Annotated in this window: 56 protein-coding genes, 1 tRNA gene and 1 pseudogene (2 of these 58 cut by a window edge); 40 read left to right on the top strand and 18 right to left on the bottom strand. The window is 69.8% G+C overall.

Going from position 1 to position 56,449, the window contains the following annotated elements; all coding sequences use genetic code 11:
* Positions 1–299 carry the 5' portion of an inorganic diphosphatase gene (locus ACTIMO_RS03840; protein ID WP_055765953.1) on the bottom strand. It extends 268 nt beyond the left edge of the window, so 299 of the gene's 567 nt are visible here — the first part of the coding sequence; its start codon is at positions 297–299; the stop codon falls past the left edge of the window.
* A 183-nt stretch (positions 300–482) separates the two neighbouring features.
* On the opposite strand from ACTIMO_RS03840, the gene dacB reads away from it, so the two are divergent.
* The 24 genes from dacB (at position 483) to dhaM (ending at position 24,977) form a co-directional block, all read left to right on the top strand.
* Positions 483–1,922: a D-alanyl-D-alanine carboxypeptidase/D-alanyl-D-alanine endopeptidase gene (gene dacB, locus ACTIMO_RS03845; protein WP_448181534.1), complete on the top strand. Its 1,440-nt coding sequence runs from the start codon at positions 483–485 to the stop codon at positions 1,920–1,922.
* 80 nt (positions 1,923–2,002) lie between these two features.
* A complete protein-coding gene (locus ACTIMO_RS03850; RefSeq protein WP_448181535.1) occupies positions 2,003–3,133 on the top strand; it encodes a zinc-dependent metalloprotease in 1,131 nt (376 codons plus the stop codon).
* Positions 3,126–4,229 carry a tRNA lysidine(34) synthetase TilS gene (gene tilS / locus ACTIMO_RS03855; RefSeq protein ID WP_448181536.1) on the top strand — a complete coding sequence of 368 codons (1,104 nt, stop codon included), beginning with the start codon at positions 3,126–3,128 and terminating at the stop codon, positions 4,227–4,229. Before ACTIMO_RS03850 ends, tilS begins: the two co-directional genes overlap by 8 nt.
* A 3-nt stretch (positions 4,230–4,232) precedes the next feature.
* Positions 4,233–4,784 (top strand): hypoxanthine phosphoribosyltransferase, encoded by a 552-nt coding sequence (hpt, locus tag ACTIMO_RS03860; protein ID WP_055765946.1) that lies wholly within the window; start codon positions 4,233–4,235, stop codon positions 4,782–4,784.
* 177 nt (positions 4,785–4,961) lie between these two features.
* Positions 4,962–7,019, top strand: coding sequence for an ATP-dependent zinc metalloprotease FtsH (ftsH, locus tag ACTIMO_RS03865; protein WP_448181537.1), 2,058 nt, complete (start codon positions 4,962–4,964; stop codon positions 7,017–7,019).
* A gap of 66 nt (positions 7,020–7,085) precedes the next feature.
* The gene (gene folE, locus ACTIMO_RS03870; protein WP_055765939.1) at positions 7,086–7,703 is read left to right on the top strand and encodes a GTP cyclohydrolase I FolE; all 618 of its coding nucleotides are present in this window, start codon (positions 7,086–7,088) and stop codon (positions 7,701–7,703) included.
* 13 nt (positions 7,704–7,716) lie between these two features.
* Entirely contained in the window at positions 7,717–8,628 is a 912-nt protein-coding gene (gene folP / locus ACTIMO_RS03875; protein ID WP_448181538.1) for a dihydropteroate synthase, read from the top strand.
* Complete coding sequence (gene folB, locus ACTIMO_RS03880) at positions 8,625–9,122, top strand: dihydroneopterin aldolase (RefSeq protein WP_321166876.1); 498 nt, start codon at positions 8,625–8,627, stop codon at positions 9,120–9,122. Before folP ends, folB begins: the two co-directional genes overlap by 4 nt.
* On the top strand, positions 9,119–9,613 hold the full coding sequence (folK, locus tag ACTIMO_RS03885; protein WP_055765933.1) for a 2-amino-4-hydroxy-6-hydroxymethyldihydropteridine diphosphokinase: 495 nt from the start codon (positions 9,119–9,121) through the stop codon (positions 9,611–9,613). The genes folB and folK overlap by 4 nt, the downstream gene beginning before the upstream one ends.
* A 6-nt stretch (positions 9,614–9,619) precedes the next feature.
* A complete protein-coding gene (locus tag ACTIMO_RS03890; RefSeq protein WP_055765929.1) occupies positions 9,620–10,105 on the top strand; it encodes a DUF3180 domain-containing protein in 486 nt (161 codons plus the stop codon).
* Complete coding sequence (locus ACTIMO_RS03895; protein WP_055765925.1) at positions 10,098–10,613, top strand: PH domain-containing protein; 516 nt, start codon at positions 10,098–10,100, stop codon at positions 10,611–10,613. The genes ACTIMO_RS03890 and ACTIMO_RS03895 overlap by 8 nt, the downstream gene beginning before the upstream one ends.
* Complete coding sequence (locus tag ACTIMO_RS03900; RefSeq protein WP_448181539.1) at positions 10,610–12,430, top strand: PH domain-containing protein; 1,821 nt, start codon at positions 10,610–10,612, stop codon at positions 12,428–12,430. The genes ACTIMO_RS03895 and ACTIMO_RS03900 overlap by 4 nt, the downstream gene beginning before the upstream one ends.
* A complete protein-coding gene (locus ACTIMO_RS03905; protein ID WP_055765920.1) occupies positions 12,417–13,358 on the top strand; it encodes a Rossmann-like and DUF2520 domain-containing protein in 942 nt (313 codons plus the stop codon). The genes ACTIMO_RS03900 and ACTIMO_RS03905 overlap by 14 nt, the downstream gene beginning before the upstream one ends.
* A 194-nt stretch (positions 13,359–13,552) precedes the next feature.
* On the top strand, positions 13,553–14,485 hold the full coding sequence (gene panC / locus ACTIMO_RS03910; protein ID WP_422390992.1) for a pantoate--beta-alanine ligase: 933 nt from the start codon (positions 13,553–13,555) through the stop codon (positions 14,483–14,485).
* A gap of 103 nt (positions 14,486–14,588) precedes the next feature.
* Positions 14,589–16,046: a lysine--tRNA ligase gene (lysS, locus tag ACTIMO_RS03915; RefSeq protein ID WP_422392072.1), complete on the top strand. Its 1,458-nt coding sequence runs from the start codon at positions 14,589–14,591 to the stop codon at positions 16,044–16,046.
* Positions 16,047–16,048: 2 nt separating this feature from the next.
* Positions 16,049–16,261 carry a hypothetical protein gene (locus tag ACTIMO_RS03920; protein WP_055765913.1) on the top strand — a complete coding sequence of 71 codons (213 nt, stop codon included), beginning with the start codon at positions 16,049–16,051 and terminating at the stop codon, positions 16,259–16,261.
* 81 nt (positions 16,262–16,342) lie between these two features.
* Complete coding sequence (locus ACTIMO_RS03925; RefSeq protein ID WP_448181540.1) at positions 16,343–16,678, top strand: histone-like nucleoid-structuring protein Lsr2; 336 nt, start codon at positions 16,343–16,345, stop codon at positions 16,676–16,678.
* 122 nt (positions 16,679–16,800) lie between these two features.
* A complete protein-coding gene (locus ACTIMO_RS03930) occupies positions 16,801–19,308 on the top strand; it encodes an ATP-dependent Clp protease ATP-binding subunit (RefSeq protein WP_055765906.1) in 2,508 nt (835 codons plus the stop codon).
* A 154-nt stretch (positions 19,309–19,462) separates the two neighbouring features.
* Positions 19,463–21,487: a S9 family peptidase gene (locus ACTIMO_RS03935; protein ID WP_448181541.1), complete on the top strand. Its 2,025-nt coding sequence runs from the start codon at positions 19,463–19,465 to the stop codon at positions 21,485–21,487.
* 38 nt (positions 21,488–21,525) lie between these two features.
* Positions 21,526–22,035: an amino-acid N-acetyltransferase gene (locus ACTIMO_RS03940; protein WP_055765902.1), complete on the top strand. Its 510-nt coding sequence runs from the start codon at positions 21,526–21,528 to the stop codon at positions 22,033–22,035.
* Between the two features lie 131 nt (positions 22,036–22,166).
* Entirely contained in the window at positions 22,167–22,343 is a 177-nt protein-coding gene (locus ACTIMO_RS03945) for a CsbD family protein (protein ID WP_082471157.1), read from the top strand.
* A 218-nt stretch (positions 22,344–22,561) separates the two neighbouring features.
* Positions 22,562–23,563, top strand: coding sequence for a dihydroxyacetone kinase subunit DhaK (gene dhaK, locus ACTIMO_RS03950; protein WP_422390995.1), 1,002 nt, complete (start codon positions 22,562–22,564; stop codon positions 23,561–23,563).
* Positions 23,560–24,222 (top strand): dihydroxyacetone kinase subunit DhaL, encoded by a 663-nt coding sequence (gene dhaL, locus ACTIMO_RS03955; protein WP_448181542.1) that lies wholly within the window; start codon positions 23,560–23,562, stop codon positions 24,220–24,222. The genes dhaK and dhaL overlap by 4 nt, the downstream gene beginning before the upstream one ends.
* Positions 24,219–24,977: a dihydroxyacetone kinase phosphoryl donor subunit DhaM gene (gene dhaM / locus ACTIMO_RS03960; protein WP_422390997.1), complete on the top strand. Its 759-nt coding sequence runs from the start codon at positions 24,219–24,221 to the stop codon at positions 24,975–24,977. The genes dhaL and dhaM overlap by 4 nt, the downstream gene beginning before the upstream one ends.
* Before the next feature lie 129 nt (positions 24,978–25,106).
* On the opposite strand, the gene ACTIMO_RS03965 is transcribed toward dhaM, so the two are convergent.
* Positions 25,107–26,138, bottom strand: coding sequence for an A/G-specific adenine glycosylase (locus tag ACTIMO_RS03965; RefSeq protein ID WP_422390998.1), 1,032 nt, complete (start codon positions 26,136–26,138; stop codon positions 25,107–25,109).
* Between the two features lie 69 nt (positions 26,139–26,207).
* Here ACTIMO_RS03965 and ACTIMO_RS03970 point away from each other — a divergent pair, with 69 nt between their 5' ends.
* Positions 26,208–26,945: a hypothetical protein gene (locus ACTIMO_RS03970; protein WP_448181543.1), complete on the top strand. Its 738-nt coding sequence runs from the start codon at positions 26,208–26,210 to the stop codon at positions 26,943–26,945.
* Between the two features lie 69 nt (positions 26,946–27,014).
* Here the strand turns inward: ACTIMO_RS03970 and disA are convergent, their stop codons facing one another.
* The 3 genes from disA to ACTIMO_RS03985 all read right to left on the bottom strand — a co-directional run bounded on the left by disA (position 27,015) and on the right by ACTIMO_RS03985 (position 30,855).
* Positions 27,015–28,091 carry a DNA integrity scanning diadenylate cyclase DisA gene (gene disA / locus ACTIMO_RS03975; protein ID WP_055765885.1) on the bottom strand — a complete coding sequence of 359 codons (1,077 nt, stop codon included), beginning with the start codon at positions 28,089–28,091 and terminating at the stop codon, positions 27,015–27,017.
* A gap of 195 nt (positions 28,092–28,286) precedes the next feature.
* A complete protein-coding gene (radA, locus tag ACTIMO_RS03980; protein ID WP_448181544.1) occupies positions 28,287–29,672 on the bottom strand; it encodes a DNA repair protein RadA in 1,386 nt (461 codons plus the stop codon).
* A 55-nt stretch (positions 29,673–29,727) separates the two neighbouring features.
* Positions 29,728–30,855, bottom strand: a complete 1,128-nt coding sequence (locus tag ACTIMO_RS03985; RefSeq protein WP_422391001.1) for an FUSC family protein — start codon at positions 30,853–30,855, stop codon at positions 29,728–29,730.
* Positions 30,856–31,078: 223 nt separating this feature from the next.
* On the opposite strand from ACTIMO_RS03985, the gene ACTIMO_RS03990 reads away from it, so the two are divergent.
* The 4 genes from ACTIMO_RS03990 to pstB all read left to right on the top strand — a co-directional run bounded on the left by ACTIMO_RS03990 (position 31,079) and on the right by pstB (position 35,195).
* The gene (locus tag ACTIMO_RS03990; RefSeq protein WP_422391002.1) at positions 31,079–32,200 is read left to right on the top strand and encodes a phosphate ABC transporter substrate-binding protein PstS; all 1,122 of its coding nucleotides are present in this window, start codon (positions 31,079–31,081) and stop codon (positions 32,198–32,200) included.
* A gap of 146 nt (positions 32,201–32,346) precedes the next feature.
* On the top strand, positions 32,347–33,279 hold the full coding sequence (gene pstC / locus ACTIMO_RS03995) for a phosphate ABC transporter permease subunit PstC (protein ID WP_422391003.1): 933 nt from the start codon (positions 32,347–32,349) through the stop codon (positions 33,277–33,279).
* The gene (pstA, locus tag ACTIMO_RS04000) at positions 33,279–34,385 is read left to right on the top strand and encodes a phosphate ABC transporter permease PstA (RefSeq protein ID WP_448181545.1); all 1,107 of its coding nucleotides are present in this window, start codon (positions 33,279–33,281) and stop codon (positions 34,383–34,385) included. The genes pstC and pstA overlap by 1 nt, the downstream gene beginning before the upstream one ends.
* Positions 34,386–34,415: 30 nt before the next feature.
* Positions 34,416–35,195 (top strand): phosphate ABC transporter ATP-binding protein PstB, encoded by a 780-nt coding sequence (pstB, locus tag ACTIMO_RS04005; RefSeq protein WP_055765866.1) that lies wholly within the window; start codon positions 34,416–34,418, stop codon positions 35,193–35,195.
* Between the two features lie 68 nt (positions 35,196–35,263).
* On the opposite strand, the gene ACTIMO_RS04010 is transcribed toward pstB, so the two are convergent.
* The 3 genes from ACTIMO_RS04010 to ACTIMO_RS04020 form a co-directional block, all read right to left on the bottom strand.
* Positions 35,264–36,274 (bottom strand): anion permease, encoded by a 1,011-nt coding sequence (locus tag ACTIMO_RS04010; RefSeq protein ID WP_448181546.1) that lies wholly within the window; start codon positions 36,272–36,274, stop codon positions 35,264–35,266.
* Entirely contained in the window at positions 36,275–36,892 is a 618-nt protein-coding gene (locus ACTIMO_RS04015) for a DUF47 domain-containing protein (RefSeq protein WP_055768923.1), read from the bottom strand.
* 211 nt (positions 36,893–37,103) lie between these two features.
* Positions 37,104–37,751, bottom strand: a complete 648-nt coding sequence (locus ACTIMO_RS04020; RefSeq protein WP_055765859.1) for a hypothetical protein — start codon at positions 37,749–37,751, stop codon at positions 37,104–37,106.
* Positions 37,752–37,888: 137 nt separating this feature from the next.
* Between ACTIMO_RS04020 and ACTIMO_RS04025 the strand changes: the two genes are divergently transcribed.
* A tRNA-Lys gene (locus tag ACTIMO_RS04025) sits at positions 37,889–37,962 on the top strand.
* Positions 37,963–38,024: 62 nt separating this feature from the next.
* Here ACTIMO_RS04025 and ACTIMO_RS04030 read toward each other — a convergent pair.
* On the bottom strand, positions 38,025–38,780 hold the full coding sequence (locus ACTIMO_RS04030) for a ZIP family metal transporter (protein WP_448181547.1): 756 nt from the start codon (positions 38,778–38,780) through the stop codon (positions 38,025–38,027).
* A 360-nt stretch (positions 38,781–39,140) separates the two neighbouring features.
* Here ACTIMO_RS04030 and ACTIMO_RS04035 point away from each other — a divergent pair, with 360 nt between their 5' ends.
* From ACTIMO_RS04035 to ACTIMO_RS04050, 4 genes are all read left to right on the top strand, one after another.
* Entirely contained in the window at positions 39,141–40,409 is a 1,269-nt protein-coding gene (locus ACTIMO_RS04035) for an endonuclease/exonuclease/phosphatase family protein (RefSeq protein ID WP_448181548.1), read from the top strand.
* A gap of 223 nt (positions 40,410–40,632) precedes the next feature.
* A complete protein-coding gene (locus ACTIMO_RS04040; protein WP_055765849.1) occupies positions 40,633–40,887 on the top strand; it encodes a hypothetical protein in 255 nt (84 codons plus the stop codon).
* Between the two features lie 146 nt (positions 40,888–41,033).
* Positions 41,034–41,771, top strand: coding sequence for a hypothetical protein (locus ACTIMO_RS04045; protein ID WP_448181549.1), 738 nt, complete (start codon positions 41,034–41,036; stop codon positions 41,769–41,771).
* Between the two features lie 5 nt (positions 41,772–41,776).
* Positions 41,777–42,490: a hypothetical protein gene (locus ACTIMO_RS04050; RefSeq protein ID WP_448181550.1), complete on the top strand. Its 714-nt coding sequence runs from the start codon at positions 41,777–41,779 to the stop codon at positions 42,488–42,490.
* Between the two features lie 239 nt (positions 42,491–42,729).
* On the opposite strand, the gene ACTIMO_RS04055 is transcribed toward ACTIMO_RS04050, so the two are convergent.
* The 5 genes from ACTIMO_RS04055 to ACTIMO_RS04075 form a co-directional block, all read right to left on the bottom strand.
* Complete coding sequence (locus ACTIMO_RS04055; RefSeq protein ID WP_055765843.1) at positions 42,730–43,008, bottom strand: HPr family phosphocarrier protein; 279 nt, start codon at positions 43,006–43,008, stop codon at positions 42,730–42,732.
* A 51-nt stretch (positions 43,009–43,059) separates the two neighbouring features.
* Positions 43,060–45,147, bottom strand: coding sequence for a PTS fructose transporter subunit IIABC (locus tag ACTIMO_RS04060; protein ID WP_448181551.1), 2,088 nt, complete (start codon positions 45,145–45,147; stop codon positions 43,060–43,062).
* Complete coding sequence (locus ACTIMO_RS04065; protein WP_448181552.1) at positions 45,147–46,169, bottom strand: 1-phosphofructokinase family hexose kinase; 1,023 nt, start codon at positions 46,167–46,169, stop codon at positions 45,147–45,149. The genes ACTIMO_RS04060 and ACTIMO_RS04065 overlap by 1 nt, the downstream gene beginning before the upstream one ends.
* On the bottom strand, positions 46,166–46,933 hold the full coding sequence (locus ACTIMO_RS04070; RefSeq protein WP_055765837.1) for a DeoR/GlpR family DNA-binding transcription regulator: 768 nt from the start codon (positions 46,931–46,933) through the stop codon (positions 46,166–46,168). The genes ACTIMO_RS04065 and ACTIMO_RS04070 overlap by 4 nt, the downstream gene beginning before the upstream one ends.
* Positions 46,934–47,120: 187 nt before the next feature.
* Positions 47,121–47,375, bottom strand: a complete 255-nt coding sequence (locus ACTIMO_RS04075; RefSeq protein WP_055765834.1) for a DUF6458 family protein — start codon at positions 47,373–47,375, stop codon at positions 47,121–47,123.
* A gap of 345 nt (positions 47,376–47,720) precedes the next feature.
* On the opposite strand from ACTIMO_RS04075, the gene ACTIMO_RS04080 reads away from it, so the two are divergent.
* Both ACTIMO_RS04080 and ACTIMO_RS04085 read left to right on the top strand, forming a co-directional pair.
* Positions 47,721–47,990, top strand: coding sequence for a GlsB/YeaQ/YmgE family stress response membrane protein (locus ACTIMO_RS04080; RefSeq protein WP_055765832.1), 270 nt, complete (start codon positions 47,721–47,723; stop codon positions 47,988–47,990).
* Positions 47,991–48,175: 185 nt separating this feature from the next.
* Positions 48,176–48,961 (top strand): hypothetical protein, encoded by a 786-nt coding sequence (locus ACTIMO_RS04085; RefSeq protein ID WP_055765829.1) that lies wholly within the window; start codon positions 48,176–48,178, stop codon positions 48,959–48,961.
* A 22-nt stretch (positions 48,962–48,983) separates the two neighbouring features.
* Here ACTIMO_RS04085 and ACTIMO_RS04090 read toward each other — a convergent pair whose 3' ends face one another.
* A complete protein-coding gene (locus ACTIMO_RS04090) occupies positions 48,984–50,231 on the bottom strand; it encodes a DUF445 domain-containing protein (protein WP_055765825.1) in 1,248 nt (415 codons plus the stop codon).
* Positions 50,232–50,360: 129 nt separating this feature from the next.
* Between ACTIMO_RS04090 and ACTIMO_RS04095 the strand changes: the two genes are divergently transcribed.
* Both ACTIMO_RS04095 and ACTIMO_RS04100 read left to right on the top strand, forming a co-directional pair.
* Positions 50,361–51,227: a glycerophosphodiester phosphodiesterase gene (locus ACTIMO_RS04095; RefSeq protein ID WP_448181553.1), complete on the top strand. Its 867-nt coding sequence runs from the start codon at positions 50,361–50,363 to the stop codon at positions 51,225–51,227.
* A gap of 21 nt (positions 51,228–51,248) precedes the next feature.
* Entirely contained in the window at positions 51,249–53,096 is a 1,848-nt protein-coding gene (locus ACTIMO_RS04100; protein WP_448181698.1) for a glycoside hydrolase family 15 protein, read from the top strand.
* 163 nt (positions 53,097–53,259) lie between these two features.
* On the opposite strand, the gene ACTIMO_RS04105 is transcribed toward ACTIMO_RS04100, so the two are convergent.
* Positions 53,260–54,450, bottom strand: a complete 1,191-nt coding sequence (locus ACTIMO_RS04105; RefSeq protein ID WP_448181554.1) for a zinc-dependent alcohol dehydrogenase — start codon at positions 54,448–54,450, stop codon at positions 53,260–53,262.
* A 98-nt stretch (positions 54,451–54,548) separates the two neighbouring features.
* On the opposite strand from ACTIMO_RS04105, the pseudogene ACTIMO_RS04110 reads away from it, so the two are divergent.
* Both ACTIMO_RS04110 and ACTIMO_RS04115 read left to right on the top strand, forming a co-directional pair.
* Positions 54,549–55,280: pseudogene (locus tag ACTIMO_RS04110) on the top strand (AzlC family ABC transporter permease); the annotation flags it as partial.
* Positions 55,281–55,474: 194 nt separating this feature from the next.
* Positions 55,475–55,786 carry an AzlD domain-containing protein gene (locus tag ACTIMO_RS04115; RefSeq protein WP_055765813.1) on the top strand — a complete coding sequence of 104 codons (312 nt, stop codon included), beginning with the start codon at positions 55,475–55,477 and terminating at the stop codon, positions 55,784–55,786.
* A 149-nt stretch (positions 55,787–55,935) separates the two neighbouring features.
* Here ACTIMO_RS04115 and ACTIMO_RS04120 read toward each other — a convergent pair whose 3' ends face one another.
* Entirely contained in the window at positions 55,936–56,274 is a 339-nt protein-coding gene (locus ACTIMO_RS04120) for a YnfA family protein (protein ID WP_422391016.1), read from the bottom strand.
* Between the two features lie 122 nt (positions 56,275–56,396).
* On the bottom strand, positions 56,397–56,449 hold the 3' end of the coding sequence (locus ACTIMO_RS04125) for an acetate/propionate family kinase (protein WP_448181555.1). It continues 1,063 nt past the right edge of the window; the window shows 53 of its 1,116 coding nt (coding positions 1,064–1,116); its start codon lies beyond the right edge, outside the window; it ends in the stop codon at positions 56,397–56,399.

Genomic DNA, 56,449 nt, shown 5'->3' on the forward strand with positions numbered 1-56,449 from the left:
GGGTCCACCGGGACGCAGAGGACCTTCGCGTCCCCGCCGCCGTCGTCGACCATGTTGAACACGCCGATGGGGCGCGACTCGACGAGGACACCCGGGATCAGGTCGAAGTCCTGCAGCATCACCAGGGCGTCGAGCGGATCGCCGTCCTCGCCCAGGGTGTTCTCGAAGTAGCCGTAGTGCGTGGGGTACTGCATGGCCGTGAACAGCACGCGGTCCAGGCGCAGGCGGTGCGTCTCGTGGTCGATCTCGTACTTGACGCGCGAGCCCTTCGGGATCTCGATGGTGACGTCGAGCTTCATGGCAACTCCTGTGCTGGGTCGATGGTGACTGCCGGCCGCTGCCGCGCCCTCACGGGGAGCGGCTGCCGGCCGGTCTACTGTTGATCGTCAGCCCTAACATATCGGTCGCTCACCGCTACCGAGGCATTTTTCCGCCGTGACGCACCGCCACGGCGCGTGCCGCGCAGCCCGCGAAAGGACACCATGACGCGATCCTTCCGCCTGCTGACCGGACTGCTCCTGCTCCTGGTCATGGCGGCGATCGCGGTCCCCGTCGCCTCGCACGTCGCTCCCGCCGTCCTCGCCGCGATCGATCCGCCGCCACCCGCGGACCCGCCCGTCACCCCCGCGCTGCAGGTCCCGCCCACCTCCGCCGCCGTGCCCGACGTCGTCACCCCGCTCTCACCCGCCGCGCCGTCCCCGGATCCCGCCGCACTGGGACCCGCACTCGACGCCGCGCTGGCCCTGTCGGGGCCGGGCTCGTTCGCCGGCACGGTGGTGGACTCGGCGGACGGCACCGTGCTCTACGCGAGGGACGCCGACCGCCCGCAGCCGCCGGCGTCCACCGTCAAGCTGTTCACGGCGGTCGCCGCCCTGACCTTCGGACGCCCGGACGCACGGCTGCAGACCTCGGTGCTGTCCTCGCCGTCGGCCGGCGGAGCGCTGTTCCTCCACGGCGGCGGCGATGTCCTCCTCGCGTCGGGGCCCTCGGTACCCGACGCCGTCGTCGGGCACGCCGGGCTCGGCACACTCGCCGCAGAGACGGCCGCGGCGCTGCCCGCTGGATCGGGGCCGTACACCGTGTTCCTCGATGACAGCCTCTTCGCCGGTGCCAGCGTGAATCCCACCTGGGCGCAGGGTGACATCGAGGCCGGTGAGGTCGCTCCCGTGCACGCGCTGGCCGTCAATTCGTCCTGGCTCGAGGAGGGGCGCACCGGGGGCCCGCGCTCGCAGGATGCCGGACTCGACGCAGCGAACGTCTTCACCACGGCGCTCGTCGCCGCCGCCGCGGACCGGAGCATCACCGTCCAGCCCGACGTGCAGCGGCGGACCAGCCCGGAGGACGCCGTCGCGCTGGCGGCCGTGGAATCGGCTCCGCGCGCGGCGCAGGTGGCCCGCATGCTGGAGGTCTCGGACAACTACCTCGCCGAGGCACTCGCCCGGATCGCGGCACGGGAGAGCGGACGTCCCGCCTCCTTCGGCGGCGCGACCGAGGCCCTCGCCGCGGCTGCGACGCGTGCGGGCGTGGCCGGGGAAGGCCTCGCCTTCGGTGATGCGGCAGGACTCTCCGCCCGGAACGCCGTCTCGCCGGCGCAGGTGGCCGCACTCGTCCGCGCCACCACCACGTCGGCCGATCCCGGGATCGCCGCCGTGGCCGCATCGCTGCCCATCGCCGGGCTGACCGGCACGCTGGCCCCGCGGTTCACCCCGGAGGATCCTGATGCACGGCCCGGCGCCGGGACCGTGCGCGCGAAGACGGGCACGCTGAACGCGGTCACGGCCCTCTCCGGGCACGTGGTGACCGTCGATGGGCGGCTCCTGGTGTTCTCCTTCCTCGCGACCGGGCTGGACGGCAACACCGTCGAGGCGAGGTCCTCGGCCGACCACGCGGCCGCGCTGCTGGCTGCCTGCGGATGCCGCTGACCCGTTCGCCGACAGACGAACCCACGCCTGCTCCACGAGTGCCTCGGCTCGCCGTCAGCAGGGTGTGATCGAATAGGCCCATGCCCAGGAACGAGTCCGCAACGCCCCGCCCGCAGCTGGTCAACTGGGATATCGCGGCGTCGACCGCAGCCTCCCTGACCCCTGCGGGCCCCACCATGAATCCCGCCGACATCGCCCGGGCCGTCCAGAACATGCGAGAGCTCGCGGATGCATCGGTCAGCCATGTCCACGCCATCTCGCGGCTCGACGCCGCCCGTGACCTCCGTGACTCGGAGCTGCTGATCGTCGATCGGGCGTCCTGGGCCAAGGCCAATGCGCAGAGCTTCCGCACCCTGATGGACCCGGCGCTCGACCAGCTCGCTGCCACACGTCCGGATCTGCTGAAGTCCGCCTCGCTGACCCTCGGTGGGAGCGTCACCGGTGCGCAGCTCGGTGCCATCCTCGCCTTCCTCTCGAGCAAGGTGCTCGGGCAGTACGATCCCTTCGTCCCCTCGCGGAACGGCCAGGGCGGCCGGCTCATGCTCGTGGCCCCGAACATCATCGCCGTGGAGCGGGAACTGAATGTGGACCCGTCGGACTTCCGCCTGTGGGTGTGCCTCCACGAGCAGACGCACCGCGTGCAGTTCGCGGCAGCCCCGTGGCTCAAGGACCACATGACCGGACACATCGGCGAGCTCACGTCCGGGCTGATGGACAAGGCGGACTCCCTGTCGGAACGGCTCGGTGCGGCGGTGAAGAACCTCGCCGGCGCGCGGTCGAGGATCGCCGGCGGCACCGCGGGCGTGCCGACGCAGGACGTCGGTGTGCTGTCGATCCTGCAGGACCCGGACGACAAGGCGCGCCTGTCCCACCTCACCGCCGTCATGAGCCTGCTCGAGGGACACGCGAACGTGGTGATGGACGGGGTGGACGGCCGGATCGTCCCGTCCGTGAAGACCATCCGCCGCCGGTTCAATGCCCGCGGGAAGTCCCGGGGCCCCCTCGAGAAGGTCATCCGCCAGCTCATGGGCCTGGACGCGAAGATGCGCCAGTACAGCGACGGCTCGAAGTTCGTGCGGAGGGTGGTCGGCCAGACGGGGATGGACGGCTTCAACGCCGTGTGGGAAGCGGCCGACCATCTCCCCACCGAGCGCGAGATCCACGCACCGGACGAGTGGATCGACAGGATGAGCCTGCGCCGCCATGGCTAGGCGCCCGCGCCTCCTGCCGGCGGTCGGTACCGCCCGCAACCTGCTGGCGGCCGGCCTCGAGGGGATCGCGGTCGAGGCTTCGACGGGGTCCCCGACCCTGCCCCTCGTCCTCGTCGCGTGCAGCGGCGGTCCCGATTCCCTCGCTCTCGCGGCAGTGGCGGCGCATGCGGCGTACACCGGACGGTGCCGTGTCGGCGCAGTCGTCGTCGACCACGGGCTGCAGCCCGGGAGCGCCGACGTCGCTGCCCGAGCCGCCGAGGCCGCCCGAGGGCTCGGGCTGGACCCCGTGGAGGTGCGGACCGTCGCGGTGGACCGGACGGGCATGGGCCCCGAAGCCGCGGCCCGCACCGCCCGCTACTCGGCGTTGGACGACGCCGCGGCAGCGCACGGAGCCGCCGCCGTCCTGCTCGGCCATACGCTCGACGACCAGGCCGAACAGGTCATGCTCGGCCTCGCGCGCGGCTCGGGCACCCGGTCGCTCGCCGGCATGCCCGGTCGGCGGGGACTCTACCTGCGGCCGTTCCTCGAACTGCGCCGGGCCGATACCGAGGCCATCTGCGCCTTCTACGGGCTGGAGCCCTGGCATGACCCCACCAACGAGGACCGGGCCTTCGCCCGGTCCCGGGTGCGGCGGGAGGTCCTGCCGTTCCTCGAGGACCAGCTGGGGCCCGGGATCGCGCAGGCTCTCGCCCGGACCGCCAGGATCCTCGGTCAGGACGCCGACCTGCTGGAGCAGCTCAGTTCGGAGGCCTACGCCGGGCTGAGGACCGAGGGCGACGACGGCGAGATCCTCCTCCCGGAGGACGCTCTCAGGGCCCTGCCCGCGGCGCTGCGGCAGCGCGTGCTCGCCCTTGCGGCACTCGACCTCGGGGCGTTCCAGCCCAGCTCCGAGCGACTCCGCGCCGCCGAGTCGCTCCTCGACCGCAGGGGGTCCGCCGGTCCGGTGCAGCTGGGCGGGAAGGTGAGCGTCCACCGGCAGGTCCGCGGGCGGGCGGTTCTTCGCGGGGATGCAAGCTATGGCAATCTTGTCCTCAGCAGCAATGGCAGCAACAACGGCCCCGGTGTGCAGCAGTCGCGCCGTCCAACCCAGGAGTAACCGGTGGATTCCAACGACGTCCAGTCAGATCTCAAGCACGTCCTCTACACCAAGGAGGAGATCCAGCAGCGGATCAACGAACTGGCGCAGCAGATCGATGCGGACTACGCGGGACGGGACATCCTCCTCGTGGGCGTCCTCAAGGGTGCGGTGATGGTCATGGCGGATCTGGCCCGCGCACTGCACTCGCACATCACCATGGACTGGATGGCCGTCTCCTCCTACGGGTCCGGTACCCAGTCCTCCGGCGTGGTCCGCATCCTCAAGGACCTCGAGACGGACCTCATGGGCAAGCACGTCCTGATCGCCGAGGACATCATCGACTCCGGCCTGACCCTCTCGTGGCTGAAGGCCAACCTGCTGTCCCGCGGGCCGGCGTCCGTCGAGATCTGCACGCTGCTGCGCAAGCCGGCCGCCGCGAAGGTCGAGATCGACGTGAAATACGTCGGCTACGACATCCCCAACGAATTCGTGGTGGGCTACGGACTGGACTTCGCGGAGAAGTACCGCAACCTCGATTTCATCGGGACCCTGGCGCCCCACGTCTACGAATAGGCCTTCACCGGAGGGCCCGTGACCGGTACGCCGAGAGGGAACTATCGGCACGATCCGCGCGTGGAGAATCTCGGACGGTGTATATGTTGAGGTGCTTAAAGCGCACCCACTCGGCAGTGCGCCCGTACATTCTGACGTGCATCAGCAGGAGGGACAGGGCTTGCTGCCCTGAGACGAATGAAATTCAAGAACATCTTCAAGGGGCCCATCTTCTGGATCGTCCTGGCGGTCGTGGCGCTCCTGCTGGTGCTTCCGTCCCTGTTCGGCACGGGTGCCAACCGCGTGGACACCAACGTGGGACTGGAACTGCTCCGCGGCCAGACCGTCGAGCAGGCCAAGATCTACGACGGCGAGCAGCGGGTCGACCTCACGCTCAGTGAGCCGTACGAGGACAAGGGCGAGAACGTCCAGTTCTTCTACAGCACGGCGCGGGCCGAGAGCGTGGTCGAGGCCATCAACGATTCCAGCGCGGACGGCTTCACCGACCAGCCCGCCGAGAGCAACTGGCTCCTCAGCCTCGCCGGCCTGATCTTCCCCATCCTGATCCTCGGCGTCATCTTCTGGTTCCTCCTCAGCCGTATGCAGGGCGGGGGATCCAAGGTGATGCAGTTCGGCAAGTCCAAGGCGAAGCTCATCTCCAAGGACATGCCGCAGGTGACGTTCAACGACGTCGCCGGCGCGGACGAGGCTGTCGAGGAACTGCTGGAGATCAAGGAGTTCCTGCAGGAACCCGCGAAGTTCCAGGCCCTCGGCGCCAAGATCCCGAAGGGCGTGCTCCTCTACGGGCCTCCCGGGACGGGCAAGACCCTCCTGGCCCGGGCGGTCGCCGGTGAGGCCGGCGTCCCCTTCTACTCGATCTCCGGCTCGGACTTCGTGGAGATGTTCGTCGGCGTGGGCGCGTCCCGCGTCCGCGATCTCTTCGAGCAGGCCAAGAACAACTCGCCCGCCATCATCTTCGTCGACGAGATCGACGCCGTCGGCCGTCATCGCGGTGCGGGTGTCGGCGGTGGCAACGACGAGCGCGAGCAGACGCTCAACCAGCTCCTGGTCGAGATGGACGGCTTCGACGCCACCACGAACGTGATCCTGATCGCCGCCACCAACCGCCCGGACGTTCTGGACCCCGCGCTCCTGCGCCCGGGCCGGTTCGACCGCCAGATCGGCGTCGAGGCCCCGGACATGAAGGGCCGCGAGCACATCCTGTCGGTCCATTCGAAGGGCAAGCCGATGGCAGGCGGTGTCGACCTCAAGGGCGTGGCGAAGAAGACGCCGGGCTTCACCGGCGCCGACCTCGCGAACGTCCTCAACGAGGCCGCGCTGCTCACGGCGCGTTCCAACGCGCAGCTCATCGACGATCGCGCCCTCGACGAGGCGATCGACCGCGTCATCGCGGGGCCCCAGAAGCGCAGCCGCGTGATGAAGGAGCTCGAGCGGAAGATCACCGCCTACCACGAGGGCGGGCACGCACTCGTGGCTGCCGCGCTGCGCAACACGGATCCGGTGACGAAGGTGACCATCCTCCCGCGCGGCCGTGCCCTGGGCTACACGATGGTCATGCCGAGCGATGACAAGTACTCGGTGACGAGGAACGAGCTGCTCGACCAGCTGGCCTATGCCATGGGTGGTCGCGTGGCCGAGGAGATCGTCTTCCACGATCCCTCGACGGGTGCGTCGAACGACATCGAGAAGGCCACCGGCACGGCCCGCAAGATGGTGACCCAGTACGGCATGAGTGAGCGCATCGGCGCCGTGAAGCTCGGCCAGGGTGCGGGCGAACCGTTCCTGGGACGCGACATGGGCAGCGACCGCGACTACTCGGACCAGATCGCGCTCGTCGTGGACGAGGAGGTGCGCCGTCTCATCGACAACGCGCACGACGAGGCGTACCAGATCCTCACGGAGAACCGCGACGTCCTCGATCAGCTCGCCCTTGAGCTGCTCGAGCGCGAGACCCTCAACCAGGCCGAGATCGCCGAGGTCTTCACCTCGGTCCGGAAGCGCGGCCTGCGCGAGGTGTGGCTGTCCAAGCAGACCCGGCCCGTGCACTCCCTGCCGCCGGTCGTCTCGAAGAAGGAGCGAACGGAAGCGCTGGAGAGCGGTCAGCCCGCGCCGGAATCCGTCGCCCCCCAGGACCAGATCGCCGACGCCGACATCCCCAGCGGGTTCGACGTCGCCGGATCCGACCTCCCGTCGCCCGAGACGGGCGACGGCCCCGGCGACAGGCGGGACGCGTAGTCCTGTAGCGACAGACCAGCGGTCATGGGGCCGGTGGGCAGTGCCCGAAGAAGGGGAGACGACCCGATGACAGATTTCGACGACGAAGTGGTGGACGCCGCGCTGATGGCCACCGGGTCGCCCGTGGACCAGGAGCGGATCGCCAGGGCCGTCCGCGAGATCCTGGCCGCCATCGGCGAGGATCCCGACCGGGACGGCCTGCTGGAGACCCCGAAGCGGGTCGCCAAGGCGTACGCCGAGATGTTCGCGGGACTCCACCAGGATGCGGCCGAAGTCCTCTCCACCTCCTTCGACATCAACCACCAAGAGCTCGTGCTGGTGAAGGACATCCCCTTCTACTCGACGTGCGAGCACCACCTCGTGCCGTTCCATGGCACGGCGCACATCGGTTACATCCCCTCCGCTGACGGACGCGTGACCGGCCTGAGCAAGCTCGCCCGCCTCGTGGAGGTGTACGCCCGGCGTCCCCAGGTGCAGGAGCGGCTGACCACGCAGATCGTGGATGCGATGATGGAACACCTGAAGCCCAAAGGCGCGATCGTCGTCATCGAGTGCGAGCACATGTGCATGTCGATGCGCGGGGTCCGGAAGCCCGGAGCCAAGACCGTCACGTCCGCCGTGCGCGGCCAGATCCGCGAGACGGCAACGCGCGCCGAGGCCATGAGCCTCATTCTCGGAAGGTAGGAGCCCCGCTTTCATGGATTCACTCGCCGCAGCGCCCGGAACAGGGCCGGCGACCTCGCCGCTGCCCGTCATCCGACCGGTCCGTTCCGCCAGGACCTTCGGTGACCTGCCCACGGACCGCGCGGTGGTCATGGGTATCCTCAACGTCACGCCGGACTCGTTCAGCGACGGCGGCAGGTTCGCAGGCACCGACGACGCCATCGGCCACGGCCTCCGCATGCACTACGGCGGGGCGGACATCATCGACGTCGGAGGTGAGTCGACGCGTCCCGGGGCCCGGGCCGTGCCGGTCGAGGAGGAACTGCAGCGGGTGCTGCCCGTCGTCCGGGCGCTCGTCAAGGCCGGCGCCCTGGTGAGCATCGACACCATGCACGCCGAGACGGCCCGCCAGGCCCTCGACGCGGGCGCGTCGATCGTCAACGACATCTCGGGCGTCGAGTTCGATCCGGCCATGCCGGCCCTCGTGGCCGAGCGGGGCGTGCCGTACATCCTGACCCACAGGCGCGGATCGGCGACCACCATGACCTCACTCGCCGAGTACCACGACGTCGTCGCGGAGGTCACCGGGGAACTCGCCGAGCTCCGTGACCGGTTCGTGGCGGCGGGCGTGGCCGCCGAGCGCATCATCCTCGATCCCGGTCTCGGCTTCGCGAAGACGGACGAACACAACTGGCTGCTCCTGCGCCACCTCGATGCCTTCATCTCACTGGGCCACCGCGTCCTGGTCGGGGCCTCGCGCAAGCGGTTCCTCGGTACCCTGCTCACCTCGGCGGGTAAGGCCGCGACGCCGGGCGAGCGTGACCACGCCTCGCTCGCCGTCGCCACCCTGGCCGCCTCGTCGGGCGCCTGGGGAGTCCGTGTCCACGATCCCGTCACCACGCTCGACGCCGTGAAGGTCGCAGCCGCCATCGGTCCGCGCCCGTGAGTGAGGTCCACGGCGCCACGTCCGACGGCGCGTCCCGGTACGCGGTCGCCGACGCCGGGGGAGTGTCACCCGGGCAGTCCCTGAGGGCCACCTCCGGCCACGTCCCCGGGCTGGCAGGTTCCCCCTCCGGTGCCCTCGACTCGGTGGTGCTGCGCGGCATCTCCGCGAACGGCTACCACGGCGTCTTCGACCACGAGCGCCGCGAGGGCCAGCCGTTCGTGGTCGACATCGTCCTGCACCTCGACCTGCAGCCGGCCGGGACGAGCGACGAACTGGCGCGGACCGCCCACTACGGCGAGCTCGCCGGCCTGGTGCACGGGATCATCGGCGGTGAGCCGTTCGACCTGATCGAGGCGCTGGCCGAGACCATCGCCTCGGCGGTCCTCGCCGCCTTCCCGGTGGCCGCCGTCGACGTGACGGTGCACAAGCCGAAAGCGCCCATCGAGGTGCCCTTCGGCGACGTGGCGGTCACGCTGCGCAGGAGCCGGCCGTGAGCGGTACCGTGCGCTCCGTGCTCGCGCTCGGCAGCAACCTCGGCGCGAGCAGCGACACCCTGGTGCGTGCCGTCGCGGACCTCGTCGAACCGGACAACGTCCGGCTGCACGCCGTCTCACCCGTGGTGCGCACGAAGCCGGTGGGCGGACCGGAGCAGCCGGACTACCTCAACATGGTGATCGAGGTCGAGACGGATCGTGACCCGTACGAGCTCCTCGCGCACTGCCAGGCGGTGGAGGAGAAGTACCACCGCAAGCGCCTCGTCCGGTGGGGTCCCCGCACCCTGGACATCGACATCATCACCTACGGCTCGCTGGTCTCCGACGACGAGGCACTGACCATCCCGCATCCGCGGGCGGCGTCGCGTGCCTTCGTGCTGCAGCCGTGGGCGTGGATGGATGCCGGGGCCCGGCTGGCCGGCCGGCCGGTCGCCGAGCTGGCCGCGGAGGCGGAGGACCTTGCGGGCCTGGTGCCCTTCGAGGGAGTCTAGGACGTTGTGAGCACCCTTCGGTTCCGGTGGCTGGCCCTCGTGGGCCTGGTGGCCGGGCTTGCCGGCTGGCTGGTCAACTGGTTCGCCACCCGCAACGGGTACGGGACGCCGGCCCTGCCGCTGACGTCCCTCGTCACCACGGCGGCGATCATCGCCATCACCCTGGTCTTCGGGCGCCGCGTGCTCCGTTGGCGGAACGGCAGGCGGGACCGTCCCCTCGACCCCCTTCTCGCCCTGCGTACCCTGGTGCTCGCGCAGGCCTGCGCCTATGCGGGGGCCCTCAACCTCGGCTGGCACGCGGGCATCCTCGTGGACCAGGTGGCCCTGGCGTCCGTCCGCTCCACCAGCCTGCCGGTCTGGGGGTCTGTGGCGCTGATGGCGGGCGGGACCGTCATGATTATGGTGGGACTGGTCGTCGAGAACTTCTGCAGGCTGCCGCCGGACGACGACGGCACCGGGGCTCCGGGCCACACCGAGGGGGAATATGCGTAGGGAACCGATCGATCCGTCCGGTCTCGAGTGGACGAGGGTGTCCCCGAAGTACCTCAGGGTCCGCCTGCTCGGCTGGCTCATCGGGTCTCTCGTGTGGATCCTGCTCGCGTCCGTGCCGCTCGTGCTGCGCCTGACCGGTGTCTGGGACTCCTTCCCGCCCGTGTGGCTCGCCTGGGGCCTCCCGGCCGTGGTGCTGGTCAGCGCCGTCTGGCGCGGGATCCTCCTGCCCCGCCAGGTGCGGGCCATCGGGTACGCGGAGCGCGACGACGACCTCCTGGTCCGCCAGGGCGTGTTCTTCCAGCGCACCATGGTGGTTCCCTACGGCCGCATGCAGTACGTCGACGTCGCCGTCGGTCCGATCGAGCGTGCCTTCGGCATCTGCACGCTGAAGCTCCACACGGCGTCCCCCGCGACGAACGCCTTCATCCCCGGTCTGCCGACCGGGGAGGGCGCCCGGCTGCGCGAGCAGCTGTCCGCGCGGGGAGAAGCCAGGCTGGCCGGACTGTGACCGACGGAGAGGCCGTCGCACCGCAGTCGGCGGACGAGTGGCGCCGCGTCCATGTCATCTCCCCGCTCGTGCGCGGCTGGATCGCGCTCGTGGCCATCCTCTACTTCGCGGGCAGGGACTGGTTCGAGGGCCTCTTCGATGCCGACTCGAGGGGTCGGGGTCCGCTGCCCGAGGGGGTCGGCCTGCTGCTCGCGGGCGGTGTGGTGCTCGGCGTCGTCGTCGTCATCGCGGCCGTCTTCCTCGTGTCCTGGTACTTCACCCGCTACCAGGTGACCGCCGAGCACGTCCGGGTGCACTCCGGTGTCGTCTTCCGGCAACAGCGGCAGGCGCGGCTGGACCGGGTCCAGGCCATCGACATCGTGCAGCCGTTCCTCGCAAGGATCTTCGGGCTGGCCGAACTGAAGTTCGAGGTGGCGGACGCGGGGGAATCGGCCGTCCGGCTCGCCTTCCTCAAGCTCGACGACGCGAAGAAGCTCCGCGCCACGATCCTCGCCCGGGCAGCGGGTGTGGAGCCGGACCCCGACCACCCGGAGGAGGTCCCCGAGGCCCCCGAGCGGGAGGTGGTGGTGATCCCTCCCGGCCGCGTCGTCGGAGCCGCGCTGCTCTCCGGCACCACGGTCGCGCTCGTGGTGGCGGCGGCGGTCATCATCTCCCTCGGCATCACCCTGGACACGCCCTTCATCGCCACCTCCTTCATCCCGCTGCTGATCGGCGTGGTGGGTGCGTACTGGTCCGCCCTGAGCACCGGCTACAACTTCCGTGCCGCCACGTCACCGGACGGCATCCGCATGCGCTACGGCCTGCTCGACACGCGCTCCCAGACGGTTCCCCCCGGTCGCGTGCAGGCCCTCGGGATCGTGCAGTCCCCGCTCTGGCGACTGAAGGGCTGGTACCGCGTCACGGTGAATGTCGCGGGCTACGGGGCGTCGGCGTCCAACGAAGGCCAGGCCCGGGCCACCCTCCTGCCCGTCGGCACGCGCGACGAGGTCCTGCAGATCCTCGCCCTGGTCCTCCCGGATCCCGGCACCCCGCGGCCCGTCGAGGTGTTCGGTGCCGGCATGACCGGGCGCGACGGCGGGGAGGGGTACGTCACGACGCCGCGCCGGGCGCGATGGCTGGCCCCGCTCGCGTGGCGGCGCAACGGGTTCACCGTGACCGGCACGGCGCTGCTGCTGCGCTCCGGTGTGCTGTGGCGCCGGCTCGTCGTGGTGCCGCACGAGCGGACCCAGTCGCTGTCGATCGACCAGGGGCCCGTGGACCGCCGCGTCCGGGTGGCGAACCTGCAGTTCCAGACGACACCGGGTCCTGTCAGCCCACGCGTCCTCCTCGCCGACGCCGATGCGGCCTGGGACCTGTTCCACGGTCAGTCGGTGCGGGCCGCCGAGGCACGACGCCGCAGCGGTCCGGAGCAGTGGATGAAGCCCGTCAGCCTGCCCGTGGCGCAGACCGTCGACGGGCCGGACCACCACGTCGAGGTCCGTGCGACGACCGGGCCGGGCGTCCCGGACGCGGCACCGGGGGACTCCGGGCGGACCGCAGCCGTCCCTCTGCCCGGACAGCCCGTCGGCGTCCACGACGCCGACGGGGATCGGCCGGTGGATGACGCAGCGACGCGATCCGCGGTGGTGGACGGTGGCCCGTCGACGTCCGGTGGATCACCGGGTGGGCCGGTGGGCCCGTCCGGAGCCACCGATGGCGCGGTCGACCGGCCCGCTGCGCCGGAGCAGGCCGCCGTCATGCCCGAGGTTCCCCGGTACGAACCGGCGGCCCCGCAGGCGTCCCCGTCGCTCGAGGAGGCGCCCGATGGCCGGCGCTGATGCGTCCCGCCGCCCGGGCAGGCTCGGGGTCGGCATCGTCGGCGCCGGCAAGGTGGGTGCCGTCCTCGGTGCTGCACTGCGCTCGGCCGGTCACGCCGTCGTCGGGGTGTCCGCCGTGTCCGAAGCCAGCCGGGAACGCGCCGAGAACCTGCTGCCGGGCGTGCCCGTGCTGGAGGTGCCGGACATCATCGAGCGTGCGGAACTGGTGCTCCTGGCCGTGCCCGACGACGCCCTGGCCACGCTGGTCGAGGGCCTCGCGCAGCTCGGCGTGTGGCAGGCGGGGCAGCTGGTGGTGCACACCTCCGGCCGGTACGGCACCGCGGTGCTCGCCCCGGCACGTGCCGCCGGGGCCATCCCGCTCGCCCTCCACCCGGCCATGACCTTCACCGGGCTCAGCCTCGACCTCGGGCGCCTGCCGGACACCACGTTCGGCATCACGGCGCCGTCGGCCGTCCTTCCCATCGCCCAGGCGCTCGTCGTCGAGATGGGGGCTGAGCCGGTGGTCATCGAGGAGGAATCACGGGCGCTGTACCACGCGGCCCTCGCGCATGCCTCGAACCACCTCGTCACCATCGCCGCCCAGTCCGCACAGCTCCTGGCCGACCTCGGGGTGCAGCACCCCGACCGCATGCTCGGTCCGCTCATGAAGGCCTCGCTCGAGAACGCCCTCTCCGCGGGCGAGGGCGCGCTCACCGGTCCGGTGGCGCGCGGTGACGCGGGCACTGTCCGGATCCACCGGGCGGCCCTCGAGGCGCACGACGCCCCGGACACGCGCCAGGCCTACCTCGGTATGGCCCGCGCCACGGCACTGCGTGCCCTCGAACGCGGCGTCCTGACCCCGGCGCAGGGGGAATCGATCCTCGCCGCCCTCGCCGACGACCCCGGGACGGGCGATCCTCCGGGCCCGGGATCGGACACCGGCGATTGACCGGGCTGACCTGACGGCACCGATCCCGCTGCGCCCCCGTCCGATCGCCCCCACCTGATCCGACGCCGACCCGGATCCGACGGATCCGACGGATCTGCCGGACCCGACGGATCCGATCAGTTCGACCAGAACCCAGCGCAACGCCGACGCAGCCTGCCGCACCGCCCGCGCTCCCACCCCCGGAAGGACCCTCCATGACCGTCGACAGCTCTGCCGGCGCCGACACCGTGCCGCTCCTCGTCTCGACTCCCGCAGACCTCCGAGCCGCCACGGCCGCCCTGCTGGAGCAGGTGCGCGCGCAGCGCCCGGCGGGGACACGGCCGTCGCTCGGCCTCGTGCCCACGATGGGCGGGCTGCACGCCGGACACGCGTCCCTCGCGCGCGCCGCGCGGGAGGCGAACGACGTTGTGGTCGCCTCCGTGTTCGTGAACCCCCTGCAGTTCGGCGACCCCGCCGATCTCGAGCGGTATCCCCGCACCCTGGACGACGACCTCCGCCTCCTCGGCGGGGTCGGCGTCGACATCGTCTTCGCCCCCTCGGTCGCGGACATGTACCCGGGCGGCGAACCGCTGGTACGGCTCAGTGCCGGACGCATGGGGGAGGTCCTCGAGGGTGCCTCCCGTCCCGGCCATTTCGACGGCATGCTGACCGTCGTGTCCAAGCTCCTGAACCTCGGCCTGCCGGGAACCGCGGCGGAGTACCGCGCGTACTTCGGCGAGAAGGACGCGCAGCAGCTGGCGATCATCCGCCGCATGGTGCTCGACCTGAACATCCCGGTCGCCATCGAGGGCGTCGCGATCGTGCGCGACGACGACGGCCTCGCCCTCTCGAGCCGCAACAGGTTCCTCGGTGCAGAGGAACGGCGGGCCGCGCTCGTGCTGTCGAGGGTCCTGCACGGCCTCGCCGAGGACGTCCGGAGCGGGCGCGCGCCGGACCTCGACGCCGCGCGCACCGCGGTGTCCGCCGAGCCCTGGGTGGACCTGGACTACCTCGAGGCCATCGATCCGGCGTCGTTCGCCCCCGTCGGGGAGGGCGCCCCGACCACTGCGCCCGTACTCGTCGTCGTCGCCGCCCGCGTCGGTGCCGTCCGCCTCATCGACAACATGCTCCTGCCCGCTGTGGGCTGACCCACACCGTCCGTCCCCGGCGCCCGTGCCCCGGCACGGAGCCGTAAACTTGTCTTCCGTGACCCACGACGACACCGCTCCCGCCGACGACCTCAACGAGCAGATGCGCTTCCGCCTGCAGAAGCGGGCCGCGCTGCTCGACGCCGGGATGGAGCCCTACCCCGTCAAGCCCGAGCGGACGCATTCGCTGACCGAGATCCGCGAGCGGTTCGCGGATCTCGAGACGGGCGAGTCCAGCGGGCAGGAGGTCGCCGTCGTCGGGCGCGTGGTCTTCATCAGGAACTCCGGCAAGCTGTGCTTCGCGACCCTGCAGGAGGGCAACGGCACGAGGCTCCAGCTCATGCTGAGCCTCGCCGAGATCGGCGACGACAGCCTCGCCCGGTGGAAGTCCCTCGTGGACCTCGGCGACCACGTGCAGGTGCACGGCGAGGTCATCAGCTCCCGGCGTGGTGAGCTCTCGGTCATGGCGAAGGCCTGGACCATGGCGTCCAAGGCGCTGCGCCCGCTCCCCACCCTGCACGCAGGACTCAACGAGGAGACGCGCGTCCGCCAGCGGTACGTCGACCTCATGGTGCGTGAGGAAGCGCGCAGCATGGTGCGCACCCGCGCGGCCATCACCCGAACCCTTCGCGACACCCTCCATGCCCACGACTACGTCGAGGTGGAGACGCCGATCCTGCAGCTCGTCCACGGAGGGGCGACCGCCCGGCCTTTCGAGACGCATCTCAATGCCTTCGACCAGAAGATGACGCTGCGGATCGCCCTCGAGCTGTACCTCAAGCGCGCCGTGGTGGGCGGGATCGACCGCGTCTACGAGATCGGCCGGATCTTCCGCAACGAGGGGGTCGACTCCACGCACAGCCCTGAGTTCACGATGCTCGAGTGCTACGAGGCCTACGCCGACCAGTTCGTCATGGCGGACCGCATGAAGGAGATGATCCTCGCGTGCGCCGACCTGCTGGGGTCCCGGACCCTCGAGACGTCGAAGGGGACGGTGGAGCTCGACGGCGAGTGGGCATGGCTCGGCGTCTACCCGGGCCTGTCCGCCGCGGTGGGCCAGGACGTCACCCCCGACACGGGGATCGAGGAGCTGCGGTCCGTCGCCGAGCGTCACGAGGTGTCGCTCGATCCTGCCTGGGGCGCCGAGAAGGTGGTGCTGGAGCTGTTCTCCGAGATCGTGGAGCCGACCCTGATCCAGCCCACCTTCGTCTACGACTACCCGCCCTCGGCGCAGCCCCTGGCGCGCCCGCACCGCGAGGACTCCCGGCTCATCGAGGCGTGGGACCTCATCATCGGCGGGATGGAGCGGGGTACGGCCTTCTCCGAGCTCATCGACCCGGTCGTCCAGCGCCGGCGCCTGACCGAGCAGTCGCGCCAGGCCGCCGCGGGCGACGACGAGGCCATGCAGCTCGACGAGGACTTCCTGCGCGCACTGGAGTACGGTGCACCGCCCATGGGAGGTATCGGTCTCGGTATCGACCGCCTCGTCATGCTTTTCACCGACGTCGGAATTCGCGAGTCGATCCTGTTCCCCATTCTCAAGCCCGAGGCCGGTCAGTAGCCGTGGAATATATCGCCGTCCTCCTACCGTCAGTCTGCTTGGCAGTTCTTTTCTACTTCGTGATCAAGGCCATATTCAATGTCGACCGCTCCGAGCGTGAGGCCATGGCCCGCGCGGAGGAAATCGCGGAGGAAATGCAGGACGCCGAGGACGCCCGGGTCGCGGAATCACGGGAGAAAAAGAATGACGACCAGGAAATCGACCCCCACGCGTAATCTCTTTCTTTGACCTCAATAGATGCGTGGCCCATACTCTTTCTCGGGGGCATCTCTATCGAGTAACCATTAGGAGACATTGTGGCGCAGAAGGTAAAGATCATCCTCATCGACGACATCGACGGCGGAGAAGCCGACGAGACGGTGCGCTTCGGTCTCGATGGCGTCCAGTACGAGATCGACCTCTCCGAGGCGCACGCGTCCGAACTCCGCGAGGCCCTCGTCGCCTACGTCGGGGCCGCCCGCCGCAGCAACCAGACGAAGCAGCGGTCGGGTTCCGCAAGCGCTCCGTCCGCCTCGCGGAACCAGGAAGCCGCGCAGATCCGCGAGTGGGCCAAGGAGAACGGGTACAGCGTCTCCTCCCGCGGTCGCGTGAACAGCGAGATCGTGGAGGCGTACCGCGCAGCTCAGCGCTGACCATCCCCTCCGGGCGTCGGAGCGGAAGCCCCTCCCGGCTTATCTCGCCTGTGGCGAACACGCGCCCAAAGCACACCCCGTGCCCGTAGCATCGAAATACGCGTTAGCTAGGAGTGTGTCTGATGTTCGAGAGATTTACAGATCGTGCCCGTCGAGTTGTTGTGCTGGCCCAAGAAGAGGCCCGCATGCTCAACCACAATTACATCGGCACCGAGCACATCCTGCTTGGCCTGATCCACGAGGGTGAGGGTGTTGCCGCCAAGGCCCTCGAGTCACTCAGCATCTCCCTCGGTGCCGTACGGGAACAGGTGCAGGAGATCATCGGCCAGGGCCAGCAGGCCCCGTCCGGTCACATCCCCTTCACCCCCCGGGCCAAGAAGGTGCTGGAGCTCTCCCTCCGGGAGGCCCTTCAGCTCGGCCACAACTACATCGGCACCGAGCACATCCTGCTCGGTCTCATCCGCGAGGGTGAGGGCGTCGCCGCGCAGGTCCTCGTCAAGCTCGGGGCCGATCTCAACCGCGTCCGCCAGCAGGTCATCCAGCTGCTCTCGGGCTACCAGGGCAAGGAGCCGGCAGCTGCCGGCGGCCCCCAGCAGGAGGGCACCCCGGCGGGTTCGGTGGTGCTGGACCAGTTCGGGCGCAACCTGACCCAGGCTGCTCGGGAGTCCAAGCTCGATCCCGTGATCGGGCGCGAGCAGGAGATGGAACGCGTCATGCAGGTCCTCTCCCGCCGCACCAAGAACAACCCGGTGCTCATCGGCGAGCCCGGCGTCGGCAAGACCGCCGTCGTCGAGGGTCTCGCTCAGGCGATCGTGCGCGGGGACGTCCCGGAGACCATCAAGGACAAGCAGCTGTACACCCTGGACCTCGGGTCCCTGGTCGCCGGCTCACGCTACCGCGGTGACTTCGAGGAGCGACTGAAGAAGGTCCTCAAGGAGATCCGCACGCGCGGCGACATCATCCTGTTCATCGACGAGATCCACACGCTCGTCGGCGCGGGTGCCGCCGAGGGTGCCATCGATGCCGCGTCGATCCTGAAGCCCATGCTCGCGCGTGGCGAACTCCAGACGATCGGCGCCACCACGCTGGACGAGTACCGCAAGCACATCGAAAAGGATGCAGCGCTGGAGCGCCGCTTCCAGCCGATCCAGGTCGCCGAGCCCTCCGTGGCCCACGCGATCGAGATCCTCAAGGGCCTGCGGGACCGCTACGAGGCGCACCACCGCGTCTCGATCACCGACGGTGCGCTGACGAGTGCTGCGACGCTCGCCGAGCGCTACATCTCCGACCGGTTCCTGCCGGACAAGGCGATCGACCTCATCGACGAGGCGGGCGCGCGGCTGCGCATCCGTCGGATGACGGCCCCGCCGGAGCTCAAGGAGATCGACGAGCGCATCGCGGACGTCAAGCGCGAGAAGGAGTCGGCCATCGACTCCCAGGACTTCGAGGGTGCCGCCGCACTGCGCGACAAGGAGCAGAAGCTCCATGACGAGCGGAGCGACAAGGAGCGCCGCTGGAAGTCCGGCGGACTGGACGACATCGCCGAGGTGGACGAGGAGCTCATCGCCGAGGTGCTGGCCAACTCCACGGGAATCCCCGTGTTCAAGCTGACCGAGGCCGAGTCCTCGCGACTGCTCAACATGGAGGCCGAGCTGCACAAGCGGGTCATCGGGCAGAACGAGGCCATCAAGGCCATCTCCCAGGCCATCCGCCGCACGCGCGCCGGCCTCAAGGACCCGAAGCGTCCGGGCGGCTCCTTCATCTTCGCCGGCCCCACGGGTGTCGGTAAGACGGAGCTGGCCAAGGCTCTTGCCGAGTTCCTGTTCGGTGAGGAGGACGCCCTCATCACCCTGGACATGTCCGAGTACTCGGAGAAGCACACCGTCTCGCGGCTCTTCGGTGCCCCTCCCGGGTACGTGGGCTACGAGGAGGGCGGCCAGCTGACCGAGAAGGTCCGCCGCAAGCCGTTCTCCGTGGTGCTCTTCGACGAGGTGGAGAAGGCCCACGCCGACCTCTTCAACTCGCTCCTCCAGATCCTGGAGGACGGTCGCCTGACCGACAGTCAGGGCCGCATGGTGGACTTCAAGAACACGGTGATCATCATGACCACCAACCTCGGGACCCGGGACATCTCGAAGGGCGTCATGACGGGCTTCCAGTCCGGCTCCGACACCACGACGAGCTACAACCGGATGAAGGCCAAGGTGCAGGAGGAGCTCAAGCAGCACTTCCGGCCCGAGTTCCTCAACCGTGTCGACGACACCGTGGTGTTCCCGCAGCTCACGCAGGACGAGATCGTCGAGATCGTGGACCTGTTCCTCGAGCGTCTGAGTGGCCGCATGGCCGACAAGGGCATGACGATCGAGCTCACGCCTGCGGCGAAGGTGCTCCTCGCGACCCGCGGTTACGATCCCGCGATGGGTGCCAGGCCGCTGCGCCGCACCATCCAGCGCGAGATCGAGGACCAGCTGTCCGAGAAGATCCTCTTCGGGGAGATCAAGTCGGGCGAGCGCGTGGCCGTCGACGTCGAGGGCGAGGGTGTGGACGCGATCTTCACCTTCACCCCCCACGGTGCACCCAAGGAGATCGAGGACTCACCGGCTGCGCTCGAGGCGAGCGTCCCGGAGTAGGCGAGGTCCCTGCCAGCACGACGACGGAGCCCGTCCCGGATCACCGGGGCGGGCTCCGTCGTTTCCTGCCGAGTCGATCGGTGCCCGCGGCAACGGAATTCATCCCTGAGTGAACTCCCTGTGACGACGCACACACCGGTGGTAGAGATGAGGCATGACCACGCCCTTCTCCTCCCTCGAGGATTTCGTCGCCCTGCCGCGCCTCAGCGGACTCGTGCTCAACAGGGAGGGCACGCGACTCGTCACGTCCGTCGCCACCCTCGATCCGAAGAAGACCGCCTACCAGAGCGCGCTCTGGGAGATCGACCCCTCGGGCGCACAGCCCGCGCGTCGGCTGACCCGCAGTTCCGCCGGGGAGTCCGGTGCGGCGTTCCTCGCCGGCGGCGACCTCCTCTTCACCTCCGCCCGCCCCGATCCCGAGGATGCCGACGGCGAGAAGCGTCCGTCGCTCTGGCGGCTGCCCGCGACCGGAGGCGAGGCATTGCTCCTCGTGACGCGTGAGGGTGGGGTGTCCGGCGTGCTGACCGCCACCGAGGCCGACGTCGTCGTCCTGACGGCCGACGCGCTCGCCGGTTCGACCGGCGAGGAGGACGACGCCGAGCGGCGGAAGGCGCGGAAGGACTCCGGCGTCGCAGCCATCCTGCACGCGGGCTACCCGGTGCGTTACTGGGACGCGGACCTCGGCCCCGACGAGCCGCGATACCTCGAGGTGACCGATGTCGACGGCGACGGGCGACCGACCCTCGACGACATCCTTCCCTCCGCGCGGGGCGGGCTGCGGAACGCCCATGCCGTGCTCAGCCCGGACGGACGCGTGCTGTTCAGTTCGCTGACCGTGCCCGAGGAGCTCGGCTCGCAGCGCTCGGTCCTCGTGCGCGTGGACCTGGCCACCAGGGAACTCAGCGTCCTGCTCGACGATCGGGAGAACGACTACACTCCCGGCCCGGTCAGCCCCGACGGCAGATATCTCGCCGTCACACGTGACCGCCGGACCACGGCCGAGCTGGCGCCGCAGTCGAGCCTCCTGCTGTTCCCGCTCGACGGGGGAGAGCCCCGGCAGCTGGCGGCGGACTGGGACCGTTGGCCGTCGCCGGAGGCCTGGCTGCCGGACGGCTCGTCGCTCGTGGCCACGGCGGACGACGACGGCGGGGCACCCGTCGTCGTCATCGACGTGGCGACCGGTGCGGTGCGGCGGGTGACGGAGGACACTGCTGCCTACTCCGACGTCCAGGTCTCCCCGGACGGCAGGACGGCCTACGCCGTCCGCAGTTCCTACCTCTTCCCGGCAGAAGTGGTGCGCATCGACCTCGCCACGGGGGCCACCGACCGCCTGCAGAACCCTGCCGAACGTCCGGAGCTGCCCGGCACGCTCGAGCGGGTGGCGTCGGTCGGTGAGGACGGGCAGGCCGTGAAGTCCTGGCTCGTGCTCCCGGAAGGGGCGTCCGCGGATGCCCCCGTGCCGGCGCTCCTGTGGATTCACGGCGGCCCGATCGGCTCGTGGAACGCCTGGACCTGGCGCTGGTCCCCCTGGGTCATGGCAGCCCGCGGCTACGCGGTCCTGCTGCCGGATCCCGCGCTCTCCACCGGGTACGGCCAGCACATGGTCGACCGCGGCTGGGGTTCCTGGGGCGCAGCTCCCTACACCGACCTGATGGCCGCAACGGACGACCTCGTGGCCCGCGACGACATCGACGGGACGCGCGTCGCAGCGATGGGCGGGAGCTTCGGCGGGTACATGGCGAACTGGGTCGCGGGACACACGGACCGCTTCGCGGCGATCGTCACGCACGCGAGTCTCTGGGCGCTGGACCAGTTCGGCGGCACCACGGATGCAGCGTACTACTGGGCGCGTGAGATGACCCCGGAGGCGATGCTCGAGAACTCCCCCCACGCGCACGTCGGGAACATCGATACACCCATGCTGGTCATCCACGGGGACAAGGACTACCGCGTGCCGATCGGCGAGGGACTGCGCCTCTGGTACGACCTCCTGTCCGCCTCGAAGCTCCCTGCGGACGGGCACGGCGTCACGCCCCACCGGTTCCTCTACTTCCCGGACGAGAACCACTGGATCCTGAAGCCGCAGCACGCGAAGATCTGGTACTCGGTGGTGGAGGCGTTCCTGGCCTCGAACGTCCTCGGGGAGGAGCGGGAACTGCCCCGCGAACTCGGCCTGTAGGCGGGCCGCAGTCGTGGGCGATCGCTAGAGTGGGCAGGATGAGCCCGACCTTCAGCCTCCGCCGCGCCCGCACATCGGACGTCCCCGCTATCAAGGCCCTCGTCGAGCCGCTCGCCGAGGAGCGCATCCTGATGGCGAAGGAGACCGTGGCCTACTACGAGGGCCTCCCCGAGTTCCGCATCGCCGAGTCCGACGACGGCGAGGTGCTGGGCTGCGGCGCGCTGCACATCATGTGGGAGGACCTCGCGGAGGTGCGTACCCTGGCGACGGCCCCCGCCGCCCGCGGACGTGGTGTGGGGCATGCCCTCGTCGAGGAGTTGCTGGAGGAGGCACGAGGGTTCGGGGTCAGCCGCGTCTTCTGCCTGACCTTCGAGGTCGACTTCTTCCGCCGGCACGGCTTCGAGGTGATGGCGGACCAGTCGGCCGTCGATCCGCGGATCTACTCCGAGCTGCTCCGCTCGCACGACGAGGGGGTCGCCGAGTTCCTCGATCTCGCCCGGGTGAAGCCGAACACGCTCGGGAACACCCGCATGATCAGGCAGCTCTGACCTGCTTCGTCCCTGGGGCTGGCATCAGCGGCGCCACGACGATAAGGTAAGACTACTTAGCATTCCCTCAGGGGGATGCCGGGACGCCACCGGAACCGGTGGCTGCACACCGACTGAAGGAGGTCCGCATCATGGGACTGGATGACAAGATCGGGAACAAGGGCCAGGACTTGGGCGGCAAGCTCAAGGAAGGTCTCGGCAAGGCGACCGGCGACAAGGACACTGAAGCCGAGGGCCACAAGGACCAGGCGAGTTCGAGCCTGAAGGACGCCGGCGAGAACGTCAAGGACGCGTTCAAGCGCGACTGATCGAACCGGGGCTCATCCTTCATCGGGTGGCCTGAGAACCGGAGGGAGGGGCCTGATCCAGGGCCCCTCCCTCCGGCGTCGGGCGTCGATTGCACGGAGCGGCCGGGCTATAGGCAGGCCGGGGAACGGGCGGTAACGTGTCACCCATGGCCGGGGTGGTCCACGTGAGGCGGGCTGCAGGCTGTCATCCGTCCGTTCGCAGGCTAGGAGCCGCCGTCGTGAAGAAGCTCATCAATGACCCCAGAGCCGTGGTCAACGAGTCGGTCGAGGGATTCGGTATCGCCCACGCCGACCTCGTGACCGTCCATCCGGAGCCGCTGTTCATCACCCGCAAGGATGCGCCCGTCCAGGGGAAGGTCGGCCTCGTCTCCGGTGGTGGAAGCGGACACGAGCCGCTGCATGCAGGGTTCGTGGGCCGCGGGATGCTCGATGCCGCGGTGCCGGGGGCGGTCTTCACCTCGCCGACCCCCGACCAGATCATCCCCGCCACCGCGGCCGTCGACGGCGGCGCCGGGGTGCTGCACATCGTCAAGAACTACACCGGGGACGTCCTCAACTTCGAGACCGCGGCCGAGATGGCGGAGGCGGACGGCATCTCCGTCCGCTCGGTCCTCGTGAACGACGACGTCGCCGTCGAGGACTCGCTCTACACGGCCGGGCGCCGCGGCGTGGGCGGTACCGTCCTCGTGGAGCGCATCGCGGGAGCAGCGGCGGAGCGGGGCGACGACCTCGACGCCGTGACGGCGATCGCGCAGCGCGTGATCGACGGCGTGCGCTCCATGGGCGTGGCCCTCGCGGCCTGCACCGTACCCCATGCGGGCGTGCCCAGCTTCGAGCTCGCAGAGGACGAGATCGAGATCGGCATCGGCATCCACGGCGAGCCGGGCCGGCACCGCATCGCCATGGAGGACGCAGACGGCATCACGCAGCGTCTGCTCGACTCCATCGTCGCGGATCTGTCCCTGACCTCGGGCGACCGCACCATCGTCATGGTCAACGGGATGGGCGGGACACCCGCGAGCGAGCTGTACATCGTGTTCCGCAAGGTGGCGCAACTCCTCGGGGACCTGGGCGTGAGCATCGACCGTTCGCTGGTGGGCAACTACATCACGGCCCTCGAGATGCAGGGCGCCTCCCTCACGATCCTCCGCGCCGACGACGAGATGCTCGACCTGTGGGACGCACCGGTGCATACTGCCGCGCTGCGCTGGGGAGCATGAGCGTGGCCGATGCCACCGGACCACTCGACGCCGCCTGGGCCGTCCGATGGATGCGCGGCACGGCGCAGGTCGTCGCCGAGAACCGAGCCCTCCTGATCGACCTCGACCGCGCCATCGGTGATGCCGACCACGGCGAGAACCTCGACCGGGGATTCGGCGCCGTGCTGCTCAAGCTCGACGGCGACGCACCGGAGACACCCGCCGCCGTCCTCAAGCTCGTGGCGATGACGCTCATGTCCACCGTCGGAGGAGCGGCCGGCCCGCTGTACGGGACGGCGTTCATCCGCGCGGCGACGTCGCTGGGTGACACCGGCACCGTCGATCCGACAGGAGTGGCCGGGATGATCGCGGCCGCTCGGGACGGCATCGTCGCGCGCGGGAAGGCGGAGGTGGGGGACAAGACCATGGTCGATGCGTGGACGCCGGCGTCCGAAGCGGCGGAGACGGCGGCGCAGGCCGGAGCCACGGCCCCCGAGGTGCTCGCCGCCGCGGCCAACGCCGCGCACGCCGGCGCCGTGGCCACGGAACCGCTGATCGCCCGGAAGGGCAGGGCCAGCTACCTCGGCGAGCGGAGCGCGGGCCACCAGGATCCGGGGGCGGTCTCGACGGCCCTCATCCTGCGGGCCGCCGCCGAGGCAGCCGGTGGAGAGGTCGCGTGAGCGTCGGGCTGGTCATCGTCTCGCACAGCCGGAAGATCGCCGAGGGCGTCGTCGAACTCGCGGCGCAGATGGCTCCCGACGTCGTCCTCGTCGCCGCCGGGGGAGCGGACGACGGCGAAGGACGGTCCCGGATCGGCACGAGCTTCGAGCGTGTGCAGGAGGGGATCGACAAGGCCTCGGGCGGTGACGGGGTCGTGATCCTGACGGACCTGGGTTCCGCGGTGATGACCGCAGAGATGGTGCTCGAGTTCCTGGAGCCTGAGGCCCGTGACGGGGTGCGGCTGGCGGAGGCGGCCCTCGTGGAGGGTGCCGTCGCCGCCGCGGTCCAGGCGCAGGGTGGCTCGTCCCTCGACGAGGTGCTGCGGGCGGCCGAGAACGCCGTCGTCTCCATCCGACCCGAGGAGCTCGAACCCTTCGTCTCGCACGCTGCAGCGGCGCCGGGCCGGGAGGAAGCCCGGCCGGAGGGGCCGGGAGCCGCCGGGTCCGCGGCGGGCCCGGTGGCCGCCGGGTCCTTCGTCCTGCCGAACCAGATGGGACTGCACGCCCGGCCGGCTGCGACACTCGCCACCGGTCTGCTCGAGCTCGACGCGGAGGTGACGGTGAACGGCGTCGACGGCACGTCCGTCATGCTGCTCATGAGCCTCGGGCTCGGCCAGGGACGGACGGTCGACGTCGAGGCCTCGGGGCCGGACGCGCAGGCCGCCGTCGACTTCGTGGCGCAGGCGGTGGAGTCCGGCTTCGGCGAACCGTCCTGATCGGAGGTAGCGCGGAGACCGGTCGGTACCGGGCTGCCGGTGGTGTGTCCGGGCTGGTCCAGGAGACCGGTCGTTACCGGTGCAGCCGGTGGTGCCGTGTCCGGCCGCCTCGCGCGCCCGATCGGCGGATCATCCGGGCAGGCGGACGAGCCCCCCGGACTCCTCCACCAGCCCGTCGGCGAGGAGGCCGGTGAGGGCGCGCTCGAGCTGCTCCGACGGAGCTTGCAGGCCGTACAGCGCGGCCAGGGGACCGGGCGTCGGCGCCACGGTCGACGAGCCTCCCCGCAGCAGGTCCACCGGCGCGTCCAGGAGAACCGAGCGCGGCACGTCGCCCTCGGCGTGCCGGAGGACGGCGACGATCGCACCGCGGACCTGGCGGTCGGTTCCCGCCCAGGCCTGTCCTTTCGGGACGTAGTCCGGTGCCGGGCGTCCTGCCGCCACCCAGGCGCAGGCGTCCAGGACGGGGCACGCGACACAGCGCGGAGCCCGCGCCGTGCAGACGACCGCCCCCAGTTCCATGACGGCCGCATTCCACGCGACCGACGATCGCGCGTCCCCGGGCATGAGGGCCACCGCCCGCTTCATCTCTGCTGCTGTGAGTGCGGGGGCCGGGAGGGCCTTTCCACCGACGAGGCGGGCGTGGACGCGCCGGATGTTCGTGTCCACCACCGTCTCGCGCCGTCCGAAGGCGAAAGCCGCCACGGCGGCGGCGGTGTAGGCGCCGACCCCGGGAAGAGCCAGTAGTTCGTCGTGCGTCGTCGGGACCCCGCCGTCGTGATCGGCGACCATGGCGGACGCGGCTGCATGCAGCCGCAGCGCGCGGCGCGGGTAGCCGAGCCGGCCCCAGTGGCGCACGGCCGCGCCGGATGGTTCGGCTGCCAGGTCGGCAGGGGCAGGCCACCGCTGGAGCCAGTCGTGCCACACCGGGAGGACGCGGACCACGGGCGTCTGCTGCAGCATGACCTCGCTCACGAAGATGCCCCAGGGGGTGCAGGCGGGATCGCGCCACGGCAGGTCGCGGGCCTCGTCCGAGAACCACTCGGTGACCCGCGCGTGGAGCGCGCCGAGGCTCGGGGGCGTGCTCTGTGCATCGCCGGCAGCGGTGGGGGGTGCCGCGGCGCTTCCGCTGCCCGGATTCATCGTGGTGCTCCTCGAGGTCATCGTCGTGGATACTCTATCCACCGGCGTGGTGCCCCCTGGAATCGGCGCCCGCCTCCCTAGCCTTGACGGATGGCACATACGGACGATCAGGGCAGTGCGCGGCGGGGCGGTCGTCGGGCGAGCCCGGCCGTGTACCGGCGGCGGCGGCTGGCCGTCCTGATCCTGGCCGTCCTCGTGGTCGCCGTGCTCGCGATCGGCGGCATGGCACTTGCCGGGACGCTGGGACGCACGGACGACGCGGCCGCAGGAGCATCGACGAGCCCGGAGGCGCCGACCGCCGCAGCCATGACGCCCGGGGCGGCGACTCCCGCGCCCAGCGCTGCGGCTCCCTCCGCCCCACCCACAGCAGGGCCGACCGCGACGCCGACCGCCACTCCCTCGGCAGACCCGACCGCCGCGTCTCCGGAACCGACGCCGTCGGACGCGTGTGACGCCGCGCGGGTCGTGGTGTCTGCTGAGACGGACCGGGAATCCTACGGCTCCGGCGAGAGTCCCGTCCTCGCTCTGGTGGTGCGCAACGAGGGGGAGGAACCGTGCACCGTCAACGTCGGAACGTCGCAGATGGCCTTCGAGATCACCTCCGGTGGCGAGCGGATCTTCTCGTCCACGGACTGCCAGCAGGGCTCCCAGGATCTCGAGCGCACCATCGCGCCGGGCGGCGAGGAGCGGGCGACCTTCGAGTGGACGAGGAACCGGACGGTCCCTGGGTGCACCGTCGTGGACGAGGAGCCGGGTGCGGGCGACTACACCCTGATCACGCGGCTCGGCGCCAGGAGCAGTCAGTCCGTGGAGTTCACCCTGCAGTAGGGCTGTCGTCCCACCGCCCGTCCGCGCGGCGGACGATCAGCCGGGAGGGCTGGTGGGTGGCGCGATCTCCTACATGAACCGGTCGAGGAGACTCGTCTCGGCGATGCGGGAGAGTCCCTCGCGCACGGTCCGTGCACGCTGCTCGCCGATGCCGTCGACCGCCATGAGATCCTCGATGTTCGCGGCCATGAGATTCTGCAGACCGTCGAAATGGTCCACGAGGCGGTTGGCGACTGCCGGCGGGACCGCCTTGATGCCCGAGAGCAGCCGATAGCCCTTCGGCTGGATCACCGCTTCGAGCGAGTCGACCGACGGGTTGAAGCCGAGCACGCTCGCGATCGTCCCGAGGTCGATCAGGTCCGTCGAGCTGAATCCCTGGAGGGTCGCCACGCGCTCGTCGAGCGGCGCAGTGCTGTTGCCGAGGTCCATGTAGTCGCGCAGCACCATCTCGCTGCCCGGTCCCAGCCCCGTGGTCAGCTCCTCGACCTGCAACGAGAGCAGCCGGCCGTCGACGCCGAGTTCCAGGACGTACTGCGAGATCTCCTCCGAGATCCTCCGGACCATCTCCTGGCGCTGGAGGGTGACCGCGACGTCGCGCACCGTGACCATGGCCTCGATCTCCAGGGCCGAGAGCGAGTTGGTCACCTGGTCGAGGCGTGCACGGTACCGCTCGAGCGTGGCCAGGGCCTGGTTCGCGCGGGCGAGCACCGGCTCGGAGCCCTCGAGGACATGGCGGAGGCCGTCGATGTAGAGGGCGATGATTTGCATCGACTGGCTCACGCTGATGACGGGCAGCCCGGTCTGCTTCGCCACCCGCTCCGCCGTGCGGTGGCGTGTGCCGGACTCCTGCGTCTCGATGGTGTGGTCCGGGACGAGCTGGACCGCGGCCCGGAGGATGCGGCTTGCGTCCTTGTCGCACACGATCGCCCCGTCCATCTTCGCGAGTTCCCGCAGGCGGGTGGGCGAGAACTCGATACCGATGTCGAATCCGCCCGAGCAGATCGAATCCACCGTGCGGTCGAAACCGAGGACGATCAGTGCTCCTGTCCGCCCCCGCAGGATTCGCTCAAGACCGTCGCGGAGATGCGTCCCGGGGGCTACTCTGGCGAGGGTGGCTTTCAGCGAGTCCTCCGGACTGCGAACCATGGGCCTATCCTTTCGCCGCCGCGCTGTCGATAGCCCGGCGCGGACGGGCTACGCCGTCGAACCTCCGACGGCGGGCAGGGCCCGCGGGTGTGCCCGCGCAGCCGAGAGTAATACTACTGGCGCGCGCGAAACCCGCGGTACGGCCTGCCGTCGCAGATCGGTAACACTGCTGTGCCGGCCGCTGGGCCGCCGGCCTCAGAACAGCAGGGCGAGCGCTTCCGCAAGCGTGGAGACCTCACGGACCGAGAAACCCTTCGGCACCGGACCCGTGCCTCCCGGCGAGGCGGGCACGATGGCGTGGGTGAAGCCGAGGCGCTCCGCTTCCTGGATCCGCCGCCCGATGCCGGGGACGGGACGGACCTCGCCCGCGAGTCCCACCTCACCGAAGGCGATGAGCCGCGCCGGGAGCGGGTGATCCGTCTTCGCGGAGGCGATGGCGAGGGCTACCGCGAGATCCGTGGCCGGCTCGGTCAGGCGTACACCGCCCACCGTCGCCACGTAGCTGTCGTCCTTGTGCAGGCTCACCGAGGCGCGGCTCTGGAGGACGGCGAGCAGCATCGCGACGCGTGAGCTGTCGAGGCCGCTCGTGGCGCGCCGCGGCTGGGAGTTGGGGGATTCGGCGAGCAGCGCCTGCACCTCCGCCAGCAGCGGGCGCCGTCCCTCGAGGGTCACGGTGATGCAGGTGCCGGACACCGGGTCCTTCGTCCGCGAGACAAACAGTCCACTGGGATCGGCGAGCCCCTCGATGCCCCCGTCGGTCAGGTCGAAGCACCCCACCTCGTCCGTGGGGCCGTACCTGTTCTTCACCGCGCGCAGGAGGCGCAGGCGGGAGTGGCGTTCGCCCTCGAACTGGCAGACGACATCGACGAGGTGCTCCAGCAGGCGGGGGCCGGCGATCGACCCGTCCTTCGTGACGTGGCCGACCAGCAGGGTCGTCATCCCGCGGGACTTGGCGGCGCCGATGAGGGAGGCGGCCACCTCGCGGACCTGGGTCACGCCGCCCGCGCTGCCGTCCACGGCCGCACTGCTGAGGGTCTGCACGGAGTCGACGACGAGCAGCGCGGGATCGAGCTTCTCCACCTGGCCGAGTGCCTGGCCGAGGTCCGTCTCGGCGCTGAGATAGAGGGAGTCCGCGACCGCGTCGATGCGATCGGCGCGGAGCTTGACCTGGGCGGCGGACTCCTCCCCGGTGACGTAGAGGACGTCCTTGCCGAGGCGGGCCACCCGAGCGGCGACGTCGAGCAGGAGGGTGGACTTCCCCACGCCCGGCTCCCCGGCGAGCAGGATCACCGCGCCGGGGACGAGGCCGCCGCCGAGCACACGGTCCAGCTCGTCGATCTTCGTCGGCTGGAATCCGGAGAGCGTGGCGTCGACGTCCGCGATGCGGCGGGCAGGCGTGGTCACGGCGGCCGCCGCCGTCGTGCGCGCGACCACCTGCCCGGTCTCCTCGACGGTACCCCAGGCCTGGCACTCGCCGCAGCGGCCCACCCACTTCGCCGTGGTCCAGCCGCACTCAGCACAGCGGAAGTTCGGGGTGTTGCCGCGGCCCGTACGCCCGGCGGTGGAGGTCTTGGTGGCCATGGAACGAGGCTACCTGCGGTCACCGACACCGAGGGTCGTCCGTGGCCGGACGTGGTCAGAGGCGAGGCAGGTAGTCCGCGGCATCCTCGTGCGAGAGCCCGGTCGCCTCGAGCAGGTCGACGACGAGGGGCCGCAGGAGCAGGACCAGTCCCTCGCCCTCGAGCCGCTGGATGCCGAGCGTCTCCGGGTGCAGATCCGTCGCGACGGCGGCGAGTTCGTCGCGGGCCTGGCGCTGGTTGAGGCGGCGTTCTGCGGAGTCGCGTGCCGAGAGGGACCGGCTGAGGACGTCGACGGCGTCGGCCGTGTCCGCCAGTGCCTGGCCCAGGCTCTCGATCGCGTCGTCGGTGAGGGCCGCGTGGTTGATGGCCGAGGTGAGGCGGCGGGCGAAGACCCGACTGTTGCGGATCGCGAGGTCGATCGACCCGACCGAGCTCCGCAGCGAGCCGAGCTCGTCCCGGTGGCGCCGGTAGGCGGGTGAGATCCGCGCGACCTCCTGCGCTGCCCGCACGCTCCCGGTGAGGCCGTCGAGCTGCGACTGGCAGTTCCGCGCGCGCACGAGAGCGTGCCAGGCGAGGGTGGAGTCGCTCTGCCGCAGGGCCGAGGCGCTCTCGCGCAGGACGCCGGACAGCTCCTCGAGCAGGCCCCGGACGTTCGTCTTCGGCTCCCCCCGCGGGTCGCGCGGCAGGAGCATGGTCACCACGAGCGCGAACAGGCCCCCGACGACGGCGTCCACGCTGCGCGTGAACGGGCCACCCTCCGGCGCCGGGAGCAGTACGACCAGGAGGGACTGCAGTCCGAGCTGCGTGGTGAAGATGGTGCCGCTGTCGAGGAACCGCGCCAGCAGGATCGAGATGAAGAGGACGACGGCGGCCTGCCAGATGCCGTTGCCGAAGAACGTGAGCAGCAGGTCGCCCACCGAGATGCCGAGCGTGCAGCCGATCGCCACTTCGAGCACCCGCCGGATCCGGGGGTCCCGCGAGAAGCCCAGCGAGATCATCGACGAGGTCGCCGCGAACAGCGGCCCGTTGTGGCCGAGGACCTCCTCGGCGAAGGCGTAGGCGCCCACCGCGCACACCGTCATCTGCAGGGCGGTGACGATCGAGTTCGAGCTGCGCCTGAAGCCGGTCCGCGAGCGCTTGCGCAGGAAGGCGAGGGCCCTGGTGATTCCCTGGCGCGGCGGCATAGGCCCAGTGTAGGAGGTCGGGTGGCAGGAGACCTCCGCCCCATGCACCGGGGCGGATCGGCCCTACCGGCCAATGGACCGGCGCTGTTCACCTTCCGTTAAGGTCGCTCGGCCAGTCTCTTCACCTGCAGTGCCTAGCTTCGGACGGTACGAGAACACGTACAGGTCGACCGAGTGCCACTCGCGCACCGATGAACACATCCCTGGAAGGGGTAAAGATCTAGTGAAGGCTCTTCGCTTTGGCCGCGCTGCGGCAGTAATCTCCGTGGCCGCGCTGGCGCTGACCGCATGCGGTTCCGACAACGCCACCGGTGACACCCCCGCAGCCGAGGGGGCCGCCCCGTCCGCCACCGGCGTCGCCGTGTCAGGAACCCTCACCGGGATCGGCGCCTCCTCGCAGAACTCGGCGATGGAGGCCTGGAAGGCCGGCTTCGAGGCCATGAACCAGGACGCCATGGTCCAGTACTCGCCGGACGGATCAGGGGCCGGACGCAAGGCCTTCCTCAGCGGGGGAGCGCAGTTCGCCGGTTCGGATGCCTACCTCAAGGACGACGAGATGACCCAGGCCATGGAGGTCTGTGGTCCCGATGGTGCGCTCAACATCCCCGCGTACATCTCCCCGATCGCGATCGCCTTCAACCTCGGTGACGTCACCGAGCTGAACCTCGACGCCCCCACCATCGCCAAGATCTTCACGAAGGCGATCACCACCTGGAACGATCCGGCGATCGCCGACCAGAACGAGGGGGTCGAGCTGCCCGACACCCCCATCACCGTCGTGCACCGCTCGGACGAGTCGGGCACCACCGAGAACTTCGTCGACTACCTGTCGGCTGCCGCACCCGAGGTGTGGACGTACGAGGTGGACGGCGCCTGGCCCGCCGACCTGCAGTCCGAGAATGCCAAGGGAACCTCCGGTGTCGTCCAGACGGTCACCTCGACCGACGGCGCCATCACCTATGCCGATGCCTCAGCGGTCGGCGACCTGGGCAAGGCCAAGGTCAAGGTCGGCGAGGAGTACACCGAGATCAGCTCGGACGCGGCCGCGAAGGCCGTCGAGGTCGCCACGCCGGTCGAGGGCCGGCCCGAGCTGGACATGTCGCTCGAGTTGGAGCGCGACACCACCGAATCCGGTGCGTACCCCGTCGTCCTCGTCAGCTACCACGTCTACTGCACCACCTACGACAGCCAGGAGACCGTCGACCTCGTGAAGGCCTTCGGCTCCTATGTCATCAGCGAGGACGGGCAGGCCGAGGCCGAGGCCTCGGCCGGGAACGCCCCCCTCTCGGCCACACTGAGTGAGAAAGCCCAGATGGCGATCGACTCCATCAAGGTCGCTTCCTAGCGGAGGCCCGTCCGGTCCCGTCTGGTCTAATGGAGACCGGACGGGACCATCCGCCGTTTACGGCCGGGATCAGCAGTGCCCTTCCCTCCCCGCCCGGCGCCGGAAGCCGTCACCACACCTGAACAGACCGCCTGGAAGGCAAGAACGTGTCACTCAATTCGCTGAAGGCATCGACAGATCGAGGCCGTGCCGGCGACAAGATCTTCTCCGGCATCTCGCTCGCCGCGGGCGTGCTGATCCTGGCAGTCCTGTTCAGTGTCGCCGTCTTCCTGATGGTGCAGGCCGCGCCGATCCTCTCCGCGGATCCCGCCGAGGTCACGGGAGGTGAGGGATTCGCGGCTTACATCCTGCCGATCGTCATCGGCACCGTCGTCGCGGCCGCGATCGCCCTGATCATCGCGACACCGGTCGGTATCGCCGTCGCCCTCTTCATCTCCCACTACGCGCCACGCCGCCTTGCTCGGGCCTTCGGGTACGTCATCGACCTGCTCGCAGCGATCCCGTCCGTCATCTACGGTGCGTGGGGGTACATCATCCTGGCCCCGCAGCTCGCGAAGGGCTATGCCTGGCTCGCCGAGAACCTGGGCTGGATCCCCCTCTTCGCCGGTCCGGCCAGCCAGACCGGCAAGACCATGTTCACCGCCGGCGTGGTGCTCGCGGTGATGGTCATCCCGATCATCACCTCGCTGAGCCGGGAGATCTTCCTGCAGACCCCCAACCTCCATGAGGAAGCAGCCCTCGCGATGGGCGCGACCCGCTGGGAGATGGTGCGGATGGCCGTGCTGCCGTTCGCCCGTCCCGGCATCATCAGCGCGACGATGCTGGGTCTGGGCCGGGCGCTCGGCGAGACGATGGCAGTCGCGCTGGTGCTCTCCCCGGGCGCCCTCGGCGCGAGCCTCATCAAGACGGGCAACCAGACGATCGCGGCGGAGATCGCCCTGAACTTCCCTGAAGCCTTCGGCCTCCGACTCAACGAGCTGATCGCTGCCGGACTCGTCCTCTTCGTCATCACACTGATCGTGAACATGATCGCCCGCTTCATCATCACCCGGCACAAAGAATTCTCGGGAGCTAACTAATGGCAGCGAACCAGACGCTCCAGCGTCGCCAGTCCCAGCTCACCCGAGGACGCCTGCCGTCCTATGCCATCTGGGTGGTCGTGGCCGCCTCCCTGATCCTGGGTGCAGCGATCTCCTCCCTCGTCGGTTTCAGCGTCGTGGGGTGGGCCATCATCACGGCGATCGTGTTCGTCCTCGCGGCGACCATCGTCACGGCCGTCGCCGAGGGTGAGCGGAAGGCGAAGGACAGGCTCGTCACGTTCCTCGTGTACGGCGCCTTCCTCATCGCGCTGATCCCTCTCGTCTCCGTCCTCTGGACGGTCCTGGAGCGGGGTGTCCCGGGCCTGAGCTACAACTTCCTCTTCACCTCGATGAACGGGGTCACGGGGGCCGTGGACAACCAGGCGGTCGAGGGCGGGACCCCTGTTCTCGGCGGTGCCTACCACGCGGTGCTCGGAACCCTGCAGATCACGCTCTGGGCCACCCTGATCTCCGTGCCGATCGGCCTCCTCACCGCCGTCTACCTGGTCGAGTACGGGGCAGGCAAGAACCTCACGAAGGCGATCACGTTCTTCGTGGACGTCATGACGGGTATCCCCTCGATCGTGGCCGGACTGTTCGCGGCAGCGCTCTTCACCCTGCTCTTCGGCCCCGGGACCCGGACCGGTTTCGTCGCCGCCGTCGCGCTCTCGGTGCTGATGATCCCGGTGGTGGTGCGCTCCACCGAGGAGATGCTGAAGATCGTGCCGAACGAGCTCCGCGAGGCGGCCTACGCGCTGGGGGTGCGGAAGTGGCGCACCATCACGAAGGTGGTCATCCCGACGGCGATCTCGGGCATCGCGTCCGGCGTCACGCTCTCCATCGCCCGCGTGATCGGCGAGACGGCGCCCATCCTCGTGACGGCCGGATTCGCGAGCTCCATCAACTGGAACGTGTTCAGCGGCTGGATGAGCACGCTGCCCACCTTCATCTACTACCAGATCCTCACCCCGACGTCCCCGACGTCGCCCGACCCGAGTACCCAGCGCGCCTGGGCGGCTGCGCTCCTGCTCATCCTCATGGTGATGCTGCTGAACCTCCTGGCCCGCTTCGTCGCCCAGATCTTCGCCCCCAAGACCAGCCGCTGAGCACTCGCGGTACCGACCGATAAGGAAGCCATGTCCAAGCGAATCGACGTCAAGGACCTCAATGTCTACTACAGCAAGTTCCTTGCCGTGGAGGACGTCAACATCAACATCGAAGCCCGCTCCGTCACGGCCTTCATCGGCCCGTCGGGCTGCGGCAAGTCGACGTTCCTGCGCACCCTGAACCGCATGCACGAGGTCATCCCCGGCGCCCGCGTCGAGGGCGAGGTGCTGCTCGACGGCGACAACCTGTACGACTCCGCCGTCGACCCCGTGACCGTGCGCGGGCAGATCGGGATGGTCTTCCAGCGCCCCAACCCGTTCCCCACCATGTCCATCCGTGACAACGTGCTGGCCGGGGTGAAGCTCAACAACAAGCGCATCAGCAAATCCGATGCGGACGACCTCGTGGAGAAGTCGCTGCAGGGCGCCAACCTCTGGAACGAGGTCAAGGACCGCCTCGGACGCCCGGGGTCCGGGCTCTCCGGCGGCCAGCAGCAGCGCCTCTGCATCGCCCGGGCCATCGCCGTGTCACCGCAGGTGATCCTGATGGACGAGCCGTGCTCGGCGCTGGATCCCATCTCCACCCTGGCCATCGAGGATCTCATCAACGAGCTCAAGGCCGACTACACCGTGGTGATCGTGACGCACAACATGCAGCAGGCGGCCCGTGTATCGGACAAGACCGCCTTCTTCAACATCGCCGGTACCGGCAAGCCGGGCAAGCTCATCGAGTACGACGACACGACGACGATCTTCAACAAGCCGACCATCAAGGCCACGGAGGACTACGTCTCCGGTCGCTTCGGATAGGTCGACGGCGGTCCACGCACGACGGCGGCTCCCAGGGCGGGGCCGCCGTCGCTCGTCCGGCAGGGGTCCTACAGGAGCGGGCTGAGCGCCAGGAAGAAGACCGCACCCACCAGCGCCGTGGCCGGTGCCGTCGCGAGCCAGACGAGCAGGATGCGGATCACGCGCGGACGCTGCACGGACGCGAAGCGCTGGTTCGCTCCCGCCCCCACGATCGCCGAGGTCATGGTGTGGGTGCTGGAGAGGGGGAGGTGCAGCGAGATGGCGCCGATGAACAGCATGGCAGAGCTGACGCCCTGGGCCGTCATGCCCCGCAGGGGATCCATGTGCACCAGCCGGTTCCCGAGGGTGTGCGTGATGCGCCAGCCGCCGAACAGCGATCCGGCCGTCAGCAGGACCGCGGCGAACACCTGCACCCACACGGGGATGTCCGTGCCCGTGGCGTAGCCGGATCCCACCAGCGCGAGGAGGATCACCGCCATCGTCCGCTGGCCGTCCTGCAGCCCGTGCCCGAGCGCGAAGGTTCCCGCCAGCACGGACTGCGCCATGCGGTTCCCGCGGTTCACCCGCGCGGGCGAGCCGTGCCGAAGCAGCCAGGTGGCCGGGAACACGGCCAGGTAGGCCAGGAGGTAGGCGATGACGGGTGACAGGAGGAGGGGCAGGACGATCTGGAGGAGCAGTGTCTCCCCGGCGCCGTTCATCGCCGGCCCGCTGGTCAGCTGCGACGCACCACCCGCGCCGATGACGCCGCCGAGCAGGGCATGGGTGGACGACGACGGCTTGCCGCGGTACCAGGTGAGGATGCCCCACAGGCAGGCCGCGAGAAGGGCCGCCATCAGGATCCCGAGGCCGGTGGAGCCCTCGGGCAGGCCGATTCCTGCATCGGTGAAGAACAGGGCGAGGGAGGTGCTGAGCAACGCACCCACCAGGTTGAAGAGTGCCGCGAGGAGGACGGCGACGGTGGGTGTCAGCGCCCTCGTCCGCACCGCCGTCGCCACCGAGTTCGAGACGTCGTGGAAACCGTTGAGGAAGGCGAAGCCGCCCGCGGTGACGATCACCGCTCCGAGGAGGAGGGCCTCCACCTACGATTCCTTGACGAGGATGCTGCCCACTTGCGTGGCGACCCGACGGATGTCCTTGGTGACCTCGACCAGCTGGTTCGCCACGTCCCGGTGGCGGGCGTAGACGAGCGGCTTGTGGTCGTCGAGGAGCTCGGCGCACCAGCTGCGGTGCGTGCGCTCGGCCCGCCGTGCGAGGCGCAGGATCTCGATCCAGTACTCCTCGAGGTCCTCCATGGAGGTGAGGCGCTGCATCGCGACGGCGGTGAGCTCGGCCTGCCGATTGATGACCTCCAGCTGGTCGGCCGCCCGCTGGCTCACCTTGCTCAGCTTGTACAGCGCGATCAGCTCACCCGCTCCGTCGAGCTTCTCGATGGCCTCGTTGAGCAGGCGCGAGAGCACGTAGAGGTCCTCACGGGGCAGCGGGTTGATGAAGGACGTCCGCATGGAGGTGAGGAGCGCGAAGTGGAGGTCCGTCGAGGCCGACTCGTGCTGGTGCAGCTCCTCGGACAGGCGGTCGTACTCCTGGACGGACGCTCCGAGGATGGCGGACATGGTGCCGACGCCGAGCACCAGCTGGTTCGCCATGCGGGCGAGGAGCTCCAGCCCGGCGTTCTCCTGCGGGAAGAGGCGTAGTTTCACGGAGTCTTCCTCGGAGGGTGGGTGGGCGTCGGCGGTGCTGCCACCGACGCGCATGCCTCTGGGCAGAGTAGTGGCGTCGAACCGGGAGCGCCTCTCGGCGGAAGGCCGCTCGAAGCGGCTGAGTGTTGAAGCCCGGGGGTTCCACGGTCCGACGCCGGGTTAAGTCTTGCCCTCCCCGGAGCGGCTGTCAACATCGCCTGTGACGGGCCGCTCAGTCGAGGTCGCCGCGCCGCCAGGAGGCGGCGGCGTGCTCGAGGTCCTCAGCGGTCTTGATCAGCTGGTGGGAATTGCGCGTGAGCTTCGAGGCGTGGGACCCGCTGGCCACCTCCCGGTCGTCCGCGTGGTTGGCCTGGCCGAGGGCGACGACGCGGCAGAACGCGGCGAACCGTTCGAGGGCGACGTCGAAGTCCCCGTCGAAGGCGCCCGAGAGGATGGTGTCCGCCATGGTGGTCATCTCTGCGGCGCCGGGCGGTTCGGCCACGCCCGCCACGACCTTCGAGACCTGGGCGATCTCCTTGCCGGAGGCGAAGTAGGCGGCGATCCGCTCGGGGTTCTGCTGGGTCGCGGCACGCAGGGCGTAGAGCCGCCACAGGGCCCCTGGCAGGGATCTCGCAGGACTCTCGGCCCACATCTCGGCGATGGCCTCGAGGCCCTGCCGGTCGGCGAGTTCGACGAGGCGGCGGGTCACGTCGGGATCGTCCGTGTCCCGCCCGTGGTGCACCAGGGCGTGGGCCGCCATGTGGGCGGCCTCGGAGACCCGCGACGGGTCGACGCCCCCCGCGAAGACCTCGAAATCGGCCGGGGCGAAAGGCTTCGGCTTGTGCGGCCGCGGGCTCTTGTTCGTGTAGTCGCCGTCCATGGAACGAGGATACTCCTGCGGTCGTCGCGGCCGGTCGGCAGGGCCTCGGACCCGTCTTCGGGGCGTGGGTGATTGCGATAAAGTGGGCGGGTCATCGCCGCACGGCGGACCTGCGGGTCCCCGGGGTGGTGATGGGCGGGCCCTTAGCTCAGTTGGCTAGAGCAACGGACTTTTAATCCGTGGGTCGTGGGTTCGAGCCCCACAGGGCCTACCGCGTGAGGGAAGGACCCCGGACCAGTTCCGGGGTCCTTCGTCGTCGGAGCGAGGTGCTGCTCATGCGGAGACCGTGTGCACCACGAACGCCGCGAGGAAACCGAGGGCGGCGATCAGTCCCGTGAACATGTGCTGGCGCTCGAAGGCCTCGGGGATCATGGTGTCCGCGACCATCGCGAGGATGGCGCCGGCGGCGATCGCCGTGATGAAGGCGACGGTGACGCCGGAGGCATCCGCCAGCAACGAGTACCCGATGAGGGCCGCCAGTCCCGAGGCGAGGGCGATGCCGCCCCACAGCGCGAACACATAGCGGCTGCTGCGGCCCGCGTTCTTCATGCCGGCGGTGCTCGAGAGTCCTTCGGGCACGTTGGAGATGAAGATCGCGACGAGGACCGCCGGATTCACCGTGCCTCCCGCCACGAGGCCGAGCCCCAGGACCACCGACTCCGGGATGCCGTCGAGCAGGGCGCCGAGTGCAATGGCGTTGCCGCTCCCGGCGGCGTCGGACTCCGACGGCTGCTGCCCGCCCGACCGCTTGCGGTGCTGCGCCCCCTTGCGGGCGAGGATCGCGTTGGCTCCCACATAGGTCACGGCTCCGACGAGGAAGCCTCCAGCCGTCGGCACGAGCCCGCCCGCCTCCTGGGCCTCTCCGACGAGTTCGAAGGCGAGGGCGGAGATGAGCACTCCCGCCCCGAACGCCATCACGAAGGAGACGATCCGGGGTGGCACGGTCCACCTCCACGCGATCGCCGCTCCGAGGACCAGCGCCCCTCCTGCGATCGCGCCCCACCCGAATGCCTGCAGCCACAGTGGCACGGGAGCCGCTCCTTCCGGTGCCCACGGCACCACGAGATGAATCCGGCCCAGCTTGCCATGGAACCGCCCGCGTGCGGAGGCACCCGGTGGCGGAACCGGGGCTTGACGGGGAAGGCCGGGGATCGCGACGTGGCCGGGAACCACCGGGCGAGTGGAGGGCGGATCGTGCCACGGGCACCCTCCGGGTGATCTCCACACGGCTGCCCTCGTCGGGGCATCCTTCCGACGTGGATGAGTTTGAATCGTTATCCGCCGGCCCGTTGCGGCCCCCCGGACCCGGTTAGGCTCGATCTACCGGAGCGTTCGACGACGGTGGCGCACGCCTTCAGCGGCGCCGCTCCATGACCTGAGGAGGGACCTGTGCGTATCCCGACCGCATGCGCGGCAGCCCTGCTCGCCGCCGCGCTCGTCGTCGTCGGAGCTCCCGCCGGTTCCGCCGTCGCGTACGACGATTCACGGTCCGTGATCGCCGGGACCCGCGCCGGGAAACAGGATGTGCGGTTCGCGACCTACAACGCCAGCCTGAACCGAGCGGCGCCGGGCGACCTCGTCCGCGATCTGAGTACCCCGGCCAATACGCAGGCGAGGGCGATCGCGGAGGTCATCCAGATCAACCGGCCGGACGTCGTGCTCCTGAACGAATTCGACTACGTCGCGGGCGGCCGCGCCGCTGATCTCTTCAGTCAGAACTATCTCCGGGTCGGCCAGAACGGCAAGGCCCCGATCGACTACCCCTACGTGTACACGGCGCCCTCGAACACCGGCGTGCCCAGCGGGTTCGACCTCAACAACGACGGGCGCGTCGGAGGCGCCGACGACGCACTGGGCTTCGGCGCCTTCGAGGGCCAGTACGGCATGGTGGTGTACTCGAGGTATCCCATCCGCACCGAGGCCGTCAGGACCTTCCAGGACTTCCTGTGGAAGGACATGCCCGGAGCGTTGCTACCCGACAACCCGGCAACGGAGGCGGCCGACGACTGGTACTCGACGGATGAACTGGCAGCGCTCCCGCTGTCCAGCAAGTCGCACTGGGACGTCCCCGTCGAGGTCGGCGGCAGGACCGTGCACGTCCTCGCCAGCCATCCGACGCCACCGGTGTTCGACGGGCAGGAGGATCGGAACGGCAGGCGCAACAGCGACGAGATCCGCTTCTGGTCCGACTACGTGACCGGCGGTCCCGGCGCGTCCTACATCTACGACGACGACGGCGGTACCGGCGGCCTGAACCGAGGCGAGCGGTTCGTCGTCATGGGTGATCAGAACAGCGATCCCCTGGACGGGGATTCACGGGCAGGGTCGATCGACCAGTTGCTGGGCAACAAGCTCGTCCAGGATCCGCTGTCGTCGTCGAACGGAGCTGTCGAGGCGTCCGCCCTGCAGGGCGGTGCCAACGCCAGGCACAGGAGTGATCCGCGGTTCGACACGGCGGACTTCGAGGACAGGGATGCCGGCAACATCAGGGCCGACTACGTGCTGCCGTCGCGCACGCTCAAGGTGGCTGCCGCAGGGGTGTTCTGGCCCCGGGCAGGCAGTCCCGGTGCGGAGCTGACGGGGATCTTCCCCTTCCCGACGAGTGATCATCGGCTGGTCTTCGTCGATGTCACGCTCAGCGGTGGCAGGCCGCGCTAGGCCTTGTCCCGCCGTGCGGGCGGGGTGTACCGTCGGAGGCATGAGGACGATTCTTTTTCAGTAGGCGATCCGGCTCCGGCCGCGATCCGCGTCATGTGTCGATGACACCCCTCCACAGGCGCCCCTGAAATCCGTCCGACCCCCAGCGTTCCCGCGGGTACTCCCTGCGGTGGCGATGACGTGTTCCGACGCATCTCGTGGCGCCACCCCAGAAAGGAACACCATGACCACCACGCCCCAGAACGACGCGTCCGCGGCCGCTTCCGCCGCCGTCCCGCCGCCGGAAGCGGAGGATTCACCGCCCGCCGAGGCCGGAGGCGCCCAGCGTCGCAGCGTCCAGGACGATCCGCGGGCCAAGCTCGCGCTCGCTCGGAAGAACCACGGCGCCAACCCCACCGCGGCAACGGGTGCGGGCCACCAGAAGGCCGCCAACGAGAGCAGCAAGCAGGGCAAGAAGGAGAAGAAAGTCCGCTGGTGAGGCCCTCTCCGGGCACGCTGCCGGGTGGCTCCCGCTGAGTTAAAGTGGAGCTGGCTCCGAGTTCTGCGTATGGGGGAATCGCAGAAATCGGAGCCAGCGATCTCAGTATACTTCGACAGGAGAGCGCAAAGTCCAATCGAAAGGTGATGATGGCCGTCACAGCCAAGGCATTCCAGCTGTGGCGTTCCCGTATCGCACCGCAGGACACCGTCTCGGACGTGTGCAGGGTGGCCGGGATCAAGCGTTCCACCCTCGCGCAGCAGCTCGTGCGGGGCAAGGTCTCCGTCCCCACCATCGTCTCGATCGCGCGGGGCTACGGGCTTCCGCCCGTCGACTCGCTGGCCGTCTTCGAGGGGTTCACCGACGTCCCGGCCGGGGTCCGCACCCCGACGGACGCCGAACTCGTGAGCCAGGTCTCGCACATCGACATCCTCCGGCTGCTGGTCGCGCGCAGCGAGGACCAGGAATGCGCGGGGAGCGACCTGCAGCTGAACCTCGCCCCCTTCCCGCACAGGAATTCCGTCCGTGCCTGGATCGAGGCCATCGACCCGGGGGATCTCCGGCAACAGCTGGCCGCCCGCACGGGAGTGGCCCGGCAGAATTTGTCCGCGCAGCTCACGGCGGGGCGTCTGGCGCCCGAGATCGCGCTCGAAGCCGCCCGGATCTCCGGGGTCTCGCTGACCAGCGGCCTGGTGGTCACGGGCCTCCTGACGCAGGAGGAGGGCGGCTGGCCCCCGGACGGCAGGGCGAGAGCCCTCTGCGCCATGCCCGATCTCGACCTCGTGTTCCTCGCCCGTGACCGCCTCGACGTGCTCGGCAAGCAGATCCGCAAGGCCGAGCTCGACGACGGCAAGGACCGCGCCCTGTGGGAGAACCTCGGATGACAGTCGTGACACTTCAATGGATCGTGCTCGGACTGTGCATCGTCGGGGCTGCCGTGCGTGTTCCCGCCGCGAGGAGAGGAGCAGGGCGGGTGATCTTCAGCGCGCTCGTGCTGCTCTCTGTGTGCGTCGGGCTCTCCATCGCCCCGATCTACGGCGCAGTGGACGGCCTGCTCGGCGGGATCAACCTCGCGAACCTTCTCCTCCGCCTGGCCCTGTATGCGGTCTTCCTGCTGCTCGCTCTGCGGATGGCGGCAGCCTTCGACTCGCCCCTTGCCCGAAAGCTCGTCGCCGGGCGGTTCGGCCTGGCGATCCTCGCGCTGACCGTCCTTGCCACGCTCTACTTCTTCGTGGCGAGCGAGCTGGCCGGCAGCTCCACGGGCCTGCACGCTTTCGAGAACCAGGACTCGGTGCAGCAGTATGCGGCCGTGGGTCGGCTGTATCCCGGATATGTGGCCGCGTGCCTGGTCGTGCCGGCCGCGACCTCGGCGCTCGACCGTCACGCGAGGACGATCCATCGCGTGGCCTGTGGCTTCCTCGCCTGCGGTTTCTCCCTCGTCGTCGTCTTCGTCGCCCTCCGCCTCACACCACTCGACCTGTCGGTCTGGGACATCATCCTGCCGTTCTCGGCCATCCTCCTGACCGTCGTCGGGCTGTGCCTGATCTGGGCCAGCCACATCGTGAACGGACGGACCCGCCGTCGAGCGAACAAGCTCGCCTAGGCGCCGCGCGAAGCGTGACGCAATCGTGTCCTCGGTGCATTCACGTTTTCATGATCGTGTGTAAAAATAATGATTATGTAACTGCCGCTGTCCGTGGGGGGTCAGCGGATCGTTGCGAGGCGGGTGGGTGAGTCCATGAGAACGGGTGGACCCACCTACCCGACCACCCGTGCTGGGGCACAGCGAAGGGCACCATCCGCCAGGTATCAGCGGCGGATGGTGCCCTTACGTGTGGGGTGCTACTCGGCGTCGTGGTCCGTCTCGATGATCCTGGCGAGGCTCTCGAGTGCGTCCTCGGCGCCGTCGCCCTCGGCGCGGAGGACGATCACGTCGCCGTGCGACGCACCGAGGCTCATGAGCGAGAGGATGCTCGAGGCGTCCATCGCCTCCTCCGCGGGCTCGCCGTCCATGGCGATGGTGACCTCGAGGGGAAGCTCGCCTGCGGCCTCCGCGAAGATGGACGCGGGTCGGGCGTGCAGGCCGACCCGGCTCGCCACTGTTGCCTTGCGTTCTGCCATGTTGTGCTCCTCTGTGTAGGTGGGTTCAGGTACAGCCAACCGGACCAGCGGTCAGGCTGCAACCGGCTCGGCGACCGGGGCGTCCTTCTTGCTGGTGGCGTAGCGCTTGAGGCCGATCACCGCCAGGGCGGAGATGATGGTCCCGACGATGATCGCGACCACGAACATGGCGACGTTCCCGATGGCGAAGAAGACGAAGATCCCACCGTGCGGTGCCTGGGATGTGACGCCCGTCCCCATGACGATCGCTCCGGTGACGGCGGAACCGAGCAGCGAGGCGGGGATGACGCGGAGCGGATCGGCGGCGGCGAACGGGATGGCCCCCTCGGAGATGAAGGCGGCGCCCAGGAGCCAGGCAGCCTTCCCGTTCTCGCGTTCGGCGACCGTGAACCGGCGGCGGTCGATCACCGTGGCCAGGGCCATGGCCAGCGGGGGAACCATGCCGGCAGCCATGACGGCAGCCATGATCTGCCAGGGTGCCTGGTTGTCGATGGACCCGGCGCCCAGGCCGGCGACGGCGAAGGAGTAGGCCACCTTATTGACCGGTCCACCGAGATCGACGGCCATCATGAGGCCCAGGATGAGGCCCAGGCCGACGGCGGCCGTGCCGGTGAGGCCGGAGAGCCAGTTGTTGAGGCCGTCGGTGATGGCCGCGATGGGCCCGCCGAGCACGAGGAACATGAGGCCGGAGGCCACGATGGATGCCAGCAGCGGGATGATGACGACCGGCATGAGGCTCCGCAGCCAGCGCGGCACCGCGAGGCGCCCGATCATCAACGCGACGTACCCGGCGAGCAGGCCACCGACGATCCCGCCGAGGAAACCCGCTCCCATGAAGCCTGCGACGGCGCCTGCGACGAAGCCGGGCGCGATGCCGGGCCGGTCCGCCAGGGCGTAGGCGATGTAGCCGGCGAGTGCCGGGACGAGGAACCCGAGGGAGAGCTGGCCGATCTTGAAGGCGACCGCGCCGAGGTACGTCGCCAGGCCGCCCTCGGGCAGGTTGCCGAAGGTGTTCTCCAGCACGATCGTGTCCGCGGTGTCGGTGATGAGGTACCCACCGAGCAGGAAGCCGAGCGCAATCAGCAGGCCACCGCCCGCCACGAACGGGATCATATAGCTGACACCCGTGAGCAGGGCGCGCTTCAGCGTGCTGCCGATGCCGTCCCGGCCGCCGTCGTCGTCGGTCTGCTCGCCGCCGGCGGTTCCGGCGACCCTGCGGGCGTTGGGGTTCGAGGCGGCCGCGAGGGCTTCCTCGACCATCTCGCCGGGCTCGTCGATCCCTCGCTTCACGGGGGCGCTGATCACGGGGAGGCCGGCGAAGCGCTGCTTGTCGCGGACGTCGACGTCGACGGCGAAGATCACGGCGTCGGCCGCCGCGATCACCGCGGGGTCCAGCGGAGTCGCTCCCGAGGAGCCCTGCGTCTCGACCTGGAGGTCGATCCCGCGCTCCTTGGCGGCGGCGACGAGCGAGTCCGCAGCCATGTAGGTGTGGGCGATCCCCGTGGGGCACGCGGTGACCGCGACGAGGCGCCGGACCTTCGTGTCCGTGGACCGTCCGTGCTCGACGGCGGGACCCGTGGTGTCGGTGCCCGCCGGCGACGTTCCGAGGGTCGCGGCTGCCTCGCTCGAGCGGTCGCCGCGGGCGGTGCCGGCCGCATGGGCGCCGTCGCCGGTCGTGGCCGGCTCACCGATCCCGAGCGCGCCGTTGACCAGCGCGACGACATCCGCCGGGGTCTGCGCGGACCGCAGCGAGGCGGTGAAGTCCTTCCTGATCAGGGATCGGGCGAGCTTCGAGAGGAGCTTCAGGTGCTCCTGGTCCGCGCCGTCCGGAGCCGCGATGAAGAACACGAGGTCGGCGGGGCCGTCCTTGGCACCGAAGTCGACGGCCGGGGACAGGCGGGCCATGGCCAGCGTCGCCTCCGAGACGGCCTTCGAGCGGCAGTGCGGGATGGCGATGCCGCCGGGGACACCGGTGGAGGTCTTCTCCTCCCGGGCGAGGGCGTCGGCGTACAGGGCGTCGACCTCCGTGGAGCGCCCCTGCACGGCGACCTGCTCCGCGAGGTACCGGATCACCGAGCGACGCTCGGCCCCCAGGTCCTCGTCCAGGGAGACGAGCTCCGGGGTGATGAGTTCGGACATCAGAATTCCTCCTGTGCTTTGGGCCCGTCGATGGACCCTGTAGCGCTTGGTTCGATCACGGGAAGGGTGACCTTGAGGGGGGTGACGGTGACGGCGCCGGGCGTCGTCAGGTCGAGCGATGGGACGGTGGAACCAGGAAGGGCGGCAGCCGCCGATCCGTGAGCGACAGCCTGGCGCAGGCAGTTCTCGGGGAGTTCGCCTGCGCTGTGCGCCAGCAGGTAACCGGCCAGTGCGGAATCTCCCGCGCCGACCGTGGAACGCGCCGTGACCGGCGGGTGCACGGCGTGCCAGGCCCCCGCGTTCGTCACGAGCAGGGCGCCCTTGGAACCAAGGGTCGCCAGAACCGCACCCACCCCCGCGGTGATGAGCACCGCGCAGGCCTTCGCGGCCAGTTCGTGATCGTGCTCGAGCTGGTCACCCGTGCCGATGCCGGTGAGTTCGCTGAGCTCCTCGGCATTCGGCTTCAGCAGATCGGGTGCCGGGACCCCGGCCGCCGCCTCGATGAGCGGCTCGCCGGAGGAGTCGATGGCGATGAGGGGAGCGGACAGCCCGTAGGCCCCGCGGACCGCTGCGGTCACCGTCGTGTAGAAGGTCGCGGGGACGCCCGGCGGCAGGGACCCGGCCAGGACGAGCCAGTCGGCGCCGTCGCTCTCCTCGACGACGACGGCGACGAGACGGTCGATCAGCCTGGACGAGAGCTCGGGGCCGGGCTCGTTGATCTTCGTCGTCGTGCCGTCCGGCTCGGTGATCGCGGTATTGGTGCGCAGGCCCGCTCCGACGGGCAGGTTACGGAACGGGACCCCGACCGCGGTCAGGCCCGCGAGCACAGGGTCGTCGTCGTCCCCGGGCAGGACCGCGAGGGTCCGCGTCCCGGACATCGCGAGGGCCCGGCTGACGTTCACGCCCTTGCCGCCGGCTTCCTGGACCACGCGGGCGGCCCGCTGCACGGCGCCGCGCGCCAGGGGCTCCGTGAGCTCGACGGTGCGGTCGATACTGGGGTTCGCGGTGAGGGTGAGGATCACGCGACCGTCACCTCCACATCGGCAGCGGCGAGGGCCTCGGCGAGGGCGCCCCGGGGCGCGCGGTCGGTGATGAGTACATCGATGTCCTCCAGGGTGGCGAAACTGATCAGGGTCTCCTCGTCGAACTTCGACGAATCCGCCAGCAGCACCACACGCCGGGCGGAACGGAGGATGGCGGTCTTGACGGCGGCCTCGTCGACGTCCGGCGTGCTCAGTCCGAAGCCGGCGGCGAGGCCGTTCGTCCCGATGAACGCGACGTCCGCCCGCAGGCGTTCGAAGTGCGCCACCGTGCTGCTGCCGACGGCCGCGCTGGTGAGGGCACGGACGCGCCCTCCCACCAGCTCGACGCTCAGCCCCGCGCCCGAGATCATGGCGGCGACGGGGACGGAGTGCGTGATGACCGCCAGGCCCGTCCGCGCCTCGGTGACGAGGAGCTCGGCCAGGGCGCCGGTGGTACTGCCGGCGTCGACGACGACGGCACCGGCGAGCGGTGCGAGGGTGAGGGCGGCCCCGGCGATGCGCTTCTTCTCGGGGGAGCGCTGGGCGGACCGGCTGCTGAGGCTCGGCTCGTTGGTGGTGGCACCGCTGCCCGCGATCGCCCCGCCGTGTACTCGGCGCAGGACGCCGTCGTTCTCGAGCAGGGCGAGGTCCCGCCGCACGGTCTCCTTGGTGATCCCGAAGCGGGAGGAGAGCGCGGACACCGTGACGCGGCCATCGGCGAGGACCATGGTGCTGATCTGCCGGTACCGCTCTTCCGCGAACATGAGGACCCCGTCGTCGTGGGTCGGGCAACCCCGACCGTGTGGCTTTATCTTTGTTTGAGTGACTCTAGACCCGGGTTTCCTGTGACGTCAAGCACTTTTTGTCTTCACTCGGGGGTAAACGCAGAAAAAAGAAGGCCGGGACGATGTCCCGGCCTTCCGTTGCTCCTCGTGAGTGCGTGCTCCCGGATCAGAGGCCGGTGTCGCGGGACTCCCTGCGCGTGATGGTCTCGCCCGTGTTCGGATCCACGACCGAGCGGGACTCGGAGACACGTGCCTGACGGCGGGGGGCCGCCAGGACGAGGGAGGCGATGAGACCGATCACGCCCACCGCCATCAGGATGTAGCCGACGAGTGCCAGGTCCACGAAGCTGACCTGGACCTGCACGGCGAAAGCAAGAATTGCACCGAGTGCAATAAGAAAGATTGACGAACCGATTCGCATGAAAAAACTCCTCCGGTGTGGCGCTAATGGCAGATTCGAGAGAATTCCCCAGCGGTTTCACTGACTGTGCCGCTTACTCCCGGGGGCGGCCCGCCTGCGCTCATCATACGGGTGGATCGCCGGAAAACCGGGGTGGCTGGTGGCACCGCGCCGCAGCGGCCCGCCCCGTATCGATTCGGAGAATGTTGCCCCCGGCCTCTTGCTAAGCAGGATTAGCGTGGTGCTACGATTGCACCCTAAGCATGCTGATGAAGTACAGTTGCAGCCAGTTGCACTTCGATGCACCGTATAACTCGACAGCATCCCGTCCCCGGACAGGATGCCTCATCACTCAAGGAGCACCACATGAGTTTCATCGCATTCCTTATCCTCGGCCTTCTCGCCGGCGCCCTCGCCAAGCTGATCATGCCCGGCAAGCAGGGCGGCGGCATCATCGTCACCATGATCCTGGGTGTCGTCGGAGCCTTCCTCGGCGGGTTCATCGGCGGCAGCATCCTCGGCATCAACATGGGCAGCACGTTCTCCCTGCCGTCGATCCTCTTCGCCGTCCTCGGCGCACTGATCGTGCTCTTCATCTACGGCCTCATCACCGGTCGCAAGGGCTCGCGCGTCTGATCTCCACCACCGGCTGAACCGTGGGGGAACAGCTGACGAAGGGCGTCACCGGACCGGTGGCGCCCTTCGCTGTTACAGGCGGGCATCCGGATCCGCTCCTGCGCCGCAGCCAGAACCCCGGGCGGGCAGGGCGATGCCGCACCTACACTCGAACCAGGGGCACACGAACCATCGGAGGGACCACCATGTTTGGCCGCACCAAGGAGAACCCGGCAGTCAAGGCCGCCAACGGAACGCTGTTCGACAAGGACGGCAACCCGAAGCCGGCCATCCTTCGCGCCGTGGAGCGCGCCCTCGACGTCCAGCGTCCGTTCGTCCTGTCCAACCTCGAGCGGCTGAGGAAGCGCCACCCCGAGGCTTCGCCCGCGGAGCTCGCCCGGCTGCTCGAGCGTGACTACCTGCGCGCGACGACGGTGGCGGGAGCGGCCGTCGGCGCCACAGCAGCGGTGCCGGCGGTCGGGACGCTGGCCTCCCTCGGACTCTCCGCCGCGGCGACCGTCGGGTTCCTCGAGGCGACGGCGCTCTTCGCGGAGTCCATCGCGGAACTGCACGGCGTCAGCACCGAGGACCCCGAGCGTTCACGCGCGATGGTCATGGCGATCCTCATGGGGGAGGAGGGCACGGCGCTGATCCGCTCCATCCTAGGTGCTTCGGCGGGCCAGGGCGCTCCGCAGTACTGGGGCCAGCTCGTCAACAAGGCCGCCCCGGCCTCGATGGTCAGGACCGTGACGCGGTCGATCCAGCGGCGCTTCCTCAAGAAGTTCCTGGCGAAGCAGGGTGGCTTCATGCTCGGTCGCGCCCTGCCGTTCGGTGCGGGCGCGGTGATCGGCGGAACGGGCAACCACCTGATGGGCAAGGGGGTCATCAAGACCACGCGTGAGGCGTTCGGGCCCCTGCCCCAGACCATCCCCGGAGAACTCGCCGACGTGCTCGAGCTGACTCGGCAGGATGCCGGGAAGAAGCAGGCCTGACGGGCGGGCCGACGAAACGGGCCTAACCGAAGATCGCGTGGGCGAGGGTGAAGATCAACAGTCCCGCCAGCGAACCGACCACCGTGCCGTTGATGCGGATGAACTGCAGGTCCTTGCCGACCTGCAGTTCGATCTTGCGGGAGGTCTCCTCGGCGTCCCAGCGGCCCACGGTCTCCGAGATGACCCCAGCGATCTCACTGCGGTAGGTGCGGACCGCGTAGGACGCGGCGTCGGCGATCCAGCGGTTCACCTTGGCCGCGAGGTCGGCGTCGTTCGCCAGGCGTGAGCCGAAGTCCCGCACGGCCGCCGTGAACTTCGTCGTCAGTTCGCTCTCGGGGTCGTTGACGGCATCGAGCAGGGCGTTCTTGATGGTGGACCACGTGCGGGCCGTCAGGTCGCGGACGTGAGGATCGTCGAGGAGCTGGCCCTTGATCTCCTCCGCCTTCGCAATGGTCTCGGGCTTGTGCTGCAGATCCTGGGCCAGATCACGCAGGTACGTGTCGATGGAGATGCGGACGTCGTGCTGTGGGTCGTCCTGCACCGCGCGGATGAACTTGGAGAGTTCCGCGTGGACGCGGTCGCCGACCACCCCGTCGACGAGGCGTGGGACCCAGGTGGGGGACCGCTGCGCGACAACCCTCGTGACCACCGAATAGTTCGCGTCCACCCAGTCCGCAGCGCGGTCCACCAGCAGGTCCACGAGCTGGTGGTGGTGGCCCTCGGCGAAGATCCTCTCCGCGATGCTGCCCACGGGTGGTCCCCACGGCGGATCGAGCAGGTGCTTCCGGACCATGGACTCGATGACACCCTGGACGACGTCGTCGTTCAGTACCGTGAACATGCCGCGGATCAGCGCCGCGCCCTCCACCGCCACACGGTCGGCACTCTCCGGCTTCTCCAGCCACGCGCCCGCCTTCTGGGCGATGCGGGCGGAGTCGAGCTTGGCGCGCACCACGTCCTCGGAGAGGAAGTTCTCCTCCACGAACTGGCCCAGTGATTCGCCGATCTGGTCCTTCTTCCGGGGGATGATCGCCGTGTGGGGGATCCTCAGGCCCATCGGATGCTTGAACAGCGCAGTCACCGCGAACCAGTCGGCCAGGGCGCCCACCATGCCGCCTTCGGCAGCCGCGCGGACGTACTGCAGCCAGGGGTAGGAGTCCTGGAGCGCGAAGGCCACCACGAAGATGACGGCCATGACGGCCAGCAGTCCGGTCGCCACGGTCTTCATGCGGCGGAGGGCGGCCGCCCGCTCCGCGTCCGAGGAGGTCATCAGGTCATTCACCCTCCCGAGTCTATCGACGCGGTCCGGCTCTCCTCGGTGGGCGGTGGCGATGGGCAACCGGCGAAGCGGTCACGTACGGTGGGAGCCGGACCCCCGACCACACCGAGAGGTTGCCCCGTGACTCCCGTCATCTTCGCCCACCGTGGCAGCAGCGGCACCTACGCGGAGCACACCCGGGCGGCGTACCTGCAGGCCCTCGAGGACGGAGCCGACGGCGTCGAGTGCGACGTGCACCTGACCCGCGACGGTCAGCTCGTGTGCTTCCACGACACCACGCTGGAGCGGACCACGAACGGCACCGGCGACGTCGCGGACCACACGCTGGCAGAGCTGAGGGCGCTGGACGCCTCGTCCTGGAAGGGCGTGGACCTCCCCGCCGGCTTCGGCGAGATCGGGGACCAGGTGCTCAGCCTCGCCGACCTGCTGGCTCTCCTGCGCTCGACGGGGCGGCCCCTGAAGCTGGCGATCGAATTGAAGCATCCGAGCCCGTTCGGCCTGCGGCTCGAGGAGTCCCTGATCGCGTTCCTCATGGACGAGGGCTGGGACCCGGAATCGTCCACCCTGGGCCTCCTCGAGGTGAGCTTCATGAGCTTCAACCCGGATTCGATGCATCAGCTCGCCGAGACTGCGCCGCACCACCTGCTGTGCCAGCTGGTCGCCGATGTGGAGCCGCAGGAGGTGCGGGACGCCCTGCGGTTCGGTTCGGTCGCCGAGGGCGCGCTCATCAACGTGATGCGGAGGGCGCTGAAGGAGGGCGAGGAGCTGATCGACCGGCAGGAGGTCGGCATGGCGGGCCCGGGCGTCCAGTATGTCCGGGCCCACCCCGAGCGGGTCCGTCGGTGGATCGACGAGGGCACGAGGGTCCGGGTGTGGACCGTCAACACCGAGGAGGACGCCTTGTACCTCGCCGGCCTCGGCGTGCAGGAGCTGACCACCGACGTGCCGGCGCGGATACGGCTCGCACTGGAGAGCGCGACGCCCTGACCCCTCGGCCCGGCTGCACGCCTGTGGTTGAGTGGGAGGATGCAATCACCGATCAAGGACTACGCGCTCGTCTCCGACCTGCACACGGGTGCGCTGATCTCCCGTGACGGCAGCGTGGACTGGCTCTGCATGCCGCGCTTCGACTCCGAATCGGTGCTCGCCGCCATGCTCGGTACGCCCGATCACGGGCGCTGGCTCCTCGCGCCGGAGTCGCCCACCGCCACCGTCGTCAGCCGCACCTATATCCATTCGACCTTCGTCCTGCAGACCCACTGGAAGACCGACGAGGGTGAGGTGCTGGTGACCGAGTTCATGCCGGTCACGGATCGGCGGGCCAATGTGGTGCGGCGCATCCAGGGGCTCGTGGGCACCGTCACCATGCGGCAGGAGGTGCAGATCCGCTTCGGCTACGGGGAGATCCTGCCATGGGTCAGCCAGGGGATCGAGGACGGCGTCCCGGTCCTGCTGGCCATCGCCGGGCCCGATGCCCTCCTGCTCCGCGGACCGCGCCTCAGGGCGGCCGACCACCGCCATGAGGGGACGTTCCCGGTGGCCACGGGTGCCGTCGTCGACCTCGAGCTCGTCTGGTACCCGTCCCACCGGGAGACGCCGTCGGCTCTGGACATCGACGACGCACTGGACACCACCATCACCTACTGGCGCGCCTGGGCCGCCAGCTGCGTCGACGACGGACGCTACACCGACGCCGTGCGGCGTTCGCTGCTGGTGCTGCGGGCGCTCACGCACGAGGACACCGGCGGGATCGTCGCCGCTCCCACCACCTCGCTGCCGGAGCAGTTCGGCGGCGCGCGCAACTGGGACTACCGCTTCTGCTGGCTGCGTGACGCGGCGCTGACGCTCGAGGCCATGATGACGCACGGGTTCGCCGACGAGGCCCTCGAGTGGCGCAACTGGCTGCTGCGGGCGGTCGCGGGTGATCCCGAGGACCTCCAGATCATGTACGGGCTCGCCGGCGAGCGCAGACTGCCCGAACGCGAGCTGGGGCACCTGCCCGGCTACGCCGGATCGACGCCCGTGCGGGTGGGCAACGGAGCCGTGGGCCAGTACCAGGCCGACGTCGTCGGCGAGGTGATGGTGGCGCTCGAGAAGCTGCGCGGTCACGGCGTCACCGAGGACAGCTTCTCGTGGCCCCTGCAGCGCGCGCTGCTCACCTTCGCGGAGAACCACCTGGACGATCGCGATCACGGGATCTGGGAGATGCGCGGAGAGCTGCAGCTCTTCACCCACTCGCGGGTCATGATGTGGGCGGCCTTCGACTGCGCCGTCCGCGCGGTCCGGGACCACGGGCTCAGCGGGCCACTCGACCACTGGATCGGCCTGCGGGACGGGCTGCGCACCGAGATCCTCGAGCGCGGCTTCGACCACGGGCTGAACTCCTTCACGCAGGTCTACGACGGCGGCGAGGTGGACGCCTCCCTCCTGCAGCTCCCTCAGGTGGGGTTCCTCGACTACGACGACCCGATGATGCTGGGCACGGTCGAGCGGATCGAACAGCACCTCCTGGATCCCCACGGGCTCCTGCTGCGGTACCGCACGGGCGAGTCCGACGACGGTCTCGAGCCGGGGGAGCACCCGTTCCTCGCCTGCTCGTTCTGGCTCGTCGAGCAGTACGCGCACAGCGGCCGGCTCGATGACGCCACACGCCTCATGGACCAGCTGGTGGGTTACTCGAACGAGCTGGGCCTGCTCTCGGAGGAGTACGACGCCGAGAACGGCCGGATGGCGGGCAACTACCCGCAGGCCTTCTCCCACCTGGCCCTCGTGCGTGCGGCCGACGCGCTGCAGATGGCTCGCGGCGAGACGAATCCGCACGAGTCGCTCGCGCGCGAAGAGCCGGAGACCGACTGATCTCCGGCTCTCGCCGCGCGGGTGATGCGGGTCCCTCGGGCCGTCCTTGCCCCTGCGCGATTCCGGCCTGACGTGCGCCGGCTCGGTGTGGCTCTGGCCCGAGGTTCGCCGGCCCGGTGCGATCCGGGCCGGCGTCGTCGTGCGCTGGTCCGACGCCGTGGCGTCAGACCGTGACGCCCTGGGGCTTGAGCACCACCTTGATGGTGCCGTCAGTCTTCTTCTGGAAATTCTTGTAGGCGGCGGGCGCTTCGTCGATCGAGACCTCGTGCGTCATGAGATCGGTGACGCCCAGCGGATCCGATGCTTCCTCCACGATCGGCAGGAGCTGGTCCGTCCAGCGCCGCACGTTGCACTGGCCCATGCGGAACTGGACCTGCTTGTCGAACATGGTCAGCAGCGGCATGGGGGTCGCGGACCCGCCGTAGACGCCACTGAGGGACAGCGTGCCGCCCCGGCGGACGGCGTCGATGGCCGAGTGCAGGACCGAGACGCGATCGCTGCCACCGGTCTCCATGACCTTCTGCGCCAGCCTGTCCGGCAGGATCCCCACGGCATTCTGCGCGAACGCACCGACCGGCGAGCCGTGTGCCTCCATGCCGACGGCGTCAACGATCGCGTCGGGGCCGCGGCCGTTGGTCATGCTGCGAAGCTCCTCGGCGGTGTCCTTCGTGAAGTCGATGGTCTCGATGCCGTGGCGCTTGGCCATCTCGCGTCGCTCGGCGATGGGCTCGACAGCGATGACGCGGTGTCCGAGATACTTGCCGATGCGGGCGGCGAACTGGCCGACGGGGCCCAGACCGTACACCGTGAGCACTCCGTCCTTCGGGACGTCCGCATACTGCACGCCCTGCCAGGCGGTGGGGAGGATGTCCGAGAGGTAGAGGTAGCGCTCGTCCGGCAGGTCGTGCCCGACTTTCACCGGTCCGTAGTCGGCGAACGGCACCCGCAGGAACTCCGCCTGTCCTCCGGGGACGGAGCCGTACAGCTCGGAGAACCCAAAAAGGGCAGCGCCGGATCCCTGCTCGTGCACCTGGGTGGTCTCGCACTGGGACTGCAGGCCTCGGGTGCACATGAAGCAGTAGCCACAGGAGATGTTGAAGGGGATGACGACGCGGTCGCCGACCTTCAGGTTGGTCACGTCCGCGCCGACTTCCTCGACGATCCCCATGGGCTCGTGCCCCAGGATGTCTCCCTTGTGCATGTACGGGCCGAGGACCTCGTAGAGGTGCAGATCGGAGCCGCAGATCGCTGTCGAGGTGATCCGGACGATCGCGTCGGTCGGTTCCTGGAGCGTGGGATCGGGCACGTTCTCCACGCTGATGTTGCGCTTGCCCTGCCATGTCACGGCTTTCATGTCGCACTCCTCCGGGTAGTAAGTATGCTTCGTTTCCCACTCTTCACCATGTGGACCCGAATGGGAAGCCGGGGCGGCGGCTCGCCTAGCCTTATCAGGTGCAGCTCCTCCAGTCACCGGCGGTCAGGATCGCCCTCTCCGTGGCCATCGCCACCGGCCTCTACGGCTTGTCCTTCGGTGCCCTGTCCGTCGCCGCGGGACTCGACCTCCTGCAGACCATGGCCCTGAGCCTGCTGCTGTTCAGCGGCGGATCGCAGTTCGCATTCATCGGTGTCGTCGCGGGCGGTGGCAGCGGGCTCTCGGCGATGTCCGCAGCCGCGCTGCTCGGCATCAGGAACGGCGTGTACGGGATGCAGGTCAATGTCCTGCTCAGGCCTCCCCGCTGGCGGAAGCTGCCGATGGCGCACCTCACGATCGACGAATCCGTGGCGACGGCGACGGGCCAGACGGATCCGCAGGAGCAGCGCCGCGGGTTCTGGGCCGCGGGGATCGGCGTCTTCGTCCTGTGGAACCTCTTCACGCTCGTCGGGGCGCTCGCCGGCAACGCCCTCGGCGATCCGGCCCGGTGGGGGCTCGACGGAGCCGCCGTGGCCGCCTTCCTCGGCCTGCTCTGGCCGCGGATCCGCGCGCGGGAGCCCGCGGCGATCGCCGTCGTCTGCGCCGTGGTCACCCTGATCGCGGTGCCGCTCGTGCCGCCCGGTGTCCCGATCCTCATCGCCGCGGTGGTCGCCGCCGTGCTCGGGCTCTCGGGGTTGGGCCCGGCGACGGAAGGCCTGGAGCCCGACGTCGATCCGTACCCCGATGGTGTTGCCGGGGAGCCCGACGCCGGGCGGTCCGAAAGCGCCGAAGGGCCCCGAATCGTTCGGGAGACCGGGGAATCCGGCGTCGCTCGGCAGACCCGGGGCCGTCGGCATGTCGGGACGACACAGCAGCCCGGCGTCCCACGGCAGTTCGGGGTCCTACGGCGGTCCGGCATCGCTCGGCAGACCGGGGCGTCACAGCCGCCCGGCGGACGGACGGACGCATGAGCCTCTGGGCCTGGATCCTGCTGGCGTGCGCCATCTCCATCGCCACGAAGTTCCTCGGGTTCCTGGTCCCGGCGAAGCTGCTCGACAATCCGAGAATGCTCCGGGTGGCCGGATCGCTGACGATCGGGCTGCTCGCGGCGCTGACGGCCGTGAACACCTTCGCGTCCGGCCAGGAGCTCGCCGTCGACGCGCGGGTGGTCGCGCTGCTGGTGGCCGCCGTCGCCCTGTGGCTGCGGGCGCCGTTCCTGGTGGTCGTGGCTCTCGGGGCGGTGGCGGCCGGTGTGGCGAGGCTGCTCGGCGCGGGGTGAGCACCCAGTGGGGGCGCGCGCCCCGTCCGGGGCGTTCTGCCCACTGACCGCGCCCGGTCAGTGGGAACGAGCGCTTGTGCCCACTGATCCGGTTCGGTCAGTGGGAGCATCTGCACGTCCGCCGGCGCAGGGCGGACCGCCGTGCAGGGTCAGCTCGTCGAGCGTGGACCGACCATGATCAGCGCGACGCCGACCAGGCAGACCGCCGACCCCAGGATGTCCCAGCGGTCGGGGCGGAAGCCGTCGATGAGCATGCCCCACGCCAGCGATCCTGCCACGAAGACACCGCCGTACGCCGCGAGGATCCGCCCGAAGTTCGGGTCGGGCTGGAGGGTCGCGACGAAGCCGTAGGCGCCGAGCGCCATGATGCCGAGCCCGGCCCACCACCACGGCCTGCCCTCCCGGACCGCCTGCCAGATGAGCCAGGCCCCGCCGATCTCGGCGCCCGCGGCGAGGACGAACAGGAGGGCCATGCGGATGATCGTCATGGCCTCAGTCTGCCGGAGCCCTGCTGCGGCGGCGTGCCTCAGGTGCACGCCTCAGGTGCGTGCCTCGGGTGCACCGACGACGACGGGGAGGCGACGCCGCGTCGGAAGGGTGGGCCCTGCGGTCAGGACCCGGCGACGACGGCGGCCGTGGCCTGTGCGATGGCCGCCTCCTCGT

The organism is Arthrobacter sp. CP30, assembly GCF_053470025.1.

Bases quoted from the DNA above. Each gene is read 5' to 3' on its own strand.
- folP (WP_448181538.1), top strand. From the start codon at position 7,717: ATGGATTCACTCGCCGCAGCGCCCGGAACAGGGCCGGCGACCTCGCCG.
- ACTIMO_RS04055 (WP_055765843.1), bottom strand. From the start codon at position 43,008: ATGGCAGAACGCAAGGCAACAGTGGCGAGCCGGGTCGGCCTGCACGCC.
- ACTIMO_RS04085 (WP_055765829.1), top strand. From the start codon at position 48,176: ATGTTTGGCCGCACCAAGGAGAACCCGGCAGTCAAGGCCGCCAACGGA.
- ACTIMO_RS03945 (WP_082471157.1), top strand. From the start codon at position 22,167: ATGGGACTGGATGACAAGATCGGGAACAAGGGCCAGGACTTGGGCGGC.
- ACTIMO_RS04120 (WP_422391016.1), bottom strand. From the start codon at position 56,274: ATGACGATCATCCGCATGGCCCTCCTGTTCGTCCTCGCCGCGGGCGCC.
- ACTIMO_RS04115 (WP_055765813.1), top strand. From the start codon at position 55,475: ATGAGCCTCTGGGCCTGGATCCTGCTGGCGTGCGCCATCTCCATCGCC.
- panC (WP_422390992.1), top strand. From the start codon at position 13,553: ATGACCGTCGACAGCTCTGCCGGCGCCGACACCGTGCCGCTCCTCGTC.
- ACTIMO_RS04045 (WP_448181549.1), top strand. From the start codon at position 41,034: ATGATGGCCGTCACAGCCAAGGCATTCCAGCTGTGGCGTTCCCGTATC.
- ACTIMO_RS04090 (WP_055765825.1), bottom strand. From the start codon at position 50,231: ATGACCTCCTCGGACGCGGAGCGGGCGGCCGCCCTCCGCCGCATGAAG.
- ACTIMO_RS04070 (WP_055765837.1), bottom strand. From the start codon at position 46,933: ATGTTCGCGGAAGAGCGGTACCGGCAGATCAGCACCATGGTCCTCGCC.
- pstB (WP_055765866.1), top strand. From the start codon at position 34,416: ATGTCCAAGCGAATCGACGTCAAGGACCTCAATGTCTACTACAGCAAG.
- ACTIMO_RS03935 (WP_448181541.1), top strand. From the start codon at position 19,463: ATGACCACGCCCTTCTCCTCCCTCGAGGATTTCGTCGCCCTGCCGCGC.
- ACTIMO_RS03930 (WP_055765906.1), top strand. From the start codon at position 16,801: ATGTTCGAGAGATTTACAGATCGTGCCCGTCGAGTTGTTGTGCTGGCC.
- ACTIMO_RS03905 (WP_055765920.1), top strand. From the start codon at position 12,417: ATGGCCGGCGCTGATGCGTCCCGCCGCCCGGGCAGGCTCGGGGTCGGC.
- ACTIMO_RS03850 (WP_448181535.1), top strand. From the start codon at position 2,003: ATGCCCAGGAACGAGTCCGCAACGCCCCGCCCGCAGCTGGTCAACTGG.
- dacB (WP_448181534.1), top strand. From the start codon at position 483: ATGACGCGATCCTTCCGCCTGCTGACCGGACTGCTCCTGCTCCTGGTC.
- folE (WP_055765939.1), top strand. From the start codon at position 7,086: ATGACAGATTTCGACGACGAAGTGGTGGACGCCGCGCTGATGGCCACC.
- ACTIMO_RS03895 (WP_055765925.1), top strand. From the start codon at position 10,098: ATGCGTAGGGAACCGATCGATCCGTCCGGTCTCGAGTGGACGAGGGTG.
- tilS (WP_448181536.1), top strand. From the start codon at position 3,126: ATGGCTAGGCGCCCGCGCCTCCTGCCGGCGGTCGGTACCGCCCGCAAC.
- lysS (WP_422392072.1), top strand. From the start codon at position 14,589: ATGCGCTTCCGCCTGCAGAAGCGGGCCGCGCTGCTCGACGCCGGGATG.
- ACTIMO_RS03965 (WP_422390998.1), bottom strand. From the start codon at position 26,138: ATGACCTCGAGGAGCACCACGATGAATCCGGGCAGCGGAAGCGCCGCG.
- disA (WP_055765885.1), bottom strand. From the start codon at position 28,091: ATGGTTCGCAGTCCGGAGGACTCGCTGAAAGCCACCCTCGCCAGAGTA.
- ACTIMO_RS04075 (WP_055765834.1), bottom strand. From the start codon at position 47,375: ATGCGAATCGGTTCGTCAATCTTTCTTATTGCACTCGGTGCAATTCTT.
- ACTIMO_RS03985 (WP_422391001.1), bottom strand. From the start codon at position 30,855: ATGCCGCCGCGCCAGGGAATCACCAGGGCCCTCGCCTTCCTGCGCAAG.
- ACTIMO_RS04040 (WP_055765849.1), top strand. From the start codon at position 40,633: ATGACCACCACGCCCCAGAACGACGCGTCCGCGGCCGCTTCCGCCGCC.
- dhaL (WP_448181542.1), top strand. From the start codon at position 23,560: ATGAGCGTGGCCGATGCCACCGGACCACTCGACGCCGCCTGGGCCGTC.
- pstA (WP_448181545.1), top strand. From the start codon at position 33,279: ATGGCAGCGAACCAGACGCTCCAGCGTCGCCAGTCCCAGCTCACCCGA.
- ACTIMO_RS03940 (WP_055765902.1), top strand. From the start codon at position 21,526: ATGAGCCCGACCTTCAGCCTCCGCCGCGCCCGCACATCGGACGTCCCC.
- ACTIMO_RS04020 (WP_055765859.1), bottom strand. From the start codon at position 37,751: ATGGACGGCGACTACACGAACAAGAGCCCGCGGCCGCACAAGCCGAAG.
- ftsH (WP_448181537.1), top strand. From the start codon at position 4,962: ATGAAATTCAAGAACATCTTCAAGGGGCCCATCTTCTGGATCGTCCTG.
- ACTIMO_RS04080 (WP_055765832.1), top strand. From the start codon at position 47,721: ATGAGTTTCATCGCATTCCTTATCCTCGGCCTTCTCGCCGGCGCCCTC.
- ACTIMO_RS04105 (WP_448181554.1), bottom strand. From the start codon at position 54,450: ATGAAAGCCGTGACATGGCAGGGCAAGCGCAACATCAGCGTGGAGAAC.
- ACTIMO_RS03970 (WP_448181543.1), top strand. From the start codon at position 26,208: ATGGCACATACGGACGATCAGGGCAGTGCGCGGCGGGGCGGTCGTCGG.
- ACTIMO_RS04060 (WP_448181551.1), bottom strand. From the start codon at position 45,147: ATGTCCGAACTCATCACCCCGGAGCTCGTCTCCCTGGACGAGGACCTG.
- radA (WP_448181544.1), bottom strand. From the start codon at position 29,672: ATGGCCACCAAGACCTCCACCGCCGGGCGTACGGGCCGCGGCAACACC.